This window comes from Pectobacterium parmentieri (assembly GCF_001742145.1).
GTDB classification, from domain to species: Bacteria; Pseudomonadota; Gammaproteobacteria; order Enterobacterales; family Enterobacteriaceae; genus Pectobacterium; species Pectobacterium parmentieri.
This window is the reverse complement of record NZ_CP015749.1, coordinates 1,900,129-1,957,799: the sequence shown is the minus strand read 5'-3', so window position 1 is coordinate 1,957,799 and position 57,671 is coordinate 1,900,129. Positions and strand designations below refer to the sequence as shown.

Sequence of the window (57,671 nt, the reverse complement as noted above, 5' to 3'; positions counted from 1 at the left end):
CTATCGCCCGCTATACCGCAATTTTTCTATGCATTGTTTACCCTACGGCTGCTCAAATTATTGGGGGGATAGCGGTATAAATAGGGAGAATATGCTGCCATTCGGCTGGTTGGCCGAAACTTCAATAATTCCCCGGGCCTGATTAACGTAGCTAGCGACCAGATGTAATCCCAGTCCGTGATCGCCCTGTGTTTTACTGGTCACGCCCATTTCAAATAGGTTATTGGCAAGCGCCGGAGCGATCCCTATTCCCTGATCGGCGACCTCAATGACTAGCTCTTTTTCACTGTCATAGATGTACACTTCGACAGGATAATGCGGCATCGCCATAGCCAATGTGGCTTCCATCGCGTTATCCAGCAAATTACCAATAATGGACATCAGCTCCGTTTCACTCAGTGCGGCAGGAATATGAGTGAGCTGGCAGCGTGGGTCGAAAACAATTTCAATGCCTTTTTCTCGCGCTGTCGCGTACTTGCCCAGCAGCAGCCCGCACAACGCAGGCGAACAGAAACGGTGGGAAACAAAATCCAGCACCACCTGTGCACTTTCTGACTGTGCTTCGATATATTTGATGGCTTCGTCATAGCGTTTTAAGTGCAACAACCCGGCCAGCGTCGCGGTCCAGTTCAACTGCTCATGCCGCAGAATGCGTAGGCTGTTAGCGTAGCGTTTCACCTGGCTGAGTTGTGTGCTGAGCGTATGAATATCGTTTTTACTGCGGAAACTGATTACCCAGCCTTGAAGCTCATCTTCCAGCATAATCCGCACCCGGCTGGCAATCACGGTGGCGTGGTTAAAACGACAGACCTCATCGTGTGTATCGCTGCTCCACATCGTTTCGCTGGAGAAGAAGGGCACGGGTTTAATGACGGTATCAATCGGTTTCCCACATAATAGGTGGGAAGGGGCGTTCAGCCCGAGGATCTCTTTGGCGGCATGGTTAATGGCAGCAATACGGTGCTGTTTATCGATAGCGATGACCCCCTCGTAGATCGATTCGAGTAACGCTTTCTGCTGCCGGACCAGCATGCGGATTTCAAGGGGTTCGAGGCCAAACATCTGTTTCTTCAGATTACGTGAGAACCACCAGGAAAAGATGAATAGCGCGACAAACATCGCCAGAATAGCCAGCAGAATGCGGGCTAACTTACTGAACGTCAGGCTATCGATGTGAGTTTTCAGATAGCCCACGGAGACAATACCGATCACCTGACCATCAGCAATAATGGGGGCTTTACTGCGTAATGAGATGCCGATGCTGCCGTGGCGCACCGTGATAGCGCTTTTTCCCGCTAATACGTCGAAATTGTCTCCGCCGACCATCTGCGTACCGACGAGTTGGTCATTTTCCGCATACTCAGAATGAAACAGGTGGCGCGCTTGATTGTCGCCGATCACGATATAGCTTGCATCGCTGCGCTGTTTTAATTGTTGGACAAGGGTGTAGATCTGTTTGATATCTCTATTTTTCACCGCCTCAATCAGAGTCGGAATAATAGCAATCTCTCTGGCTTGCACCTGTGCGCGTATACCCAACTCAGAATACAGTTGCTTATCGATATCATGATAATAATAGATACCCGTCATTAGCAGTAGCGAAGAGAAGAAGACGATCAAATAGATAAATAATTTGATATGAAAGGAAAGTCTCAATCTCATGATACATGTGAGCCTGTGGGTTAACTAAAAAGTGACTGAATTTATCATGAATACTATTAAGAATGGGCTGAGAGAAAAAAACTTGTGAGCAACAACACGTTTAAATATTTTATTACTGGTTCGACGAGAAAGGCAAATAGATAAAATTAAACGACTCTGCTTTGTTTGATAAACAACTTAATTACTTTTTATCAACATAATCATGAGTGGAAAATAAAAACCATAAACGCCATAAAAACCGTAAAGTTTATTTTGCATGTAAAATAATCTAACTGCTTGCCTAGCAAACAATTTATTAATAAAAACCATTAAATCCATAAACGCCTTTAAAACTCGATTTTTAATTTGAAGGGAATCACATAATAATATTAATTCTCCCCTTATGATGCGCTGACAAAATAAAACGGGGACTAGATTATGAGTGCGAATGATATTGTAAATAATGAGGCGATTGGGAAGGTTTCATTAAAGGAAAAATGGTGGCACATTCTGGATACCTATAAAATAGGTATTATTCCTGTGCCGCTTTTTGTACTGGCGGGGGTGTTAATCGGTATAGAGTGCATGAGTGGAAAGCTGCCAAGCGACATCGTCGTTATGGTGGCAACACTGGCATTCTTCGGCTTTGCCTGTGGTGAATTTGGCAAGCGTCTACCGATTATCGGCAAGATGGGGGCGGCGGCAATCTGTGCGACCTTTATCCCTTCTGCGATGGTGTATTATGGCCTGCTGCCGGATGTCGTTGTTGAATCCACGACCAAATTCTACAAAAGTACCAACATCCTGTATCTCTACATCTGCTGCATTATTGTTGGCAGTATTATGAGTATGAATCGGCAAACGCTGATTCAGGGTTTCTTGCGTATTTTCTTCCCCATGCTGTGTGGTGAAGTGGTCGGAATGCTGGTGGGTATGGGCGTAGGTATTGCGCTAGGTCTGGACCCGTTCCAAATCTTCTTCTTCCTGATCCTGCCGATTATGGCTGGTGGGGTGGGTGAAGGGGCAATCCCACTGTCTATCGGTTATGCCGCGATCCTGCATATGGATCAGGGCGTTGCTCTGGGACGCGTATTACCTATCGTGATGTTGGGTAGTCTCACGGCGATCATCATTGCCGGTATTCTGAATCAGTTGGGTAAACGCTATCCGCACCTGACTGGTGAAGGTGAGTTGATGCCGAATAAAGATAATAGTTTGGGTAACGGCGAGAGCAGCGCACCCGCTTCTGTCTTTAGCGGTAAAGCCGATGTGACGACCATTGCTTCTGGCGCGCTGCTGGCCATCCTGCTGTATATGATCGGTATGCTCGGCCACAAAGTGATTGGCCTGCCTGCACCGGTCGGCATGTTGTTTGCTGCGGTGTTGGTGAAGTTGGCTCACGGTGTTTCACCGAAAATGCTGGAAGGTTCCCAGGTCGTTTATAAGTTCTTCCAGACATCGGTGACGTACCCGATTCTGTTTGCTGTTGGCGTGGCGATTACGCCGTGGCAGGAATTGGTGAATGCGTTTACGATTCAAAACCTGCTGGTGATTATTTCTACCGTGGTGGCGCTGGTCACGACTGGCTTCTTTGTCGGTAAAAAGATCGGTATGCATCCGATTGATGTTGCCATTATCTCCTGCTGCCAGAGTGGGCAGGGTGGTACTGGTGATGTTGCAATTCTGACAGCAGGTAACCGTATGGTACTGATGCCTTTCGCGCAAATTGCCACACGTATCGGCGGTGCCATTAATGTTTCAATTTCACTACTGATACTCGCCAACTTTTTAGTCTGATGTTATTCAGAAAATAAAAAGAGGCTGAACGAAAGAAATAATTTTTTGAAAAATACAGTATTGAAAACCCACATGAGTTAACGAAATAAAACCGCTATTACACGTAGGTTTATTTTGCACGGGAAATATTATGAAACTTGCAAGTTATCGTTATAACGGTAAGGACAGTTACGGCATTTATACGGCAACGGGGTTAATCGATCTCGGTAGTAAAATTGGCCACCTTTACCCCGATTTGAAAACATTACTGGCGCAGAATGCGCTACCTGTTGCCGATGGGTTCAGTGCGAATGCCTCGGATATTCCGGTCGCAGATGTGACATTCCTACCCGTTATTACCACACCAGGGAAAATACTGTGCGTAGGGATGAACTATGCCGCTAAGCGACAGGAATTTAATGAACTGAATCCTGCACCAACATTATTTGTACGTTTTGCGGATTCACAAACTGGACACGCGACGCCCGTTATCAAACCGCATTATTCCTGCGAATTTGATTATGAAGGCGAATTGGCGGTCATTATCGGTAAAGGCGGACAACATATTTCTCAGGATGTCGCACTTTCTCATGTAGCAGGATATAGCTGTTACATGGATGGCTCTGCACGTGACTGGCAGCATAGCTGGTTTACCGCGGGTAAGAACTGGCAGAAAACCGGCGCGTTTGGCCCCTACTTGACCACCTCGGATGAAATACCCGATCCGCATGTGCTGGCAATCCGCACGTATCTGAATGGCCGCATGGTGCAGGATGACAATACCAGCAGCATGATCCACAAAGTTGCTGAACTGATTGAATACATCAGCACCTTTACTGAACTGAGTGCGGGCGATGTGATCATCACCGGGTCGCCGGGCGGCGTAGGTAAAAAACGTAATCCACCGCTATTTATGAACGCGGGTGACTGCATTGAAGTTGAAATCGAAAACATTGGTCATCTACGCAACATGATAGTGGATGCGGCGGTGCCGGTGAAATCGGTGCCGACCACTGCTGAAGTCGCTGCGCACTAAGTTCAGGTGTCAGGCTTGCCGATGTGAAAACCGGCAAGCCTGCAATGAATGTCCTAACTAATTCGAGTTGCAGGAAGAACCGTGATGTATGCCAATGATACCGTCTTTTTTGACACGCTGGATGTGCGCCTTCGGGAGCTGGAGAGGGGCGGCGTGCGGCAGTTCCTTGCACACTGTCAGCTCGGCATGGACGACGATATTGACATCATGGTTGTTGGCAGACTGGGCGGGAGGCTGATCGCCTGCGCGGGCCTGGCCTCCAACACTATTAAGTGTGTTGCAGTCGATCCTGAATTCAGACACCTCAATCTGGGTGTGCAGGTGGTGAATGAAGTAATGCAACAGGCGGCACAGCGCGGCCTGTTTCACCTGTTTCTCTATACCCGACCGGAAAATGTTGATGTCTTCCGGGGATGTGGTTTCTACCCGCTGGTGTGCTACCAGGACAGTGCGGTGCTGATGGAAAACACGCCGATTGGCATTCAGCAATATTGTCAGTCTTTGGCGGCGTTTGCACAGCCCGACGCGCTCGCGATGCGGGCAGAGAAAAGGATCGGTGCGATTGTCATGAACGCGAATCCTTTCACGCTGGGCCATCGTTATCTGGCGGAACATGCGGCGCAGTCGTGCGATTGGCTGCACGTATTCGTGGTACGGGAGGACGTTTCCTTTTTCCCGTTTAGCGAGCGTCTGGAAATGGTACAGCGCGGTGTGGAGCATATTCAGAATCTGACAGTACATACCGGTTCGAACTACATGATCTCTAAAGCCACGTTCCCCGGCTATTTCCTAAAGGAAGAGAAACTCATCACTCGCGCCCATGCGGCGCTGGATTTAATCATTTTCAGGAAGTATATCGCGCCGGCACTCGGTATTACCCAACGCTTCGTCGGCACCGAACCCTTTTGCCCGGTGACGAATCAGTACAACCAGGACATGCACTACTGGCTGGAGAAAGACCAGACGGTGTCTTCTCCTGCGTTAAGCGTGGTTGAAATTGAACGTAAACGGCAACCCTCAGGATTAGCCATTTCCGCTTCAGAAGTCAGAAAATTACTCAAACTTCGGCAGTACAGCGGTATTCGGGACATCGTGCCAGCCTCAACCTTTGAGCATTTACAGCGTTATTACGAACCCGAGTACGCATAATTAAAATCAATCAGGATAAATCTATGAAGATTGTTAAGGAGTCCCTGGCGGGCACCTTTGAGTCCAGCGATTTGCTGGTCAAAGTGGCACCGGCAGACGGGAAGCTCACCGTGGTCATCAACAGCGAAGTGATTAAGCAGTTCGGTCATCAAATCAAACAGGTCGTGAATGACACGCTGAAAGCGTTAGATATACAAGAAGGGACGATCATTGTGGATGACAAAGGCGCATTGGATTGTGTCATCCGTGCCCGCGTGCAAAGCGCGGTACTGCGCGCCACAGACGGACAGCAGATTGAATGGGAGACATTATAATGAACAAGCTTCGCCGCAGTATGTTATTCCTCCCAGGCGCGAACGCCGCCATGTTGTCCAATGCGTTTATCTATAAACCTGACTCCATTATGTTCGATCTGGAAGATGCGGTGTCCCTGCGGGAGAAAGATACCGCGCGCCTGCTGGTTTTCCATGCGCTCCAGCATCCGATGTACCGCGACATTGAAACCGTGGTGCGCATTAACCAGCTCAGCACGCCGTTTGGCCTGCTGGATCTGGAAGCGGCCGTGCGTGGTGGTGCCGATGTTATTCGTCTGCCAAAAACCGATTCCACTGATGATGTGGATGAATTGGAACGCCATCTGGTTCGTATCGAAAAAGCCTGCGGCCGTGAAATCGGCTCAACCCGCATCATGGCGGCGATTGAATCTGCGGTGGGCGTGATTAACGCCGTCGCTATTGCACGCTCTTCCGAACGCATGATCGGGATTGCGCTGGCAGCGTTTGACTATGTGATGGATATGCAGACGGAACGCGGTGATGGCACGGAGCTGTTTTATGCCCGCTGTGCGGTGCTGCACGCGGCTCGCGCTGCCGGTATTGACGCTTTCGATGTGGTCTATTCCAACGTTAACGACGATGCCGGTTTCCTGAAAGAGGTCGATCTGATCCGCCGATTGGGCTTCAACGGCAAATCCCTGATTAACCCGCGCCAGATTGAGCTGTTACACAACGCTTATGCTCCGACGCAGGATGAAGTGGACTATTCCCATCTGGTGATCAACGCCGCTGAAGAGGGCGAACGTGCCGGCTTAGGCGTCATTTCCCTGAATGGAAAAATGATTGACGGGCCAATTATCAACCATGCCAGAAGCGTGCTGGAACGTGCTCAGGCCTCCGGCGTTCGCAAATAGCCATTGCGTGATGACACCGCAATGGCCGCTCTCAGGAATTACAGGATTAGACAATGAGTCATTTTATTGAAGCACTGCAACAGCAGTACCCGGAAAAACATCATCTGCAACCTTTCGCCAACGCCAATCAGAGTACACCGTGGCTGAACGATGTGGCACAAAAGCATGAACGTAAACTGTGCGCCAATCTGGAAGAGGTGATTCGCAATAGCGGGCTAAAAGATGGGATGACCATCTCTTTCCACCATCATTTCCGCGAAGGCGATAAGGTTATTAACCACGTGATTGATGTGCTGGCACGGATGGGTTTTCGCGATCTGACGCTGGCATCCAGCTCACTGATGAGTTGTAACGCGCCGCTGATCGACCATATCAAAGCAGGCGTAATCAGCCGGATTTATACTTCAGGGATGCGCGGCAAGCTGGCCGATGCTATTTCCCATGGATTAATGAAAGAGCCGGTACAGATTCATTCTCACGGCGGTCGCGTCCATCTGCTGCAAAGTGGTGAACTGAAGATCGATGTCGCTTTTCTTGGCGTCCCGTGTAGCGATGAGTTTGGTAACGCCAACGGCACCGCTGGGAAATCCAGTTGTGGCTCGCTGGGTTATGCCATGGTCGATGCACAGTTTGCCGGTAAAGTCGTGCTGCTGACTGAGGCCCTGGTGCCATTTCCGAACATGCCTGCCAGCATCGTACAGGATCAGGTGGATTACATCGTTCAGGTCGATGAAGTGGGCGATCCGGCCAAGATTAGCGTCGGCGCGGCGCGTGTCACCAGCAACCCGCGTGAATTGCTGATTGCCCGTTCCGCGGCGGACGTGATTGAACATGCCGGTTATTTCACCAATGGTTTCTCGATCCAGACCGGTTCAGGCGCGGCTTCTACGGCCTGTACGCGTTTCCTCGAAGATAAAATGCGTCAGCAGAATATTGTGGCACGCTTCGCGCTCGGTGGTATCACCGGCGGTATTGTCGACCTGCATGAAAAAGGGTTGATCGAAAAACTGATCGATACTCAGTGTTTCGATGCTAACGCGGCGACGTCGCTGGCAAAGAACCCTAATCATATCGAAATTTCCACCAACGTTTATGCCAATCCAAGTTCTAAAGCGGCCTGCTGCGATCAGTTGGATATGGTGATCCTCAGCGCGCTGGAAATTGACACCGATTTTAATGTCAACGTGATCACCGGCTCCGACGGTGTGATGCGTGGTGCGTCCGGCGGGCACTGTGATGTCGCGACGGCAGCGAGTTTGACCATCGTCGTTGCGCCGCTGATTCGTAGCCGTATCCCAACCGTGGTGCGTCAGGTGACGACGCGCGTTACACCGGGAGAAAGCATTGACGTGCTGGTGACCGATCACGGCATTGCTGTAAATCCCGCGCGTCCAGAGGTTGCAGAACGTCTGCAACAGGCGGGGCTGAATGTGATGACGATTGAGGCGCTTTATCAACGTGCGATTGCGCTCGCTGGTGAACCTCGCGCTATCGAATTTCACGATCGCATCGTCGGCGTCATTCGCTATCGCGACGGTAGTGTGATTGACGTCGTTCGTCAGGTGAAAGAAGCCAACGAATAAGTGCGAAACGCATGAGGGAATCGACGATGACAAATGCTGTTTCCATCTCTCTGGAAACCTTACTCGCGGCGAAGGAACGCCGCGCAGTTCGCCAACAAGAATGGCTCGCTCGGCACGGCGCGACGCTGGTGTCGCTGACGCTGGTCACACCGGGGCCGGTAAAGGATAGTGCAGGTTATCGGCAGGTGATGGCCGAAGCTATCAAGGCATTAGCCTCGCTGTGTCAGACGCGAGGGTGGACGGTGCTGGAGCAGCAGACATTCTGGCTGGCTACAGGGGCGGAAGGGCTATGGGCGATCACCAAAGATGCGCTGTCGGTGAAGGCAGCGACCATTGCATTGGAAGATGGCCATGAACTGGGGCGGCTATGGGATTTTGACATCTTCAGCCCGAAAGAAGGTTCGATTGGCCGATCGATGTTGGCACATAGCGGACGCGCCTGTCTGTTGTGCGATCAGGCAGCACACGCCTGTAGCCGTTCGCGCCGCCATTCGTTGTCAGAACTGCTTGAGCACATAGAAGGAAAGGTCAATGCCTACTTTACGCCAGTCTGACAGTGTACTGCCGACCACGGCGTCTCATTCTGCACAACGTGAATATCGGGAACGCCACCCGTTACCCGATATCGGGCAGCGTGTGGCGCGGGCGCTGACGATGGAAGTGATGTTGACGCCAAAGCCTGGCCTGGTGGATAGCGCTAATAACGGGTCTCATCGCGATATGGATGTCGCGCTGTTTCAGACCAGTATTCAGGCCATTTCTTCCTGGTTTCGATATTTTACCGACGCGGGCTATCAACATGCCTGCGTACCACTGGTGCAGCTACTGTCGCAGGTTCGCCCTATTGGCATCGCCTGTGAGCAGGCAATGTTGTCAGCGACGAAGGGGGTAAATACCCATAAAGGTGGGATTTTCGCGTTTGGCCTGTTGTGTACCGCCGCCGGCTGGTTGGCAGGGCGGGGAGAGAGAGTGACGCAGCGCAGCCTGTGCAACAGCGTTGCCGTCATGTGCAGCGATCTGGTGCGTAATGAGCTGGAAACATGCTCTGGGGCGGCCACGGCGGGCGAACATCTCTATCAACGGCATGGTCTGACCGGTGCGAGAGGAGAAGCCGCCAGCGGTTTTAATACCGTATGTCAGTATGCGCTACCTACCTTGCGGCAGGCGATTGCCGATGGTGCGGATGAAGATACCGCGCTGTTACGGACGCTGCTGGTGTTGATGGCTTACAATCCTGACACCAACGTGGTTTCACGCGGTGGAATGGATGGATTGGTGTTCGTGCAACATTATGCGCAGAGATTACTGGCTGACCCGTTGGATCGTCAGGCGCTGATAATGATGGATGAAGCGTTGATTGCCAGAAATCTGAGTCCGGGAGGGAGTGCCGATTTACTGGCTGTGACCTGGTTGCTCTATCACTATCCTGCCGAATAGTAAACAGATGTTATAAAGGCGCGGGCTGGCGGCGATAAATTTCACCATTTGACCGCACCTGAACACTTTCTGCTATTCAACTAAAGATGTTGAAGAAATTGTCGATACCGTTCCCACCTATCTATATCATGCAAGTTCAGGCGCTCGCGTAATCATTTTCAATATGTAGCCAGTGTAGTGGCGTCGTATTAGCACTCATGGGACTTGAAAGATAACGGAGAGGCGTGCATCAATATAAGCCATTGACACATAATCCATGTAAATAATGGTGGGGATGAAAGCGGTGAATGAAAATTTGAAAGAGCAGTTTGTGAAGCGCAACAAACTGGCTATCTGTGCAACGCTGCGCGAATTAAAGAAGAATGATACGTCTCTGATGGTGCATCATCCTCATGGTCAGTTCATCAGTAAAATTCTTGATGTTGTACCCGACAGCGACCTATTTATTTTTGATTTAGGTGGCATTGAGCGTGAAAATAACCTTGCACTGTATGCAGGAGCGCTGTCTTTCATCGCCGAGCCTGCTGGCGCGAAAGTTGAATTTAATGCTGAAATTGCAAAAACGGTGACTTACGACGGGTTGCCAGCTTTCAGCGCGCATATTCCTGAACTCCTTTATCTTATCCAGCGTCGAACTTATTTCCGCATCAACACGCCGCTGTGGCCGCCGTTGACGTGCCGTGGCGAACTGCCGGATGACAGCGTTTTCCTTTTCACTATCAAAGATCTCTCTCTGGGTGGACTGAGCCTGTATACCGACCGTGATACCACGGGGTTGTTGACCGAAGGCGATATCATTAAAAGCGTGGAAATGGATCTTGCCGATCATGGTTTCTTCTGCGTTGATTTGCAATTTGTCGGTCAGGCGATGGTGAAGATTGTCGATAACAAAGGCGAAGTGAAACTTACGCAGCGTCTGAGTTTCAAATTCCCTACACTGAGCGCGGCGCAGGAACGGGATCTTCAGCAGGTGATTTTTGAGTTGGAAAGATTACAAAACGAAAAGAAAAAGCGGTTCCAGGAGTTGTAATTTTTAAGTACAACCCTTTGTTTGGGCTTCACACATAACAGCAACGTTTTTTATTACGAGTATTAACGTATTACCCGGCTTATTTACGCCTAACTAAGGCGAGTCGCAGGAACAAATAGGATTGTTTTGAATGCGATAGTCAGCGTACACGCGGCTTGAAGCAGGCTGGGAATAAATAAATGGTTTCCAACGTTCTCAGAGTCTTGTCAGATGAGATCGTCTGGTGCAAAATACGCGCCTTGCAAAATAACCGACGTCTAATAGCGTCGGTTATTTTTTTACATTTATGCTCGTCATACTTCAGTTACAAAGGTATTGGTGTGGTTTCGTACCTTCTCTCTGTGGTTTAGGTTTGCTGGGTATAGGGTCTTCAACGAAAGAGGCCGGACAACGATCCGGATAGATAATTTTGTGTGTGCCTGTGAGCACAGTGAGGAAAGGAAAGATGGGACAATCAGTAAGTTTCGCGCCGGTGCCCGCCGGTTTGTGCTGTAAAGGTATTGGTTATGGCGCGACGTTGTCGCAAGTTATCTCTGGTGCTGTTTCAGCCACCTCTTCTCATCGTGATTCAGGCGAGTCCTGTATCCACTCCCTTATTTTCAGTACGTTTGAGTACGACACCGCTGTAGCCGCCGTGATGAACGGAGGTGTGCATCATGTCGCTTGATACGCATCTGTCTACTTCTGGCTCGACTTCGGCAAAACGCGCTCAGTTAAAAAGAACGCTCACGCTGTGGCCCGTGGTCATGATGGGGCTGGCCTATATGCAGCCGATGACCATTTTTGATACGTTCGGCATCGTGTCTGGCCTGACCGACGGTCATGTGGCTACCGCCTATGCGTTTGCATTGGTCGCCATTCTGTTCACTGCGCTGAGTTACGGCAAATTGGTCAAACGTTTTCCGTCCGCCGGTTCGGCTTATACCTATGCGCAAAAAGCGATTAGCCCGCACGTTGGGTTTATGGTCGGTTGGTCGTCACTGTTGGATTATCTGTTCATGCCGATGATCAACATCCTGCTGGCGAAAATCTACCTGGAAGCCATTTTCCCCGGCGTACCGTCGTGGATTTTTGTGGCGGTGCTGGTCGGGTTAATGACGCTGTTTAACCTACGTGGCATCAATCTGGTTGCTAATCTGAACTCCATTATCGTGGTGGTGCAGGTTGCGATTATGGCGGTGTTCCTGGGGCTGGTGATCCACGGTGTTTATCTGGGCGAAGGTGCGGGTACGTTGACCAGCATGCGTCCGTTCTGGTCCGAGAACGCCCACGTAGTGCCCATGATTACCGGGGCTACGATCCTCTGTTTCTCGTTCCTGGGTTTTGACGGCATCAGCTCTCTGTCCGAAGAAACGCAGGATGCAGGTCGGGTGATTCCTAAAGCCATCTTCCTGACGGCGCTGATCGGCGGCGTGATCTTTGTTGCTGTAGCGTATTTCCTGCAATTGTACTTTCCAGACATCTCGCGCTTTAAAGAGCCGGATGCGTCTCAGCCGGAAATTATGCTGTACGTGGCAGGTAAATTCTTCCAGTCCGTTATTCTGGTGTTTTCCTGTGTCACGGTGCTGGCATCCGGTATGGCTGCACATGCAGGCGTCTCCCGTCTGATGTATGTCATGGGGCGTGATGGTGTGTTTCCTGAGCGTTTCTTCGGCTATATCCATCCGAAATGGCGTACACCATCGTTGAACGTTCTGCTGGTTGGCGTGATTGCACTGTCGTCTGTGTCGTTCGATCTGGTGACAGCAACGGCGTTGATTAACTTCGGTGCGCTGGTAGCGTTTACGTTCGTGAACCTGTCAGTGATTTCACAGTTCTATATTCGTGAACGCCGTAACCGGACCGTGAAAGATACCATTAACTTCCTCGTGCTGCCCGTGCTGGGCGCGTTGACGGTAGGGGCGTTGTGGGTGAATCTGGAAGCTAGCTCAATGACGTTGGGTCTGGTGTGGGCGACGATAGGATTGCTCTATCTGGCGTTTGTGACGCGAAGTTTCCGCCAGCCAGTGCCGCAATGTAGCGAAGAACCGGTGTAAGCCAACTGATGACCTACCTATGAAGAAAAAGCGGAGCCAGTGAGCTCCGCTTTTTTATGCTTTAGCCGACCAATTCCTGCGCATAGGCGTACAGGGCTTTTAGCTGCGTCATCTTCTCTTTATCGTCTTCATGTCGTTGATACAGCTCGCTGAGCTCTGACAGATAGTTCTGCAAGCGCTCCGGCGTAAATACCGCACGCCGATGTTGTAGCCAGCGCTGCTGTTCGCGGTCATCCAGTGTGCCGGGAAAATTGCGGGCGCGGTAACGGAAGAACAGCGGTTCAAGACGATTATCGGCAAACGTGAGATCCAACGCAGGGAGGTTCTGCGGTGCGGTCTCCTGAATGATTTTCATCGCCATCCGATCGGCATCGCCAAAGAAGCCATCATAAAGTCGTAAATCTACATCATCGGATGCGGCGAAAGCCGGGGCTTCAGCAAACAGCTCCACCACTTTTTCCCTGACGTCCGAATTGCTACGCAGCAGCGCCAGATTATCCAGGCAGCGTTGGCGATCGATACCCAGCCTCTCTGCATCTTCCGGCCGTAAGGTATTGGCCGGTGCTAATACCGGGCATTTATTGATATGTACCAGCTTGAGCGGGACCGCACTCTGATCGGCAGTTAACGCATCCCGGCGGGTATATAACCGCTCACGTAATGCTTGGCTGTCCAACTCCAGCAGTGGCGTCATATCGCCCGCCAAATCGCACATGATGACCGCATTACGGTTGTCCGGGTGCCAGGCGAGCGGCACGATCCAACTGGTGTTGCTTCTTGCTGCGCCAAACATGCCGGAAACGTGAACAAGCGGCTTCATTTGCGGGATATCGATCAGCGCGGAAAGTTTATTTTTGTTACGCAAAGGGAACAAATACTCAAACAGCTTGGGCTGCGCTTGCTTGAACAGTTTTGCCATGGCGATGGTGGCATAAACGTCGGACATCGCATCATGCGCCTGCTCGTGTGCAATGCCGTTGGCCTTCGTCAGGTGTTCAAGACGGAAACTGGGCAGGCCGTCATCGTTTTCGGGCCAGACGATGCCTTCTGGGCGCAGGGCATAGCAGGCGCGTAGCGCATCCAGCAAATCCCAACGGGAATTACCGTGCTGCCAACTGTAAGCGTAAGGATCGTAGAAGTTGCGATAGAAAATGTTGCGGCTGACTTCATCATCAAAGCGAATGTTGTTGTAGCCCATAATGCAAGTGCCGGGCACGCTGAACGCCTCATGAATCTGGCGGGCGAATTCTGCTTCATTGACGCCTTTGGCTAGCGCGATCTGCGGGGTAATCCCGGTGATCATCACGGCTTCCGGTTCTGGCAGGTAATCATCGGTTGGCCGACAATAGATAACTAACGGCTCACCGATAATATTGAAATCCATATCGGTACGGACACCGGCAAATTGCGCAGGGCGATCGCGCGCGGGGTGTTTGCCGAATGTCTCGTAGTCATGTATGAAAAAAGTGGGTTGTGTTTTCTCGGCCATATATGCAGTTAGCTACGTGTACGCGCTGAGCCTGAAGTTAGGCAAACAGTCTGGAAAACGGTAAGGATATCATTGAATCCACTTTTCTGCGGCGCTTTCCTGATTTGCATCACTTCTCTGACTTACATCAATAGGCGGGTAGACATAATCGCTAGGCATGACTGTGTCCATTCGGTTACAATTTTCGTTCTAATGCGAATGATAATTAAATTCGATGATTTACAAAATTATCTCAATGCTTAATTCCGATAAAGGAGAAAAGAATGCGGTTTCCCTCGATGATAAAAATGACGCTGCTGGCTTCTGCGTTAGTGGTAGCTGGCTGCGATCAATCTGATTCAACACCTACTACAAGTAACACTGTAGCGATCGAACATACAAAAGGTGTGACGCAGGTTCCTGTGAATCCGAAAAAAGTCATCGTGTTTGATACCGCTATTCTGGATACATTGACCGCATTGAACATTGAAATTGCTGGCGTGCCGCAGGGTGATGCAAAAATATTTCCAGATGTCCTCGCCCAATATCGAGATAGCAAGTACCTGAATGCGGGTACGCTGTTTGAGCCTAACTATGAAGCGATTAGCAGTGCAGCGCCTGATTTAATCATTGGTGGTGGTCGGGCTCGTGACGCCTATGACAAATTAAATGCGATTGCCCCGACGATTGCTTTGGATGTTGACGATCATCAGTTTATGACCAGTTTTACGCAGCGAGTCGAACAACTGGGGGAAATTTTTAGCAAGCAAGATGTAGCTAAAGCCAAACTGGATGATTTTAAACAACGCATCGCTCAAACGCATGAAAAAGCCGATAAAGCGGGTACGGCGTTGTTGGTTATGGTGACAGGCGGCAAAATGTCGGCATATGGTCCGAAATCGCGTTTCGGCTTTATTTTCGATGAATTGGGATTTAAACCGGCAACAGAATTTCCTGATTCTGGCCGCCACGGTAATATCGTGACGTCTGAACTGTTGTTAAGTGCTAATCCGGATTGGTTGTTTGTCTTCGATCGTGACAGCGCCATTGGTAACCAGAAAGAAGGCCAATCAGCAAAACAGGTCCTGGATAACCCATTGGTGAATAAAACCAATGCCTGGCAGAATAACCGTGTCATTTACCTTGATTCCTCTTCGATTTATGTCGCGGGCGGGCTGCAAAGCTATCTGCGTTTGATCGACGATGTTAATAAAGCTCTTGATGCCAAACCCTAAGACAGCGTCGTGACTTCGGTAATGAAAGCGTTTTATTTTTCGGCTGGTACCTTCCTCATGCTGGGGATGGTTACCGCCAGTCTGTTTATTGGGGCAGGGCAAGTCACGTTCGATGCGGTCTGGACCGACCCGATGATGCGTGACATTTTCTTTATCAGCCGTGTGCCACGCACGCTGGCACTGCTGTTGGCCGGGAGTGCCATGAGCGTCGCCGGGTTGATCATGCAATTGCTTACGCAGAACCGTTTTGTCGAACCTTCACTGGCGGGTACAACCCAGTCTGCGGGGTTTGGCCTACTGGTTGTGATGGTGATCGCGCCCTCGGCTTCCCTAATGGTGAAAATGACCGTTGCCAGCGTGTTTGCGATGGTTGGTACGTTACTGTTTATGATGCTGTTGCGGCGTATTGTCCTCAAATCAGCGCTGGTCGTGCCGCTGGTCGGGATCATGCTGGGGTCGGTAATCGGTGCAGTGACCACATTCGGCGCAATGTATTATGACTTGTTGCAGTCGCTTGGCAGTTGGGAGGCCGGAGATTTTTCTGGCATTTTACAAGGGCGATATGAACTGCTCTGGCTGGTGGGGGGGCTCACACTATTGGCATGCTGGACAGCAGACCGTTTTACCGTTGCGGGAATGGGGCGTGAGTTCTCTGTCAATGTCGGCCTGAACTATCGAAAGGTTATGTTGCTGGGGCTTTCCATCATCGCGGTGATTAGCGGTGTCGTCGTCGTTGTTGTGGGGGCATTGCCGTTTCTGGGGCTGATCGTACCGAACCTCATCAGTATGCTGATGGGGGATAACGTAAGAAAAACCATCCCTTGGGTTTGTTTGCTTGGCGGCGGACTCGTGCTGCTGTGCGATATTATTGGCCGAGTGGTGCGTTACCCGTTCGAGATTCCAGTGAGTGTTATTCTGGGCGTGATTGGGGCCGTTGTGTTCCTTCTCCTGTTGTTGAGTCAGAAACGTCATGTCAGTTAATGAATTCAAAGTTGATACCCACACTACAACGGCACCCGAGGCGCGTAGCATTGCGCCTTATCGGCGTTTGTGGTGGTTGGGCGCGGGGGCATTAGCGGCAATCGCGGTGTTTATGACCATCAACCTGGGCGGTAACCTGCGCTACATCCTGGTACACCGTGGTTTGATTTTATCTACCATGGTGCTGGTGGCATTTTCCGCTGGCGTGTCAACGGTACTGTTCCAGACGGTAACCAATAACCGCATTCTCACGCCATCTATCATGGGGTTTGAGGCGCTGTTTGTCCTGCTGCAAACTGTAGTTCTGTTCTTCTTTGGGGTACAAGGCATTACGGCGGTTGGTGTCAGCAGCAAGTTTATCCTCGAAGCGTTGCTACTGGTGCTGTTTTCCTCACTACTCTATCGCGGCCTGTTTACCGGGCGTCACAGTAATTTGCATCTGGTTCTGCTGGTCGGCATCATTTGCGGGACATTGTTTCGCAGTGCTTCCAGCCTGATGCAGCGACTCCTGACACCTGGGGAATTCGCGGTACTGCAAGGTAGAATGTTTGCCACCTTTACTCGTGCTGCACCGGAACTGATTGGGCTGTCTGCCGCGATCATCCTGATTGTTGGGCTATGCGTGTGGCGGCTGCGTTTCCAACTGGATGTACTGGCGTTGGGGAAAAATACGGCGATTAATCTGGGTATCGCATACAAACGTCATGTGACGGTGGTGCTGTTGCTGGTGTCTGTGCTCGTTGCTGTTTCAACAGCGTTGGTGGGCCCGTTAACCTTTTTAGGATTTATGGTGGCGAATTTAGCCTATCTGATCGCCGGTTCCCGTCAGCATCGTATTTTGCTGCCTACTGCGTTTTTGCTTGGCATTATCGCGCTAGTAGGGGGGCAGTTGATTCTGGAACACCTGCTGGGCATGGCAGGGGCGCTATCTGTGGTGCTCGAATTTATCGGAGGATCGCTGTTTATTGTGTTGCTACTGAAAAAGGTTTCCGTGTGATTGAGATCGGCAATGTAACTAAAACATATAATAATGTGACGGTATTGAATAATGTCACGGCGACGGTGCCTCGTGGTGGCGTTACGTCGATTATCGGCCCGAATGGTGCAGGAAAATCGACACTGTTATCCATCATCAGTCGCTTGCTGGATGCGGATCAAGGGCAGGTAAAAGTCAATGGCATGGATGTCATGACAACGCCAAGCGATAAACTGGCGACGTGCTTGTCTGTTCTACGACAGGAAAATCAGTTTACCAGCCGCCTAACGGTAGCAGAATTGGTGGGCTTTGGGCGCTATCCCTATACCAAAGGGCGACTGAACGCGGATGACCAAGAACGTATCAGCGCTGCGCTGGCTTTCCTCAATTTGACTGAGCTGAAAGATCGGTTTTTAGACGAGCTTTCCGGTGGTCAGCGGCAGCGTGCCTATGTTGCGATGGTGCTGTGTCAGGATACGGAGTATGTGTTACTGGATGAACCGCTGAATAATCTGGATATGAAACACGCCGTGGCGATGATGAAGCAGATTCGCCGTGCAGCCGATGAGTTAGGTAAAACCATCGTGCTGGTGATCCACGATATCAACTTTGCTTCCGCCTATTCGGACTACATTATTGCTATGCGCAAAGGGCAGATTATCTATACGGGAAAACCGGAAGACATCATGGTGTCCGATGTGCTGGAAGACATTTTCGATACAGAAGTGGCTATTGAAGAAGTTCATAATCAGCGCATCGCGGTATATTACCGCTAAATACCCGTCATACTTCAAGCCGCATGTGTATTGGCAATACTCGGCTCATATTTGAGCCTCGCCTTAAAGGGTCGCCGCAAGCGGCGTTCAAATTGATTTGGTCAATTTGTCCGTGCTCACCCCAGTCACTTACTTTAGTAAGCTCCTGGGGATTAATGAGCCTCATCAATGAGGCTCTCCCTTCGGGCCAACGCTTGCGTTGTTCAAATCGGTCTCGAACCGATTTGTCGCGCGATTGCCGCCTACATGCAACTCGAATTATTTAGGGTATGGTTTGGTGACAGAGTGCCCGCTTGGCGATGCGTTAGCGCAAAGGGCGTAAGCACTGCTTGAAAGACGCTGGGTATAACCTGTATGGTGAATGCATAAAGAATTTATGTATGACTTGAGGTAAGGGCAAAAGATGGATAAGGACACTAAGCCGTGTTTCCAGGATGTGCTGGAATTCGTGCGCATGTTTCGTCGTAAAAACAAGCTTCAGCGTGAAATCGTCGACAACGAAAAGAAAATTCGTGATAACCAGAAGCGCGTTCTGCTGCTGGACAATCTGAGCGAATATCTTAAACCTGGCATGTCCATCGAGGACGTGCAAAATATCATCGCTAACATGCGCGGTGATTATGAAGACCGCGTTGATGACTACATTATCAAGAACGCCGATCTATCTAAAGAACGTCGTGAGCTGTCTAAAAAGCTGAAGGCGATGGGCGAAGTTAAGTAACCTGACGCCCCGTTTTCTATCGTGAAAGGATCGCTTCGGCGGTCCTTTTTCTTTTGATTTTTACTTGCCTGATTATCTACTGCTTTTTACTTACCCCATTTTTCAATCAATGGTAGTTGCATTGAACGCCTGAAAAACTGGAACCCTGCTCGTGTGCCGAATGCCATTTTCTGCAATCTAGCCGCTTTTTTGCGAGATGTTTCCCCACCTGAGTTTTCCGCTCTGTTGCATTAGCCTGAGTTGTCGCAACATGCCGGAACGAACGACAGGGAAAGAGGGAAAACTGTGTCATGGCAAGGAACGATGTCGGTAAATAGTCTGGCTTGGGCTGGTGTGCTGGGGATCCTGCCGCTACTTTTGTTATCGCACATCCCAGCGCAAATGCCGCTGTGGTGGGGACTGGGTCTATCTGGCTGTGTGATAGTCGTAGGGTATCGCTACGCGGGGCTACGCTTTGTGGCGATTGTTGTCACCAGCTTTTGCTGGGCATCGTTGAATGCGCAAACCCTGTTGTTGCAAATTGAACGATTTACACAGAATTCGGTTAGCGCCGTCGTGACGATAAGCAGTATACGGTTTAGTGAACGCAATGACACCTTGCTCACCGTTCGGTTGGAAGAGGTCAACCAGCAGCGGATATTCCCTCCGCTGTATGCCCAACTGACTTTATCACCTGCTATGGAAAACTGGTGCGGTGGCCAGCGCTGGGCAATCACCGCTAATTTTCGCCCCATCCATAGTCGCTTAAATGAAGGCGGTTTTGATAGTCAGCGCTGGGCAGTGGCTAAACGGCAACCGCTATCGGGCCGAGTGCTAGCGGCAAATGTGGTTGATAGTCGCTGTGATTTTCGCCAGCGGACGATCGCAAAGGCGGAGCTGCAGGTGCAAGGATTGCCGTGGCGTTCTATTTTACTGGCGCTGACGTTTGGTGAGATGAAAACGGTAAGCCCTGAACTCAAGGCGCTACTTCAGAATACCGGAACGATGCACCTGATGGCGATTTCTGGCCTTCATATTGTGCTGGCAGGCCTGTTTGGTTGGGTAATCGTGCGAGCATTACAGTATGGTTTTCCTGTGCGGTGGATTGGCTATCGTCTCCCGCTATTGACGAGTGTCATGGTTGCCTGGGTATATGTCTGGCTGGCAGGGGGGAACCCACCGGCGGTGCGATCGGCACTGGCGCTTAGCGTATGGGTCTGCCTAAAAATGTGGAGTGTTAACTGCTCAGCCTGGCAGGTTTGGCTATGGTGTGTCGCACTGATTCTAGTCAGCGATCCATTAAGCGTACTGTCAGACAGTTTTTGGCTATCTTGCCTTGCGGTGGCCTCACTTATTTTTTGGTTTCAATGGGTGCCGCTTCCCTATCGGTTACAGACCCAGCGACGATGGTTCTGGCTGCGTTGGATCCACCTGCAAACGGGGATCACGCTGCTATTAATGCCCTTGCAGTTGCATATTTTCCACGGTGTTAGCATCACTTCTCTGCCTGCCAACCTTTGGGCCGTGCCTTTAGTTACCTTTGTTACCACACCGCTTATTTTGTTGGCGTTAAGCACGATTGCGTTTTCGCCGCTGAGCGAAATGCTTTGGTGGTTGGCTGATGTGTCACTGCGTGTGGTATTCGCCCCGCTAACTTATCTACAGACGGGGTGGGTTTATCTTGATGCGTCGCTGTTGATAGGGAGTATCGCAGGGTGGGGCGCTGTCGTGATATGGCGTTTTAGCTGGTGGCGATGCTATCCCATGAGTATCGGTGCTCTGATTCTTGTTTTATTGGTTTTTCGCATAAAGCGTGATGAGCCGGAGTGGCGTGTGGACATGCTGGATGTCGGTCATGGTCTGGCCATTGTGATCGAACAACGCGGGAAGGCGGTACTGTACGATACGGGAAACCGCTGGGAAGGGGGAGACATGGCGACGCGAGAAATTTTACCCTATCTGCGCTGGCGTGGCATCGATGTGGAAAAAATTATCCTGAGCCACAGCCATATGGACCACATCGGAGGGCTGGCAACGTTACAGACCGCTTACCCTGATGCCACGATCTATAGCGCTATCAACGCGGTAAATCATCATTCTTGCCTGCGCGGCGAGCAGTGGCGCTGGCAAAGCCTTACGTTTACCGTGCTGTGGCCACTCACGCTCGTCGAGAGAGCGGAAAATAATGACTCCTGTGTTATCCGCGTTGATGATGGGAAACGCAGTGTTCTACTGACGGGGGATCTGGAGTCGGATGTGGAAAAAGCTCTAATGAGAGTAGAACGCAGTGCGTTGCGTGCGAATTTGTTACAAATCCCCCACCATGGCAGCAAAACCTCTTCGTCACCCCCCTTCATTCGTGCTGTTAATGCCGACGTCGTTATGGCGTCGGCGGCGCGTTATAACCCGTGGCGACTGCCTTCAATAAAGATTGTTGAGCGATATCAGCAGCAGGGTTACTTATGGCTTGATACCGCGTCATCTGGGCAGCTAAGCGCACGTTTTTTCAGCGATTCATGGCACATTCGGCGGTTCAGGGGTCACATATCGCCTCGTTGGTATCATCAGTGGTTTGGCGTAAGGCGGTATAATGAGTAAAATGGTCGGCTATTTCTTCCCGATTCAGGTTCACTACATGCTGAATGATAAAGATCTCTCCACTTGGCAGACGTTTCGCCGCTTATGGCCGATGATCTCTCCTTTTAAGGCAGGGCTTGCTGCTGCTGCAATCGCACTCATTATTAATGCGGCTGGCGATACACTCATGCTTTCTCTGCTCAAACCTTTGCTGGATGAAGGGTTTGGTAAGGCGGAGCGTTCCGTATTGCTCTGGATGCCGCTGGTTGTCATTGGGTTGATGTTAGTGAGGGGAGCGTCGGGTTTTGTCTCCAGTTACTGCGTTTCCTGGGTTTCCGGCAAAGTAGTCATGAATATGCGCCGCCGCCTTTTTTCCCACATCATGGGGATGCCGGTAGCGTTTTTCGACCAGCAGTCAACCGGGACGCTGTTATCACGTATTACCTATGATTCTGAGCAGGTTGCGTCTTCATCATCTGGCGCGTTGATTACCGTCGTCAGAGAAGGGGCATCGATTATTGGCCTGTTCATTCTGATGTTCTACTACAGTTGGCAACTGTCCATCATCCTGATCGTGATTGCGCCGATTGTGTCGATCGCCATGCGCCTGGTGTCCAAACGATTCCGCAGTATCAGTAAAAACATGCAGGATACAATGGGACACGTCACCACCAGCACGGAGCAAATGCTTAAAGGGCATAAAGAAGTGCTGATGTTTGGCGGTCAGGAAGTTGAAACCAAGCGTTTTGATCAGGTTAGTAACCGGATGCGTCAGCAGGGTATGAAGATGGTATCCGCGTCTGCAATTTCTGACCCTATCATCCAGTTGATCGCGTCACTGGCGCTGGCGTTTGTCCTGTATGCTGCCAGTTTCCCCAGCGTGATGGAGACGTTGACTGCCGGGACGATCACGGTGGTGTTCTCTTCCATGATTGCCCTGATGCGCCCGTTAAAATCACTGACTAACGTGAACGCGCAATTCCAGCGCGGCATGGCCGCATGTCAGACGCTGTTCGCTATTCTGGACATGGAACAAGAACGTGACACGGGTAAACTGGAAATCGAACGTGCGAAAGGTGAACTCGAATTCCGTCAGGTGAATTTTGCTTATCCGGCAAGAGAAAATCTGGCTCTGAAGAATATCAATCTGCATATCCCCGTTGGGAAAACGGTGGCATTGGTTGGCCGTTCTGGTTCAGGTAAATCGACGATTGCCAGTTTGATCACGCGTTTTTACGATATTCAATCAGGTGAAATTCTGCTTGATGGCCATGATTTACGTGAATATAGCCTGTCTTCCTTACGTAATCAGGTTGCGCTGGTTTCTCAAAACGTACATTTGTTCAACGATACGATAGCGAACAACATCGCCTATGCTCGCAATGAACACTATAGCCGTGAGGAAATTGAGCGTGCGGCAAAAATGGCGTATGCGACCGATTTCATCAATAAGATGGAACATGGTCTGGACACAATTATTGGTGAAAATGGTGTGATGCTCTCAGGCGGTCAACGCCAACGTATCGCGATTGCCCGTGCGTTACTGCGCGATAGCCCGATCCTGATATTGGATGAGGCCACGTCGGCGTTGGACACCGAATCCGAACGTGCGATTCAGGCTGCATTAGATGAATTGCAGAAAAATCGTACTGCGTTGGTGATTGCGCACCGTCTTTCCACGATTGAAAAAGCAGATGAAATTCTGGTAGTTGAAGATGGCAGAATCATTGAGCGTGGTAGTCATGCTGCGTTGTTGGCGACAAACGGAGCCTATGCACAGTTACATAGAATGCAGTTTGGCGAATGATTGAGCGTATTTGGTCGGGGCAGTCGCGGCTCTATTGGCTGTTGCTGCCGCTTGCGTGGCTATACGGATTCATCACTTTTCTGATCCGCCAGAGCTATCGATTAGGATGGCGAAAATGCTGGCAATCCCCCGTGCCCGTGGTGGTGGTGGGGAATTTGACGGCAGGCGGTAATGGGAAAACACCAATAGTCATTTGGCTTGTCGAACAATTGCAACGCAAGGGTTATCGCGTTGGTGTGGTGTCCCGCGGCTATGGGGGGAAGGCGGAACGTTACCCACTGCTGCTGGATACGTCGGTGACAACGGTGCAAGCAGGCGATGAGCCCGTGTTGATTTTCCAACGTACCGGTGCGCCCGTTGCGGTTGCCCCCCGTCGCCGGGATGCCGTAAGCGCACTATTGGCACGACACTCGCTAGACGTGGTGATCACCGACGATGGGTTACAGCACTATGCGTTGGCAAGAGATATTGAACTGGTTGTGGTTGACGGGGTGCGGCGTTTTGGCAACGGCTGGTGGCTACCTGCTGGTCCAATGCGGGAAAGAGAAAGTCGCCTGGCATCGGTGGATGCCGTCATTGTTAACGGCGGTACTCCGCGAACAGGCGAGATAGGGATGACATTAACGGCGGGTATGGCAGTTAATTTACTGTCAGGCGAATCCCGCCCGCTTAGCCTGTTACATGATGTAGTTGCGATGGCAGGTATCGGACATCCCCCGCGTTTTTTTGCAACGTTGCGTGATGCGGGCGTCAGTATTACGCGTGAAGTTGCTTTTGCTGACCATCAATCGTACCAGCCAGAACAGTTTGAATCGTTGACCCAAAATACGGCGCAGCCGCTGCTGATGACGGAAAAAGATGCCGTAAAATGCAGGGCGTTCGCTAAGGATAACTGGTGGTATTTGCCCGTTGATGCTGTGATCGCTGAGCCTCACCGCACACAATTACTTGATAAACTGGAAAACGTGATTAATCGGAATATCGACGGTAAAACGTAAATGAATCTGGCGCCACGGTTTTAACTATCCTGGTAGGTATCACCTTATTAAATAGCAGCTATACCTTACCTTAAATAATTCGAGTTTCAGGACAAAACGATTGCGTTTTGAACAACGTAGCCAACACACATGCAGCTTGACGTATGATGGGTATATAGCGATAAAGAAAATGTCGGTCATCGATCGGCCAAAGATGGAGGAAGCATGGATCACCGTTTACTTGAGATTGTTGCCTGTCCTGTTTGTAATGGTCGGCTGTACTTTAATAAAGAGAAACTGGAATTGATATGCAAGGTCGATGGTTTGGCCTATCCAGTCCGTGATGGTATCCCCGTGCTGCTGGAAAACGAAGCGCGTAAACTTGGGGCTGACGAGATAACACAATGACTTTTACTGTGATCATCCCTGCTCGTTTTGCATCAAGTCGACTGCCTGGGAAACCGCTGGCGGACATCAACGGCAAACCGATGGTCGTCCATGTGATGGAACGGGCGCTGGAATCTGGGGCGCAGCGCGTTATAGTGGCTACCGATCACCCTGACGTTGAGGTTGCCGTGCGACAAGCTGGTGGCGAGGTGTGTCTGACCCGCAACGATCATAATTCTGGCACAGAGCGTCTGGCTGAAGTCATTGAACGGTACGGTTTTACCGATGACGATATTATCGTTAACGTTCAGGGTGATGAGCCGCTCATTCCTTCCATTATTATTCGCCAAGTGGCGGAGAACCTCGCAGCGAGTAAAGCGGGAATGGCAACGCTGGCGGTGCCGATTGAAACCAGCGAAGAAGCGTTCAATCCAAATGCAGTGAAAGTGGTTACCGACGCCGAGGGATACGCACTGTATTTCTCTCGGGCGACAATTCCTTGGGACAGGGAACGTTTTGCTCAGTCGAAGGAAACCATTGGCGATCATTTCCTGCGTCATATTGGCATTTATGCTTACCGTGCGGGGTTTGTGCGACGTTATGTCACTTGGGCACCAAGCCAACTGGAGCAAATCGAATTGTTGGAGCAACTGCGTGTGTTGTGGTACGGCGAGAAGATCCATGTTGCGGTCGCCAAAGCCGTTCCTAGTGTTGGTGTGGACACACCAGAAGATCTAGCCCGCGTGCGGCAAATCATGGCGAGTTAATAAAACCTATCGCTCTGACCTCTTCTGAGTACTTCATGGGGAGTCTATTTTTCCTGAATAGATTGTCTCCATGAAGTTTTTCTTCATATAACATTTTATTTTTTTAAGTTATTTAGCACTTATTTAGATAAGTATTCTTAAAAAATCTTAAATTACACAGTGCCTCTTTATTCATCGAGAGGGTTTGTTTCCTTTTTTAATTTATGCGCCGCGAGCAGAATTTTTATTTTCATATTTAAATGCTACTATCAATTTGCCATGTATTTACATGGCGTTTTATTTCAACTAAGGATGGTAATAATATGATTGCTAAATATTATATTGCGAAAATTTTCCTCGGCGGGATGTTAATGGGAGCCGCTGTGAGTAGCAGCGCAGCGGTTTATTACATGGCACCCAACGGCAATGACGCAAATAACGGTAGTAAAAATTCTCCCTGGAAAACGATCGATCGTGCACAGAAAACATTAAATCCCGGTGACCGTTTGTGGATCCGTGGCGGTAAATATGTGTTCACTAAGGGACTGAACGTCTGTGCTACTCGCACTGACGTAGTGAATGCGATCACACTGAGTAAGAGCGGCACTGACGGTAAGCGCATTGAGTATTGGGCGTCTAGCGGAGAAGTGCCGATTTTTGATTTCAGCCAAATGCAGGATGACTGCCGGGTCAAAGGGTTCAATGTTGTTGCAGATTGGGTTTCCGTTAAAGGGTTGGAAATAACGGGTGTTCCGCAACGTAATAACCTTAATCATGAATCCTGGGGAGTATGGAACAGGGGGAGTAATAATATATTCGAGCAGTTGAATATTCACCATATTATGGGAACCGGTCTGTTCATTCAGCGAGGGGGGAATAACCTGGTATTGAATAGTGACTCTCACCATAATTACGATCCACTGACATCTAATGGTGCAGGTCAAAGCGGAGATGGTTTTGGTGCGCACATTCCTGCTAACCAACCGGGTAATATTTTCCGTGGTTGCCGGGCGTGGGCAAACTCGGATGACGGTTTCGATTTAATTAATGCCTATTCTCCGGTTCTGATTGAAAACTCCTGGGCTTGGTCGCACGGTTATTTACCGGGAACAACACAATCACTGGCTGCGGGTAACGGTAATGGTTTTAAAATCGGTGGTTATGGTGGCGTTTATGTGGCAAATGCGGTGAAACATACCGTGCGTAATTCGGTCGCGTTTTTAAATAAGGCCGCTGGTTTTTATGCCAACCACCATCCGGTAGCGAACGATTTCTTTAATAACACCGGCTATAAAAATAACCCTAACTTTAATATTCGCGGCATCGATGCAAAGGGAAAAGCGATTGGGTTGGGTACGCTGCGTAACAATTTGTCTCACGGTGGTAAAGACTTGTCGTTCTCCGATGGAGCGAACATGCGCTATAACTCGTGGGATCTGAAAATTGCGGTATCAGATGCTGACTTTGAGAGCGTTTCCGTGACCGGATGGGATGCGCCGCGTCAGGCGGACGGCAGCTTGCCCGTACTGAAGAGCCTGCGTCTTGCATCGGGAAGCGCGCTAATCAACAAGGGCGGCGATGTCAAACTGCCTTACAAAGGGTCAGCGCCAGATCTGGGTGCTTTTGAACGTGAATAATGGCAGCGTGTTAACACGCTAGCCTGTCACTCCGATATTCCCTGCTGACGAGTAGGGAATATCGCTGCAATAACTTTGGCAGGGCGTTCTTCCTGCTGTGTCCCCAACTTGAAGTATGACGAGTATATTTGATCTGCGTTGAAGTATTTGTCGCCTGCTCGCCGCATCATGGTGGGTGGAGCTATTTGGCTCAACTGAGGTATAGCCGTTTATGGAACAGTTGAAATCAGAACTCAGCACGGTTTTGGGAGAAAGCCTCAGCCGGCTTGAGCGCATAAGCGAACAGCCCTATGCGGATCTGTATGCCTTGTATGACAAAGAAGGCAACGCCATTCCTTTGTTGGCTAAAAGTTATGTTTGTCAGGGTGTCGCGCAACAGGAAGCTTATAAACTCTCGATGCTGGCGCGTGAAGGTGATGCCCGTCTGCCAACCGTCTATGGATTGGTACTGACGCAGCAGCAACCTTATCGGGAACTGTTGCTGATAGAGCGCTTACGGGGCGTGTCGGTGGAGGCGCCACCCAGAAATGGTCAGCGTTGGGCGCTGCTAATGGATCAAATTGTTGAAAACGTATTGGCCTGGCACCGAATTGACAGCCATGGTTGTGTCGGTTCTGTCGATAGCACGCAGGATAACGATTGGTTCAGTTGGTATCAACAGCGTCTGGAGGTCTTGTGGTCTACGTTGCTTAATGTCAATGCGCCACAACTCACGCAGCAGGATCGTACCGTGCTTTATCGTTCTCGCCAGTGCCTGAGGGGGTTGTTTGAGGATTTTGACGACAACTGTGTATTGGTGCACGGTAACCTGTCGCTACGCAGTATGTTGAAGGATGCGCGTAGCGATCAGCTATTAGCGATGATTAATCCGGGGATGATGCTGTGGGCACCCAGAGAGTATGAACTCTTCCGACTTTGCGAATCTGGCATGCCAGAACAACTGCTTTATCACTACCTGAAACAGGCACCTGTTTCTGAATCTTTTGTCTACCGGCGCTGGCTGTATGTGATTTGGGAAGCGGTGGCCCGCTACATTCACACGGGCCAATTGGATCGTCAGCTATTTGATGTGGCTTCCCGCGAACTCTCCCCTTGGCTGGTGTGAGTCTGTGGTTGTTCGGCGTCATGAGGTGCTGTTGACGTTCCCTTTAGTGACTGCCAGAGACGGCCGAGTGTTTCGTACCAGGCCCGTTCACTGTGTGATAAATAGTAAGCGGAAGGGAATACTTTTTCCCACGGGTTGAGCGCGGACGTGATGGCCATCTGATTTGCCGGAGCCGGAATCGGCGCTAGCCCCTGAGCTTGGAAAAACCGTATGGCGCGAGGCAGGTGGTTGGCCGAGGTTACCAGCAAGAAAGGGCGAGCGCCAACAATCTTAGCGGTTGCCGCCGCTTCTTCTTCCGTATCTCTCGGTGTATCCAGAATGACGATATCCTGCTGGGGAATACCCAGACTCTCTGCCACCAGCGCCGCGGTTTTCGCGCTGCTGACAGGGTTACCTTGCGCTGCTCCACCAGTAAAAATCAATTTTGCGCCGGGGTTGGCATGATAAAGGCGAACGCCTTCCGTGACGCGCGGGAGGCTGTTGCTAATGAGATTAGAACTGGGTGCCCATTCTGCGTTATAGGTATACCCCCCGCCTAATACGACAATATACTCGGCGTTATCCGCTTGCGGCGTTTGTCGCCAGGTTGGGTACTGTGATTCCAGTGGTAACAACAGCCGATCGGCAACAGGTTGCAGGCTGAGTAGAATAAGCATCAGCCAACTGGCTAATATCATCGTTTTCCCCGTGCGCTGCCGTTGGGTAAACCAGAGTAGCAATAGGCCAACACCCATCAAAAGCAATAGCAATGGCAGAGGTTGCAGAAGGCCACCGACGAACTTTTTGAGTGTGAAAAGCATAAAATTGCATTCCTTTTGAGTGAAAAAACCGCATCTGGGAAGATATCATGCGGTAAGGCCATTTATTCTAAGCCAGCCTGTGCCAAAATGGCAGGCTGGAAAAATCGCATCGCGCAGACATGAGCTGCACGAGCTATCCCCATTTATATGATGCGGAACAATGACTGATGCAGGATCGCAATTTTAACGATATCGCCGAAAAATTTTCTCAGAATATTTATGGCACCACGAAGGGGAGACTTCGGCAGGCGGTATTGTGGCAGGATCTTGATGGTCTTTTGGCCCAGCTTCCGGCCCGGCCTTTGTACATCCTCGATGCTGGTGGCGGTGAAGGGCAGATGGCCTGTCGTCTGGCGGCTTTAGGACATCAGGTATTGTTGTGTGATGTTTCCGATGAGATGATTCAGCGTGCCAAAAACGCGGCAGCGGCGCAGGGCGTCGCCCATAATATACGTTTTGTGCAGTGTGCCGCACAGGATATTGCGCAATATATGGAAAGCCCCGCCGATCTGATATTGTTCCACGCGGTGCTGGAATGGGTCGCGCAACCGCAGCAGGCACTGAGAATATTGTATGATTGCCTGTCGCCGGGCGGGGCGCTGTCTTTGATGTTTTATAACCGTCACGGGCTGTTGATGCGTAACATGGTACTGGGCAACTTTGATTATGTGCAGGCCGGCATGCTGAAGAAAAAACGGCGCACGCTCTCGCCAGACCACCCGCTGGATCCGCAAGAGGTGTATGGCTGGCTTGATGAGATGGGGCTGACCATCAGCGGAAAAACCGGTGTGCGGGTGTTTCATGACTACTTGCAGAATAAGCAGCAGCAAATTGATAAGTTTGCCGACATTCTGGAGCTTGAACAGCGGTATTGCCGACAAGAGCCGTTTGTGAGTTTGGGCCGTTATATCCATGTCATGGCGCATAAACCCCATTTGAAGGATGCATTATGAGTGATTTTTCCCAGACTGTACCCGAACTGGTCGCCTGGGCACGAAAAAATGATTTCTCCATTTCCCTCCCCACTGAACGCCTGGCGTTTTTGATGGCGGTCGCGACGCTTAATGGCGAACGTATGGATGGTGAAATGAGTGAAGGTGAACTGATTGATGCCTTCCGCCATGTGAGTCAGGGATTTGATCAGACGAACGAAACCATTACCGTCCGCGCCAATAACGCGATTAACGATCTGGTGCGTCAGCGGTTGCTTAATCGTTTTACCAGCGAACAGGCTGAAGGCAATGCGATTTATCGTCTGACGCCTCTGGGGATCGGCATCACTGATTATTACATCCGGCAGCGTGAGTTCTCAACGCTGCGGCTTTCGATGCAACTTTCTATTGTGGCGCAAGAACTCAGTCGTGCGGCTGATGCGGCGGAAGAAGATGGCGATGAGTTCCACTGGCACCGCAATGTGTTTGCACCGCTGAAATATTCCGTAGCTGAAATCTTTGACAGTATCGATCTGTCGCAGCGGGTGATGGATGAGCAGCAGCAGGGGGTTAAAGATGATATCGCGGCACTGTTAAATCAGGACTGGCGAGCGGCGATCAGTAACTGTGAACAACTGCTGACAGAAACGTCATCTACGCTGCGTGAATTGCAGGATACGCTTGAAGCTGCAGGCGACAAATTGCAGACGAGCCTGTTGAGCATTCAGGATGCGATCATGAATAACCCGCATAATCTGGAGCTTGTCGACAAGCTGGTGTTTGATCTGCAAAACAAACTCGATCGTATTGTGAGCTGGGGACAGCAGACGATAGATCTGTGGATTGGTTACGACCGCCACGTACACAAGTTTATCCGTACCGCGATTGATATGGATAAAAACCGCGTCTTTGCCCAGCGCCTGCGTCAATCGGTGCAGAGCTATTTCGATAGCCCTTGGGCGCTGACGTTCGCCAACGCGGATCGCCTGTTGGATATGCGTGATGAAGAGCTGACGCTGCGTAGTGAAGAAGTGACCGGTGAACTGCCACCGGAGCTGGAATACGAAGAGTTTAGTGAAATGCGTGAGCAACTGATCGCGCTGGTCGAGCAGGCGCTGCATAAATATAAAGCGCAACAGATTCCGCTGGATTTGAGTGAAGTGATGCGTGAATACCTCAAGCAGCATCCTCGCTCGCGGCATTTTGATGTTGCCCGAATCGTGGTCGACCAGGCGGTACGTCTGGGCGTAGCCGAAACAGATTTCTCCGGGTTGCCAGCATTGTGGCAGGCAATCAATGATTACGGAGCCAAGGTGCAGGCCCATGTCATCGACAAATATTGAACAATTTATGCCAGTAAAGCTGGCAACCGCGCTGTCGAATAACCTCTTTCCTGCGCTGGACAGCCAATTACGCGCCGGGCGCCATATTGGTATTGAAGAACTGGAAAATCATATATTTTTGATGGATTTCCAAGAAGTGCTAGAGGAGTTCTACAGCCGTTACAGCGTGGAACTGATCCGCGCGCCGGAAGGGTTTTTCTATCTGCGCCCGCGCTCCAGCACGCTAATCCCGCGCTCGGTGCTATCTGAGCTAGATATGATGGTAGGGAAAATTCTCTGTTATCTCTATCTGAGCCCAGAACGCCTGGCGCACGAAGGCATTTTCAGCCAGCAGGAGCTTTATGAAGAGTTGCTGAGTCTGGCGGATGAAAGCAAGCTGCTGAAGCTGGTTAACCAGCGTTCCACCGGTTCCGATTTGGATCGTCAAAAGTTGCAGGAAAAAGTCAGAACCTCGCTTAACCGTTTACGTCGGTTAGGCATGATCTACTTTATGGGTAATGACAGCAGCAAATTCAGAATTACCGAGTCGGTATTCCGCTTCGGGGCGGATGTGCGCAGCGGAGATGATGCCCGTGAAGCACAGCTACGCATGATTCGCGATGGTGAAGCGATGCCTGTTGAAGGTAGTTTGTCGCTGAAAGATGACAGCGACGATAACGATCGCACCGATGATATCGCGCCAGAAACGGGCGAGGATGAATAAGAGCTTATCCCATTCCTACTGGGGCAGGCTTTAAGTGTTGAGGATGAACAGGAATGATTGAACGCGGTAAATTTCGCTCACTAACGCTGGTCAACTGGAACGGCTTTTTCGCCCGCACCTTCGATTTGGATGAACTGGTTACCACGTTATCTGGCGGTAACGGTGCCGGGAAATCCACCACGATGGCCGCTTTTATTACGGCGCTGATCCCTGACTTGACGTTGCTGCACTTCAGAAACACGACCGAAGCGGGTGCCACCAGTGGTTCACGCGATAAAGGCCTGCACGGTAAATTGCGCGCGGGCGTCTGCTATTCCACGCTGGATGTCGTGAACTCACGCCATCAGCGCGTGCTGGTTGGCGTTCGTCTCCAGCAGGTTGCGGGACGTGACCGTAAAGTCGATATCAAACCATTTACTATTCAGGGATTGCCAACCGCTATCCAGCCGACGCAAATTCTGACGCAGGTGGTCGGCGATCGTCAGGCGCGTGTGCTTTCGTTGCAGGAGTTGAAAGATCGCGTCGAGGAGATGGAAGGTGTTCAGTTTAAGCAATTTAACTCCATCACCGATTATCACTCGCTGATGTTTGATTTGGGCGTGGTGCCCAGGCGCTTGCGTTCTGCTTCCGACCGCAGCAAGTTTTATCGCCTGATTGAAGCTTCGCTATATGGCGGTATTTCCAGCGCGATTACCCGCTCACTGCGTGACTATCTGCTGCCGGAAAACAGCGGCGTGCGTAAGGCGTTTCAGGATATGGAAGCGGCGCTGCGTGAAAACCGCATGACGCTGGAAGCGATTCGCGTTACCCAGTCCGATCGCGATCTGTTCAAGCACCTGATTTCCGAAGCGACTTCCTATGTTGCCGCTGACTACATGCGGCACGCCAATGAGCGCCGCATCCATTTGGATGGGGCACTGGAGTTGCGCCGCGACCTGTTCTCCAGCCGTAAGCAACTGTCGAGTGAGCAATATCGCCATGTGGAAATGGCGCGGGAACTGGCGGAACAGAACGGGGCTGAAGGCGATCTGGAAACGGATTATCAGGCAGCCAGCGATCACTTGAATCTGGTGCAGACAGCGATGCGCCAGCAGGAAAAAATCGAGCGCTATAACGCCGATCTGGAAGAATTGAGCTATCGCCTCGAAGAACAGAACGAAGTGGTAGAAGAAGCGCGAGAACAGCAGGCGGGAAACGAAGAACGTGCCGATGCTGCCGAATTGGAAGTGGATGAGCTGAAAAGTCAGCTTGCCGATTATCAGCAGGCGCTGGACGTACAGCAAACGCGGGCCATTCAGTATCAACAGGCTCAGCAAGCATTGGAACGTGCCCGCACGCTGTGCCAGCTATCGGATCTCACGGCAGATAACGCAGATGAGTGGCTGGACAGCTATCACGCGAAAGAGCAGGAAGCGACAGACATTCTGCTGATGCTGGAGCAGAAACTGAGCGTGGCAGATGCGGCGCACGGTCAGTTTGAAGAAGCCTATCAGTTAGTGAGTAAAATTGCTGGTGCGATCAATCGCAACGAAGCCTGGCAGGTCGCGCGCGACCTGTTGCGCGACAGCGCTTCACAACGCTATCAGGCGGAGCGGGTACAGCCGCTGCGGATGCGTTTGTCTGAGTTGGAGCAGCGCCTGCGTGAGCAGCAGGATGCCGAGCGGTTATTGCAGGATTTCAGCAAGCGCAATGGTCAGGATTATCAACCGGAAGAACTGGAATCACTCCAGCAAGAGCTGGATGCCCGCATCGATACGCTGTCATCGCTAGTAGCGGAAGCCGGTGAACGCCGCATGGCGTTGCGTCAGGAGCTTGAGCAAACCCTGCAGAGAATTCAGAAGCTGACGACGCGTGCGCCAGTCTGGCTGGCCGCACAGGAAATGTTGACGCAACTGAGCGAGCAAAGCGGCGAAACGTTTGAAGATAGCCGTCAGGTGACGGCCTTCATGCAGCATTTGCTGGAGCGTGAACGCGAAACGACGGTTGAGCGCGATGATATCGCCGCCCGCAAACGTCAAATCGAAGCGCAGGTTGAGCGACTCAGCCAGCCCGGCGGCTCAGAAGACCCGCGCCTGAACGCGCTGGCGGAACGTTTTGGTGGCGTGCTGCTATCTGAAATTTATGATGATGTAACGCTGGATGATGCGCCGTACTTCTCGGCGCTTTATGGCCCGTCACGCCATGCGATAGTGGTGCCCGATCTTTCTCTGGTACGCGATCAGCTTGCCGGTCTGGAAGACTGCCCAGAGGATTTGTATCTGATCGAAGGCGATCCGCAGTCGTTTGATGACAGCGTGTTTGCCGTTGACGAACTGGAACGTGCCGTCGTGGTGAAAGTCGCGGAGCGTCAGTGGCGTTATTCTCGCTTCCCTGATGTGCCGCTGTTTGGTCGTGCCGCGCGGGAAATGCGTCTGGAAGGCCTGCGTGATGAGCGTGAAGCGCTGGCAGAGCAGTACGCAACGCTGTCATTTGACGTGCAGAAAACGCAGCGCTTACACCAATCTTTCAGTCGATTCATCGGTACGCATCTGGCTGTCGTTTTCGATGAAGATCCCGAAGCGGAAATTCGTAAGCTCAGTTCCCGCCGTGGCGAACTGGATCGGGCGATGGCCAGTTTTGACGGTGAGAACCAGCAGCAGCGCCAGCAGTACGAGCAGGCAAAAGAGGCGAGTGCGCAGTTGAATAAACTGATTCCGCGTATTAGCCTGCTGTGCGATGAGACGTTGCAGGATCGCGTGGAAGAGATTCGCGCGGAGCTGGATGAAACCGAAGAGTCGGCCCGTTTCATTCAGCAGCACGGGGCAACTCTGGCAAAGCTGGAACCGTTGATTTCTGTCTTGCAAAGCGATCCACAGCAGCATGAGCAGTTACAGGAAGATTATACCCAAGCACAGAACGCGCAGCGGCAGGCAAAACAACAGGCATTTGCGCTGACTGAGGTTGTGCAACGCCGTGCACACTTCAGCTATGCTGATTCCGCCGGGATGTTGGGTGAAAACGCTGGCCTGAATGACAAGCTGCGCCAGCGCCTGGAACAGGCTGAGGCTGAACGGGCAAAAGCACGTGAACAACTGCGTCAGCATCAGACACAACTGACACAATATAGTCAGGTTCAGGCATCGCTGAAAAGTTCTTATGACGCCAAACAGGACATGCTGAAGGAGCTGACGCAGGAGTTGCAGGATATCGGAGTGCGTGCGGATGCTGACGCCGAAGCGCGTGCCCGTCAGCGCCGTGATGAGCTGCATGCCGCATTAAGCTCCAATCGCTCGCGGCGTAATCAGTTGGAAAAACAGATTACGTTCTGTGAAGCGGAAATGGACAGTTTGCAGAAGAAATTACGCAAGCTGGAGCGTGATTACCACCAGATGCGTGAGCAGGTTGTCACAGCGAAAGCTGGCTGGTGCGCGGTTATGCGTTTGGTGAAAGACAATGGCGTTGAGCGTCGTCTGCACCGCCGTGAACTGGCTTACATGGAAGGTGATGAACTGCGTTCCATGTCGGATAAAGCGCTGGGTGCGCTGCGTCTGGCGGTGGCGGATAATGAACATCTGCGCGATGTGCTGCGGCTTTCGGAAGATCCGAAGCGACCAGAACGTAAGATCCAGTTCTACATCGCCGTTTACCAGCACCTGCGCGAGCGTATCCGTCAGGATATTATCCGTACCGATGACCCGGTAGAAGCAATTGAACAGATGGAAATCGAGCTTAACCGTCTGACGGAAGAGCTGACGGCGCGTGAGCAGATGCTGGCTATCAGCTCGCGCAGCGTGGCAAATATCATTCGTAAAACGATCCAGCGTGAGCAGAACCGTATTCGGATGCTGAACCAAGGGTTGCAAGCGGTCGCGTTTGGTCAGGTTAAGAGCGTTCGGCTCAACGTTAACGTGCGTGAAACGCATACCACGCTTCTCAATGTGTTGTCCGAACAGCAGGAAATGCATCAGGATCTGTTTAACAGCAATCGTCTGACCTTCTCGGAAGCGCTGGCAAAACTGTATCAACGCCTGAACCCTGAAATTGATATGGGGCAGCGCACACCGCAAACTATCGGCGAAGAACTGCTGGATTACCGCAACTATCTTGAAATGGAAGTTGAGGTTAACCGTGGCGCGGATGGTTGGCTGCGGGCGGAAAGTGGGGCACTGTCTACCGGGGAAGCGATTGGTACTGGGATGTCGATTCTGGTCATGGTGGTTCAGAGCTGGGAAGAAGAATCTAAGCGTCTGCGTGGTAAAGATATTATTCCGTGTCGTCTACTCTTCCTCGATGAGGCGGCGCGTCTGGATGCTAAATCGATCGCCACGCTATTCGAGCTCTGCGATCGGCTGGAAATGCAGTTAGTCATCGCGGCTCCAGAGAATATCAGCCCCGAGAAGGGAACCACTTATAAGCTGGTGCGTAAAGTTTACCAGAACAACGAGCATGTCCATGTTGTTGGGTTACGTGGGTTCGGAACAGAAACGCCAGAGACGCAAGAGCAAGCGTCGTAGCGATAAACCTTGGATTATTTTCCTCTATAATCATAAAGCCGCTTTTTTAAGCGGCTTTATTTTTACGTAAAGAGAATGCTGGCGGCGAATAGGTTCATCAAACGCGTAAGATAATACCCAGAAGAAGAAGCAAAAATATTTTTCTCTTTATATACTGACGGTAAGACGATTGCTGGCCGTTGAAGGATTCGCGGTTGCTCGTTGTAATGCTGCGTACCGTAATAACGGGCGCTATATAAAAAATGTTCATATTTCACGCGTTATCGTTTTTTACAATGGAAAATGCGTTTACGCCAGTGTGACGGTATGTGAGCAATTCAGTTTGTTATTTCCATGTTCAATGTGGATTGTCGTGAAAGCACAGTGGCTAATGAGTACAGGGGATAAATGGATGTTGTTGTTACATAAGCGAAAAATGGTCAGATTGTTGTTGCGCGTGGGTTGCCTTTGGGTTGGAAGCCTGTCCCCTTCGTTTTCGGTGCTGGCAGCAGCGCCTACGGTGGTACCCGCAGGTGTCGTTTCTGTAGAAAATAGCCGTGTAGGGCTTTTGTCTGCGCTACCGCACGGTATGACAGTACATTATCTAGCGGATTTATCCTCGCTTTATGCTCAACACCAGATGCAACCGATGTGGGCAGATAATCGCGCGGTTCAACAGTTTCAGCAGCAACTTGCCGAATTGGCAATAGCGGGCGTACAACCGCAATTCACTACGTGGGTAAGTTGGCTGACCGATCCTCAATTAACCGGATTTGCGCGTGATATTGTGTTATCGGACGCAATGTTGGGTTATTTGCAGTTCGTCTCTGGTGTAGAACGCAACGGTAACAACTGGTTGTATAGCAGCGTGCCTTATCGCCTGCAATCGCCCGCAGTCAATATCGTTTCCCAATGGCAACAGGCCGTAAATTCCGGCACCAGCGCAGCCTATGTTGCCTCGCTGACGCCTTCGCATTCGCAATACGCCAAAATGCATGAAGCATTGAAGACGATGCTGACGGACAATCGCCCGTGGCCGAGCCTGAATTTGGCCGAATCTCTACGCCCGGAACAACAGAGCCGCGAGCTGGTGGCGTTGCGTGAAATTCTGCAACGTACTGGCATGTTGTCGTTGACGGAAAGCATCACGCTTTTTAATGAAAATGTCGCTGCAACCACCACGCCGCTAACTGAGCAAACGCCTGTCGACAATGGTGTGGCTAATGCAGACGATCGCTACTCGGGCGAGTTGGTTGAGGCGGTTAAACGCTTCCAGCATTGGCAGGGGCTGGAAGGTGATGGCGTGATTGGTAAGCGCACGCGCGATTGGCTCAATGTTTCTCCGCAAATGCGTGCGACGCTGCTGGCATTGAATATCCAGCGTTTGCGCCTGGTACCGGATAATGTTCATACCGGTATTATGGTGAATATCCCCAATTACTCACTGATCTATTATCAGGATGGCGCTGAGCGTTTATCGTCGCGCGTCATTGTCGGGCAACCGAAACGCAAGACACCGCTAATGAGCAGTTCACTGTATAACGTCGTGGTCAATCCGCCGTGGAATGTCCCCACTACGCTGACTCGGCAGGATATCATTCCTAAAGTCGTGCGCGATCCTGGCTATCTGCAGCGTCATGGCTATACGGTGTTGTCTGGCTGGAGTCAGGATGCAGAGGCGATTGACCCTTCAATGATCGAGTGGCAAGGGGTGTCTGCAGAGCGCTTCCCTTATCGTCTGCGTCAGGCCCCTGGCGCAAATAATTCATTGGGGCGCTATAAATTTAATATGCCTAATTCGGAAGCAATTTATCTGCATGACACGCCGAATCATAATCTGTTTCAGCGAGATATCCGGGCGCTGAGTTCCGGTTGTGTGCGGGTCAATAAGGCATCGGAACTGGCTAGCATGTTGCTACAGGATGCGGGCTGGAATAATAGCCGCATCTCTTCTACGTTAGATCAGGGAAATACCACCTTTGTTTCAATGAAACATCGCATACCGGTTAATCTCTATTACCTGACCGCGTGGGTGGCTGATGATGGCAAGCCGCAATTCCGAACAGATATTTACAATTATGATGATACTGCCCGAGCAGGGGCGAAAGTGCTCCCCAAAGCAGGGCTGTTGCTTCTGTAAGTATTGAAAATACGGGCATTAGCGGTATAGGGGTTTTATTATTTTGCGGGGGATCGATGCGATCTCCCGCAAACCTCTCAGCAAAGCGGGTTGACTCACTTTTCTCTGGCAGTTAAGGTTCAAGGCGGTGCGTTTTGTACCGCTTTTATACCGTTCTTTTAGCCAGGATACTTGTTCTATGGATCACATTGACAATCATCGCCGTAAGTGGCTTGCACTGGGTGGTGCCGCATTGGGCATCGCACTGCTTCCCGGTCAGGCATTTGCAACGTTATCTACCCCCCGACCACGAATTTTGACGCTAGATAACCTGAATACCGGAGAGCGGCTGAAAACGGAATTCTTTGATGGTAAACGGTATAACAAATCAGAACTTTCCCGCCTGAATCACTTTTTCCGCGATTATCGTGCCAATAAAGTCAAAATGATTGATCCGCAGCTTTTCGATCAGCTCTATCGTTTACAGGTCATGTTGGGAACCAATAAACCCGTGCAACTGATTTCCGGTTATCGTGCAATAGATACCAATAACGAATTACGCGCACATAGCCGAGGTGTGGCAAAGCAGAGCTACCACACAAAAGGGCAAGCGATGGATTTCCATATCGAAGGTGTCCAACTGGCCAATATTCGTAAAGCTGCCACTAAAATGCGTGCTGGCGGGGTTGGCTACTATCCGCGCAGTGATTTCGTTCACATCGATACCGGTCCGGTCCGCACCTGGTAATCTGCTATAGCAGCACTACACTTTTTTGATACGGCTCGCGGCGACATTGCGGGTCGTTTAGTTTATTCAACATGGAGTGATATGAAATATCAAATCGTCCCGGTGACGGCATTTAGCCAGAACTGCACATTGTTATGGTGTGAAAAAACCAATGAGGCAGCAATTGTCGATCCCGGTGGGGACGCTGAAAAAATCAAACATGCCGTCGCAGATGCAGGGATTTTGGTTAAACAGATTCTGTTGACGCATGGTCATCTGGATCACGTCGGTGCAGCAGCAGAACTGGCGGAGCACTATCAGGTGCCGATTATTGGCCCGCAGATTGAAGATGCTTTCTGGCTGGAAGGTTTACCTGCACAGAGCCGGATGTTTGGCTTGGAAGAGTGCGCGCCGCTGACACCATCACGCTGGCTGCAGGAAGGTGATGAGGTCAGCGTCGGGGAGACGACACTGGCGGTTTTCCATTGTCCTGGTCATACACCGGGCCACATTGTTTTCTTTGATGCTGAATCACGGCTGGCACAGGTTGGCGATGTGATTTTCAACGGTGGCGTAGGGCGTACTGATTTCCCTCAAGGCGATCATCAGGCGTTGATCGCGTCCATCAAGAATAAGCTGCTGCCGCTGGGTGACGACGTGACGTTTATTCCGGGGCATGGTCCAATGTCGACACTAGGACATGAGCGTAAAACCAATCCTTTCCTGCGCGAAGATGCCGCAATTTGGTAATTTGTCGCATTCAGCTTTTCTGTGAGTAAAAGAGCAGAAATGAAAAAGCCGACACAGAATGTCGGCTTTTTTTGATCGCAAAACGATCGGCAATCAGAGTACGGCAACAATCGCTTCGCAGAGCGGTGCCATGTTCTCTGGTGTCATCCCTGCAACGTTGACACGGCCAGAGTTCACCGCGTAAACGCCGAATTCGTCACGCAGACGCAGAACCTGTTCCTTGGTCAAGCCGCTGAATGAGAACATCCCATTCTGGTTGATGATGAAGGAGAAATCCTGCTGTGCGCCTTTTTCCTGCAACGTATTGACGAACAACTGACGCATACGCTGAATGCGTTCACGCATCGCCGTCAGTTCCTGTACCCAAATGGCCTTCAGCGCGTCGTTACTCAAGATGGTAGCAACAACGGTTGCGCCGTGTGACGGTGGGTTAGAGTAGTTGGCACGAATAGCGGCTTTCACTTGGCTGAATGCTTTGTCTGCCGTTGCGGCATCTGCGGCAACCAACGTACAGGCACCGACACGCTCATTGTACAAACCGAAGTTTTTAGAGTACGAACTGCATACGATCAGTTCATCGTGGAGTGCGGCAAAGATGCGCAGACCTTCCGCATCTTCTTCTAGCCCACGGGCAAAGCCTTGATAGGCGAAGTCAAACAGCGGCAGCCAGCCTTTTGCTACCGATAGCTCTGCCAGTTTAGCCCACTGCTCAGCGGTAGGATCGATACCGGTTGGGTTATGGCAACAGCCGTGGAACAGCACTACGTCACCTGCTTGTGCGGCATTCAGGCTGTTCAGCAGGCCATCAAAATCCAGCGCATGGTTTGCTGCATCGTAGTAGTCATATTGGCAAATTTCTAAACCGACGGCAGAGAACACATTATTGTGATTTGGCCAGGTTGGGTTGCTGATCCAAATGCGTTTTGCCGACGTCTGATTTGCAATGAAATCTGCCGCTACACGTAAAGCACCGGTTCCGCCTGGGGTTTGTGCTGTACGAGCACGTTTGTCGGCAATGATGGCATTCTGCTTGCCAAACAGCAGTTCCTGCGTGCACTGACCGAATGCTGGCAAACCGTCAATGCCCAGATAGTTTTTGGTGGTTTCATTTTCCAGCAGATAGTGTTCTGCTTTTTTTACGCTGGTCAGAACCGGAGTTTTACCGGTTTCATCTTTATAGACACCAATACCCAGATTGATTTTATTCGCACGGTCATCGGCGCGGAAAAGATCGGTCAGCCCGAGAATAGGATCGGCCGGTGCGGCAGAGATATTTTCAAACATTGCCAGAATGTTCCATAACTGAGATGAAATAAGAATTCTCAGAGTACCGTCAGTAAAAGGCTTTGCCAACCGTTGATGTCAAAAAGAAAGGGAAATAACAGGGAGAAGGAGAGAGACGAAATAAAAGACTGGTTAGGTGAGAATAATTGGCGCAAAGCAGAAACAAAAACACGGTGTGCGTTTTTCAGCGTTGCTTACGACAACTGGGCGCTATCCTACACGCAATAAAAAAGACAGAGCCGAAGCTCTGTCTTTTCCTGCAATACGAACGATTAACTCGTTACGTTATGCGGCAACAACTTAGAACTGATAAGTCAGGCCAAGAGCAACGGTATCGTCGGTATTCAGTCTATACGCGTTCTCATCTTTCAACAGGTTGATTTGATAATCAACATAGGTAGACATGTTTTTGTTGAAAGAGTAAGTAGCGCCAACGCTGACGTATTTTGTTACGTAATCGTTGGTTTTAACAACGCTGGTATCGTCTTTGGCTTTAGCAGAAACGTAAGCCAGAGATGGAGTCAGACCGAAGTCGAAGTTGTATTGAGCAACAGCTTCAAAAACTTTAGTTTGGTCAGCGTAGAAGTTACCTATGCCGTTAACAGCACCTGCTTTCGGTTTAACGATTGTTAGGTTGCGGTACTCGCCATAAGTTGCCGCAACATAAATGTTGTTAGCATCATATTTCAGGCCAGTTGCCCAAGCATCTGCTTCACCACCGGTGTTGCCAGTACGTGCGGCATTAGCACCGTAGCCATTTTGGTTGTTAGTACGGTCATATTTAGCGTAAGAAGCGACAACGCCTACACCGATATCAGAGGTGTAAGAAGAAGAAACACCCCAGCCATCGCCGTTTTGTTTTTCAGTACTGCTTCTTTCATTAATGCTGCCGTTGTCATTTTTACCAAGATATTGCAGGCCGAAATCCCAGCCATCAACTAAGCCGAAGAAATTTTTGTTACGATAGGTCAGAACACCAGTGCTACGGCCAGTCAGGTTATCAGTGTAGCTGGAATCACCACCGAACTCAGGCAGAACATCGGTCCAAGCCAGTGCGTCATATGCGATACCTAGGTTACGACCGTAGTCCAATGAACCAGCATCAGCAAATTTTAAACCAACAAACGCATAACGAGTCTTATCTGCGTTCGGGCCAGCAGAACCTTGGCTCTCGTCTTTATAACCATTGAACTGATATTCAAAACGGCCATAACCAGTTAACTCGCTAGAAATCTGAGTTTCGCCTTTGAAGCCCAAACGAGCGTAGGTTTGATCGCCGTCATTGCCGTGGTCGTCAGAGAAGTAGTGCAAGCCTGTGATTTTACCAGTCAGATCCAGCTTGTTGCCGTCTTTATTATAAATTTCTGCTGCGTTGGCTGCGCCTGCGACTAACAGAGCTGGGATTACTACTGCAAGAATGTTGCGTTTCATCATTATTACCCTCATTGGTGTTATTTAGACACCTGCCACTGCCATAAATAATTCTTTAGGGAACTATTCCTGAAAGTTTGGTGTCTTCCTGTGTCTGAACGCAGTTTTTCATTCGCACGCTCGTTAATCCACCCTAAAGATGCTACAAACTTCGCAATCGAGTAACAAATGGAAATAATGTGTTTCTAAATGTAAAATTCAGGGAACTTTTTGTGACATAACAAAAATTAAAAAAAAAGAGCCGGGAAGCCCGACTCTTCTTTTCTACATATTTGTTTTACTTATATTAAATATTTATTTAGAAACTAGCGTTCCGTGGCGTGCGTGGGAAAGGGATTACATCGCGCACATTTTGTACACCGGTAACATAGGCAATCAGTCGTTCAAAACCTAAACCGAAACCGGAATGGGGAATGGTGCCGTAACGACGTAAATCACGATACCACCAGTAGTCTTCTTTATTCAGCCCCATCTCTTCCAGACGGCTATCTAGCTGCGCCAGACGCTCTTCACGCTGTGAACCCCCGATGATTTCGCCGATTCCTGGCGCCAGAACATCCATCGCGGCAACGGTTTTACCATCGTCGTTCATGCGCATGTAGAAGGCTTTGATGTCTTTTGGATAGTTTTTAACCACAACCGGTGCTTTGAAGTGTTGCTCAGCCAGATAACGCTCATGTTCGGAGGAGAGGTCAACGCCCCAATAAACCGGGTTCTCGAACTGCTGCCCGCAGTTCAGTAGGATCTCGACGGCATCGGTGTAATCCACCTGTGCGAAATCGGAGCTGACGAATTTTTCCAGTCGAGTGACCGCTTCTTTATCGACGCGCTCGGCAAAGAACGCCATATCATCGGCACGCTCGTTCAGTACGGCCTGGAAAACATATTTCAGCAGGTTTTCAGCCAGGCCCGCAACGTCATCCAGAGAAGCAAAAGCGACTTCCGGTTCGATCATCCAAAACTCGGCCAGATGGCGACTGGTGTTAGAGTTTTCTGCGCGGAAAGTCGGACCAAAGGTATAGACGTTGGATAGCGCACAGGCGTAAGTTTCGCCATTCAACTGGCCGGATACGGTCAGGAATGCTTCTTTACCAAAGAAGTCTTCGCTGAAATCTACTTTACCTTGCTCGGTACGCGGTAGGTTTTCCAGATCGAGTGTGGAAACACGGAACATTTCACCCGCACCTTCGGTATCGGATGCGGTAATCAGTGGGGTAGACACCCAGAAGTAACCGTTCTCGTGGAAAAACCGGTGGATCGCCTGCGCCAGTGTATGACGAACGCGTGCAACAGCGCCGATCAGGTTGGTACGTGGACGCAGGTGCGCGACTTCACGCAGGTATTCGATGCTGTGACGCTTTGCCGCCATCGGATAGGTATCGGGATCGTCAACCCAGCCGACCACGTTGACGTGGGTCGCTTGCAGCTCGAAGCTTTGTCCTTCACCTGGAGAAGCAACAACATTGCCGGTGATTTCAACGGAGCAACCGGTGGTCAGGCGCAGTACGTCATCTTGATAATTCGAGAGATTATTATTAACGACAGCCTGTAATGGATTAAAGCAGGAGCCGTCATAAACGGCGATAAAGGAGATACCGGCTTTAGAATCTCTCCGGGTACGTACCCAGCCGCGCACGGTGACTTCGCTGTCAACGGCGACACGGCCTTGCAGTACATCGACTACAGGCACTACGCTCATAAAATTCTCTCTTTAATTAATCGTGTTTAAGAAATATATCGTGTTTAAAACGGTGAGTGGCCCAATCCGAGCCATTTGCTATGTTACTTGCGATGCAACAGGACACAAGCAGAAATCACCGGAATGGCGCGAAGTTTTCGTCCATGCTGGTGAATCTGCTGCAAAGTTGGTCAACCTCTTATGGGCGAAAGCCTTAACTGGCTTTTTTCACGCGGGGTAAGTCAAACGCTTTACGTAACTCACACACGAAGTTCTGATCCTGACAGATGGTTTTACCCGGGCTATCGGAGAGTTTTGCCACCGGTTTGCCGTTACATTCCACCAGCTTAATCACGATATTCAATGGCTTCACGCTGGGGATATCACACGTCAGTCGTGTACCCATGCCAAATACCAGATTCACGCGTTGACCAAAGTGGCGATACAGCGCCAGCGCTTTATCCAGATTTAGATTGTCGGAGAAGACCAGTGTTTTGCTCATCGGATCGATGTTCAGGTGTTGATAATGCGCAATCGCTTTCTCTCCCCAATCTACCGGATCGCCAGAATCATGACGTAGCCCCTGATAGGCTTCGGCGAACGGTAAATCGAAATCACGCAAAAAAGCATCCATCGTGATGCAATCGGTCAACGCAATACCCAAATGAGCGGGATATTCATGCAGCCACATTTGGAGTGCTGCGCGCTGGCTGTTGGCCAGCGTCGGACTAATTTGCTGATGCGCCTGAAACCACTCGTGAGCTTGCGTGCCGACAGGGGTGATACCCAAACGGCGTGCCAGATCGTAATTGCTGGTGCCGATGAGATAAGGAAAATCGGCTTGCAGCGTCGTAACGATGGTTTGTTGGACATCACGAGAGAAGCGGCGACGCGTTCCGAAATCCATCAATTTGAACCGGCTGAGATCCACATCCTTGCTGTTCTGGCGGAAATTATCCAATGAGGCAGACAGTTGGGCGAGCGCTTGTTTGGTCGTGACATCAGATGAACGATGCCGATGCACGACTTCACTGATCACTGCCAGCAGGGGAACTTCCCACAGAATCACTTCACGCCACGGCCCGGTGATGCGGATATCCAACTTGCCTGCGTTATTCTTGATCGAAACCTGCTGCGGATTGAAACGAAAGTCCCGTAGCCAGTGGAGATAGTCCTGCTGAAAGAACGGCAGAGAAGACAGATAGGTGAATTCATCGTCACTCAATGACAAGAAACGCATCAGATCAACCTGATGGGCTATCTCGTCGGCATAGACGCCTAATAGCTCATCGCCACGGCAGCGAAATTCAGCCGCAACGTCGACATGATAATAATGATGATACACCGCCTGTTGCATGTGCAGTTTGTAGGCATCGGTATCCAGCAATGAGTGCAAAATCGGGGAAGTGTGCAAAGTCATAATGCGTTACAGCATCCTTGTAAGATGCCCATCCACCATCGGGACAATCAGCAATGTCCGGTCAGTATACCTTGATTATCTGTTTATTACATTACGACAACATAGCGAGACGTGCGGGAGTGAACCACGATACGATGATTATCCTCATTATTTTGTCGTGGTAACATTAAGATAACAGGCTTAGACTTGATCTTTGATGCTTATGACGAGGTGGAAACTTTAGATGAATCAACAGCCGCAAATAAAATATCGCCATGATTACCGTGCGCCGGATTACACCATTACCGACATTGCACTGGATTTCGATCTCCATGCAGAGAAAACGCGTGTAAAAGCCGTTAGCCAGGTGGTGTTGCAAGGGGAGGCCGGCGCGCCGTTGAAGCTGAATGGAGAAGGGCTGACGTTGATTAGTGTCAGCGTTGATGGACAGCCGTGGACACATTACCAGCAGCAGGACGATGGTCTGATTCTGACGCAATTGCCGGCGAGTTTTACGCTCAGCATTGAAACGGATATTAATCCTTCCGCCAATAGCGCACTGGAAGGGTTATACCTCTCTGGCGAAGCGCTCTGTACGCAGTGTGAGGCCGAAGGTTTCCGCCACATTACCTATTATCTCGACCGGCCGGACGTGTTGGCGAAATTCACGACGCGCATCACCGCAGATAAAGCTCGCTATCCTTATTTACTCTCTAACGGTAACCGCATCGCGCAAGGGGAGCTGGAAGGCGGCCGCCATTGGATTGAATGGCAGGATCCGTTCCCGAAACCGGCTTATCTGTTTGCACTGGTTGCCGGTGATTTTGATGTTCTTGAAGACCGCTTCACGACGCGTTCTGGCCGCGATGTGGCGTTGGAGCTGTACGTTGACCGTGGCAACCTCGATCGTGCGGATTGGGCGATGACCTCGCTGAAGAATTCGATGAAGTGGGACGAAGAGCGGTTCGGTCTGGAATACGATCTCGATATTTATATGATCGTCGCCGTTGATTTCTTCAACATGGGGGCGATGGAAAACAAAGGGCTGAACGTATTCAACTCCAAATACGTGCTGGCCAAAGCGGAAACCGCGACGGATAAAGACTACCTGAATATTGAAGCGGTGATCGGCCATGAATATTTCCACAATTGGACGGGTAACCGCGTCACCTGCCGCGACTGGTTCCAACTTAGCCTAAAAGAAGGGCTGACGGTGTTCCGCGATCAGGAGTTCAGTTCCGATTTAGGATCGCGTCCGGTGAATCGCATTGATAACGTGCGCGTGATGCGCGGTGCGCAGTTTGCCGAAGATGCCAGCCCGATGTCGCATCCGATTCGTCCCGATCAGGTGATCGAGATGAATAACTTCTATACGCTGACGGTCTATGAAAAAGGATCGGAAGTGATCCGCATGATGCACACCTTATTAGGTGAAGAAGGCTTCCAGGCCGGTATTCGTTTGTATTTTGAACGTCACGACGGCAGCGCGGCAACCTGCGATGACTTTGTGCTGGCGATGGAAGAGGCTTCCGGCGTCGATCTCACGCAGTTCCGCCGTTGGTACAGCCAGTCGGGAACGCCGGTATTGACCGTGCATGATGATTACGATCCGCAGACGCAGCAATACCTGTTGAGCGTGAGCCAGATGACGCCAGTCGGTGCCGATAAGCAGCAAAAGCTGCCGCTGCACATTCCGTTGGATATTGAACTGTACGATCTGCAAGGGAAGGTGATTCCGCTCCAGAAAGACGGTCAACTGCTGTCGTCAGTGCTTAATGTGACTGAATCTGAGCAAACGTTCATTTTCGATCACGTACCTTGTCGCCCGATCCCTTCTTTATTACGTGAGTTTTCTGCACCGGTAAAACTGAACTATGCCTGGAGTGACGAACAACTGACGTTCCTGATGCGTCATGCGAGTAATGCGTTCTCGCGTTGGGATGCGGCACAGAGCCTGTTGGCTAACTATATTCGTCTGAACGTTTCCCGTTATCAGCAAAAACAGCCGCTTTCGGTGCCAATGCATGTTGTTGATGCTTTCCGTGGCGTATTGTTGGATGACAAACTGGACCCAATGCTGGCTTCTCAGATTCTGACATTACCGAGTGAAAACGAGATTGCCGAGCTGTTTGATATCATCGATCCCACTGCAATCTCTGCCGTGCGTGACAGTATGACGCACACGATGGCGCAAGAAATGGCGGATGAGTGGCTGGCGGTATACCACGCGAATCACGCGCCGCACTATCGTATCGAACACGCGGAGATGGGCAAGCGCGCGCTGCGCAACACCTGCCTGCATTATCTGGCATTTAGCGATGCGGTGCAGGCGGATAAACTGGTGCACGCGCAGTTCCGTCAGGCCGATAACATGACCGACTCGCTGGCGGCGCTGGCGGCGGCGGTTGACGCTCAGTTACCCGTGCGTGATGAACTGCTGGTGCAGTTTGATGACCGCTGGCATCAGGATGGTTTGGTCATGGACAAATGGTTCGTGCTGCAAGCCACTAGCCCCGCAGATAATGTGCTGACCCGCGTGCGTGAATTGTTGCAACACCGCTCATTCAGCCTGAACAATCCTAACCGCCTGCGTTCGTTGGTGGGAGCGTTTGCGGCATCGAACCCGTCGGCTTTCCATGCAGAAGACGGCAGCGGTTATCGCTTTCTGACGGAGATTCTGACCGATCTGAACACCCGCAATCCGCAGGTCGCGGCCCGGATGATCGAACCGTTGATCCGCCTGAAACGCTATGATGCTAAACGTCAGGCGCAAATGCGTCAGGCGCTGGAGCAGTTGAAGACGTTGGAAAATCTGTCTGGCGATCTGTTCGAGAAAATCAGCAAAGCACTGCAAGACTAATTCCGTCACGGCCATTCCTCTATCACACGCGGTAGCCTGCCGCGTGTGATATTTCCCCCCACGTTAATTTCTTACTTCCGCAAACGTTTTACTTTCCGCAGAGATGGCACTACCATCACCGACCGTGAGTTAAACCGTAATCCACTATTGCTTACTTTCTGCGTAAGCAAGATACCTTTGTGATAGGGATCTCAGGAGACAATATGTTCTATCCCGTTATCAAAAAAGCCCTGTTTCAGCTCGATCCAGAGCGTGCACATGAGCTGACCTTCCAACAATTACGCCGCATTACCAACACGCCTTTTGAATTTCTCGTCCGTCAATCTGTTCCGACTAAACCCGTTACCTGCATGGGACTATCTTTTAAAAATCCACTAGGTTTGGCTGCGGGATTAGATAAAGACGGCGAATGTATCGATGCTTTAGGCGCAATGGGATTTGGTTTTATTGAAGTGGGTACGGTAACGCCGCGTCCACAAGCCGGTAATGATAAACCAAGATTATTCCGCGTAGTGGAAGCGGAAGGGTTGATCAATCGGATGGGGTTCAATAATAAAGGCGTGGATTACCTGGTCGAGAATGTAAAGAAAACGCGTTTTGGTGGTGTATTAGGGATCAATATTGGCAAGAATAAAGATACCCCGGTTGAGCAAGGCAAAGACGATTATTTGATCTGTATGGATAAAGTTTATCCTCACGCAGGCTATATCGCGATCAACATTTCGTCACCCAATACGCCGGGGTTACGCAGCCTGCAATATGGTGAAGCGCTGGACGATCTTTTGCTAGCGATAAAAAATAAGCAGACAGAATTAAAAGAGAAGCATCAGAAATATGTCCCAGTGGCTGTGAAGATCGCCCCGGATCTTTCTGAGGAAGAATTGATCCAAATTGCCGATAGTCTGGTGCGTCATAACATCGATGGTGTGATTGCCACGAATACAACGCTCGACAGAAAACTGATTCAGGGATTAAATCATTGCGGACAAACGGGAGGATTAAGTGGGCGTCCATTGCAGACGAGCAGCACGGAAATTATCCGCCGCTTGTCACAGGAATTAGCGGGACGTTTACCGATTATTGGTGTTGGTGGAATTGACTCTCTGGTCGCCGCACGTGAAAAAATGGATGCTGGCGCGTCGCTGGTACAGATATATTCAGGGTTTATTTTCCACGGTCCTCGCCTGATTAAAGATATCGTTACACATATTTAATCCGAAAGTCCTTTCATTTCTAGCTGGGGGTTTATTTATCTCCCCAGCTAGTCTATATTTTATCCGTTTACGTAAATAATCTATCAATCGATGTTTGATCTTCTTGCTGCGATGTTTATTTGCTGAACGATTATTGCGATGCAAGAAAACACAATCGGCCATTTCTGATATTTCTACTGTGAAGGCGAAGGGTAAATAATATGAAGTTAAAACCTGACGATAACTGGCGCTGGTATTTTGATACCGAACACGATCGCCTGATGTTGGATCTGGCTAACGGCATGTTATTCCGTTCTCGCTTTCCGTCTAAAATGCTAACGCCGGATGCATTTAATGAATGTGCATTTTGTGTTGACGATGCCGCGTTATTTTTTACTTATAATGACAAATGCCAGAAAATGGCGTTGCATCGCGACCTCCAGGGCGAATTAGTTTTGAACGCGCTGGTGGCAAGCCGATTCCTTAAACCGCTCATGCCAAAAAGCTGGCATTTCATCCAACAATCGGATGCTGTGGCCTATGCACCGCAGGCAGGGGATATTGTGCAGGTGCAGCTCACCGAAACGCATGAAACGGCCTGTTTTCTGGTGGCAGAAGCGGGAGATAAAGCCTGTCTTTGCCTGCTGGCGCAAGAACAACTGTCGTTAAGTGGGAAAACGATGGGGTTGGGCGATGCCATAAAAATTATGCACGACAGGTTAATGCCTGCCGTTGTTCAGAATGGGGTTGAGTGGGAAACCACGCTAGGCGAAGGCACGTCTGCATTTGAGTATGCTAAAGTCGTCTAATCCCCGTCATACTTCAAGCTGCATTCGACTATTGCAGATTTTTTTATTGCAAATGAAGGTCGCTCTGTGGGATACAGCTACAGCTAAGAATTTCACCGTTTGCTCTGATGGCGCTTTGCTTCAGTGCAGAAACCTCTCCGCTGACTAACGTCAATTTACAGCATCCGCACAGTCCAGCTCGACAAGAGTAGGGGACGCGAATGCCCTGTTGCTCCAGTTGTTCCAGTAAAATCTGCTGGTTATTCCCTTGTAACGATTGTCCCTGATAGTGGATGGTGACGGTTTGTTCGCTTTTTTCGGGAACGACAAGGCTTTCGACAGTCTGGCCGGAACCATAAGGACGCGGCGGTTTGGTCGCTAAGACTTCCAATGTGTCACCTACGCGAATGATTCCGGTATTTCTGGCGACCAGATTTTGCCCGAAATCCACGTCGCCGTTGTCGGCAGTACGGAAAGATTGCAGCGTTGCCAGCGGTTCTGACGACGGGTGCTTACGTCCACGTTCGATGCTGACGGTGGTCAAAATGCAGCGGCTACAGGGTTTGACAACGTCAAAAATAATCTCGCCAATGCGAATGGTTTTCCAACTATCTTCGGTAAAGGCTTCCGCACCCGTCACCACTAGATTGGGGCGAAATTGTTCAATTTTGATTCCGGCCGAGCAGCGCTGGCGTAGCGCCTGAAATGATGCATCATTAATTAACAGAAACGGATAACCGTCGGCGAACGCCAATGGAACATTGGGATAATGCTTCACCCGACGAGATGGCGCATTGCCTACCCAGCGAAGCTGTACCGAACGCTGAAAATAGTGGCTTAGCCATGTGTTAATCGCATCGGGTGCGACGAGCGCGGTGAAGTGTGTTCCCCAGACTTCTGTCGGTTGAGGCGCTTCGATGAAGTCGGCAAAACGAATAGTGGCAGTTTGACCATCCGGTGCGGCAATAAACAGCCCATCCGGTAGCAACGCGGGAGTAAATAACACCATTTGTGGATACTGGCGGGCAGTAATAAAGGTGCCATCCGGTTCGGTAATCATGAACGCACGATCGTTCGCCAAACCGCTGACGGATGCCATCGCATGGGACAGTTGTAGCCCCCGCATCGATTTTACTGGGTGTATATAAAGTCGCGTTACGCCGATCACTGACCTGTTCCTTGCCGAAGTAAAGCGGCAACTTTATGACAAGCGTCTCGGATTAGCTATAATGCGCCTCAATTTCTTTCTTTAATGTATTTCTTTTTGGTGATAGTGACGACATGAATGCTTTGTTTGCCAGCACGGCGCGGGGACTAGAAGAGTTATTAAAAAGCGAGCTCGAATCATTGGGTGCGCAGTCTTGTGCGGTTGTGCAGGGCGGTGTCCATTTTGAGGGTGACAACCGCCTGCTGTACCAGAGCCTGCTGTGGAGCCGTCTGGCGTCGCGCATTCTGCTGCCGCTGAATGAGTTCAAGGTACACAGCGATCTGGATTTATATCTGGGCGTGCAGGCGATTGACTGGTCAGCTATCTTTAGCATCGATAAAACTTTTGCCGTGCATTTTACGGGTACTAATGACGATATCCGCAACAGTCAGTATGGCGCGTTAAAAGTAAAAGATGCGATTGTCGATAGCTTTACGCGCAAAACCGGGCAGCGGCCGGACGTGGCGAAACAGCAGCCGGATATTCGCGTTAACGTCTTTTTGCAGCGCGATATGGCGAGCGTTGCGCTGGACTTAAGTGGTGATGGCCTGCATCAGCGTGGTTACCGCGATCTGGCTGGACTCGCGCCGCTAAAAGAAAATCTGGCGGCGGCGATTGTTTCACGATCTGGCTGGCAAAACGGTACGCCGATGGTCGATCCGATGTGTGGTTCCGGTACGTTGCTGATCGAAGCGGCAATGATGGCCTCCGACCGTGCACCCGGTTTGCACCGTACACACTGGGGATTTAACGCCTGGTTAAAACACGATGCTGAACTGTGGCATGAATTGACCAGTGAAGCACAACAACGTGCTCGCGAAGGTTTACAGGCAACCACGTCGCGCTTCTTCGGGTCGGATAACGACCGCCGAGTCATTGAGATCGCGAAAGCCAATGCGCGTCGTGCAGGCGTTGCCGAGTTGATTTCTTTCGGTGTGAAGGATGCAGCACAGCTACAGAACCCGTTGCCGGAAGGTCCGAAGGGCACGGTCATCAGCAACCCACCTTACGGTGAGCGTCTGGAAAGTGAGCCTGCGCTGATCGCCTTGCATAATATGCTGGGCCGTAAGATGAAAAGCGATTTTGGCGGCTGGCAGCTATCGTTGTTTAGCGCATCGCCGGAACTGCTGAGTTGCCTGCAACTGCGTGCTGAACGTCAATTTAAAGCGAAAAACGGCCCGCTGGACTGTGTACAGAAGAATTATCAACTGGCGGACACGCAGGGTGAATCTGCGGGGCAAATCGCCGAAGATTTTGCCAACCGCCTGCGTAAGAACCTGCGCAAGCTGGATAAATGGGCGAAGCAGCAGGGAATTGAATGCTATCGCCTCTATGATGCCGATCTGCCTGAATATAATGTTGCCGTCGATCGCTACGGCAGTTGGGTCGTCGTACAAGAGTATGCTCCGCCGAAAACTATTGATGCACAAAAAGCCCGTCAGCGGCTGTTTGATGTCATTAACGCGACGTTGAGCGTGCTGGAATTACCGTCGAACCGTCTGGTGCTGAAAACGCGCGAACGCCAGAAAGGTAAAAACCAGTATGAGAAACTGGCGCAGAAAGGCGATTTCCTTCTGATGGAAGAATTTGGTGCCAAACTGTGGGTCAACCTGACCGACTATCTTGATACCGGTTTGTTCCTCGATCATCGTATCGCTCGCAAAATGCTGGGCGAGATGAGCCGTGGCAAAGATTTCCTCAACCTGTTTGCCTACACCGGCACGGCGAGCGTTCACGCTGGATTGGGGGGCGCACGTTCAACGACTACCGTTGACATGTCGCGCACCTATCTGGAATGGGCGGAGAAAAATCTGCGGGTGAACGGCCTGACCGGGCGTCAGCACCGTTTGATTCAGGCGGACTGCCTGTCATGGCTGCATAACGGTCATGAACAGTTTGATGTGATCTTCATTGACCCGCCGACCTTCTCTAACTCAAAACGGATGGAAGAGTCGTTTGATGTCCAGCGCGACCATCTGGCGCTGATGACCGATCTCAAACGTCTGTTGCGCCGTGGCGGCACCATCATGTTCTCGAATAATAAACGTGGCTTCCAGATGGATATCGCTGGCCTGGCTGCGCTGGGGCTGAACGCCAAAGAAATCACGGCGCAGACCCAATCACAAGATTTTGCTCGTAATCGTCAGATTCATAACTGCTGGCTGCTAACGCATGCCGGTGAGGAAAAGTAACCGATGTCTTTAATTAGTGTTTCAGGTGCATGGCTGTCGTTTAGCGATGCACCGCTGTTGGATAACACCGAACTCCATATCGAAGAGAATGAACGCGTTTGTCTGGTTGGGCGCAACGGTGCAGGTAAATCGACGCTACTGAAAATTCTTGCCAAAGAAATCCCGCTGGATGATGGCCGCATTACCTATGAACAGGATCTGATTGTCGCCCGTTTGCAGCAGGATCCACCGCGCGATGTTGCCGGTAGCGTGTTTGATTTTGTCGCTGAAGGGGTCGCTGCACAGGCGGGTTACCTGAAGGATTACCACGCCATGCTGCGCCTGGTAGAAAGCGATCCGAGTGAAAAGAACCTGAACCAGTTAGCTAAGTTGCAAGACGTTCTGGAGCATCAGGGGTTGTGGCAACTGGAAAGCCGTATTCATGAAGTACTGGAGCAGCTAGGTCTGTCCGCCGATGCACCGCTGGCTTCGCTTTCTGGTGGCTGGTTGCGTAAAGCGGCACTTGGCAGAGCGTTGGTAAGTTCGCCGCGCGTGCTGCTGCTGGATGAACCGACGAACCACTTGGATATCGAGACGATCGACTGGCTGGAAACCTTCTTGAAAACGTTCCAAGGCAGCATCGTCTTTATCTCCCATGACCGTTCATTTATTCGTAATATGGCGACCCGTATTGTCGATCTTGACCGCGGTAAACTGGTTTCCTGGCCGGGCAATTACGAGAAATATCTGGAAGGGAAAGAAGAAGCGCTGCGGGTTGAAGATCTACAAAATGCAGAGTTCGATCGCAAACTGGCGCAGGAAGAAGTGTGGATCCGCCAGGGCATCAAGGCTCGGCGTACACGTAATGAAGGACGCGTGCGGGCGCTGAAGGCAATGCGCCAGGATCGTGCGCAGCGTCGTGAAGTGATGGGCTCGGCGAAAATGCAGGTTGAAGAAGCTGCTCGCTCCGGCAAAATTGTGTTCGAGTTGGAAGATGTCAGCTATCAGATTGACAATAAGATACTGACGCGCAATTTCTCCGCTCAGGTACAGCGCGGTGACAAGATTGCGCTGGTGGGGCCGAATGGCTGTGGTAAAACCACGCTGCTGAAATTGATGTTAGGTGGGTTAGAGCCTGTCAGCGGACGTGTGCACTGCGGCACGAAGCTGGAGGTTGCCTATTTCGATCAGCACCGTGCTGAACTCGATCCAGAGCGCACGGTGATGGACAACCTGGCGGAAGGCAAGCAGGAAGTGATGGTCAACGGCCGCTCACGCCATGTGTTGGGCTACTTGCAGGACTTTCTGTTCCATCCAAAACGTGCGATGACGCCAGTAAAAGCGCTGTCCGGTGGCGAACGTAACCGTCTGCTGCTGGCACGTTTGTTCCTCAAGCCTAGCAACCTGTTGATTCTTGATGAACCGACCAACGATCTGGACGTGGAAACGTTGGAACTGCTGGAAGAATTGATCGAAAGCTATCAGGGAACCGTCCTGCTGGTCAGTCACGATCGTCAGTTCGTTGACAACTCGGTTACCGAATGCTGGATCTTTGAAGGCGATGGCAAAATTTCCCGCTTCGTTGGTGGATATTTCGATGCGCAACAGCAGCGCGCGACGACAACGCCACTGCGCACGACGACGGCTCCGGCAGCCGCCGCGCCAGTGGCGACAGCGAGCACCGCACCGTCAGCTAAACGAAGTGTCGGAAAATTAAGTTATAACCTTCAGCGCGAATTAGAGCAGTTACCGCTGCGTATTGAGCAACTGGAGCAGGAAATCGAGTCGCTGCAAGCGCAGATGAACGATGCCAGTTTCTTTAGCCGCCCGCATGATGAAACACAGTCGGTACTGACGGCACTGGCGGAAGCGGAAAGCGCGTTGGAGATCTGTTTCGCACGTTGGGAAGAGCTGGAAGCACAGAAAAACGGCTAATCTACGTTGTCTGTGTTATGTCATCAATACGGGAGGTTAACTCCCGTATTGATAGAAGATGTTTTTGGTCAGAAGCTGACGAGTTTGAAGGAGAGGGCGCGTGTGTACCCATCACGATCGGCATGACTGTAATCTTCAACGTGAGCATGGTCTTCACGATGAACGTAGTCCTGAACACGAACATCATCACCATGATGACTATATACTTTGCCCGCAGTGTGACCTGCTGGTGGAATTACCCATGTTGTCACACGGACAGAAGGCAGCCTGCCCACGCTGTAAAACTGTGCTAACCAGCCGTCAGGCGGAGCCGCGTAAACGGCCAGTTGGCTACGCGATAAGTGCCTTGTTTATGCTATTGCTGGCAAACCTTTTCCCCTTCGTTTCTATGCGCGTGGCGGGGATCACCAGCGAAATTACCCTGATACAGATTCCTAAAGTGATGGTGGCGGAAAACTACGCCAGCGTCGCGACGCTGTTTATGCTTTTTGTTCAATTAGTCCCCGCTTTCAGCATGGCGACTCTTATTCTGCTTTGCCTGCATGTATCGCTGCCGCTGCCATTGAAAAAGGGCATGGGCAAGATGTTGTTTCATCTTAAAAGTTGGGGCATGGCGGAGATTTTTCTGGCTGGTGTATTGGTCAGCTTTGTCAAACTGATGGCCTATGGTGACATTGGCATCGGCACCAGCTTTATGCCTTTTGTTCTGTTCTGTCTGCTACAACTGCTTGCCTTTCAAAGCCTCGATCGTCGCTGGTTGTGGAATGATGTTGTGTCGCCGCCCGCATTACCTGCACCACCGGTTTTGGGGAAAAGTGGGCTGTCGCAAGGGCTGCGTTCGTGCTCATGTTGCACTGCCATTCTGCCAGCCGGCCAGTTAATCTGCCCACGTTGTCACTCCCGCGGACATGCCCGTAAGAAACAGAGTCTGCAATGGACGCTGGCGCTGCTGATTACTTCGATAATGCTGTACATTCCCTCGAATCTGATGCCGATCATGGTGACCGAAGCTTTTGGCGATCGCATGGGATCGACGATCATGTCAGGCGTTATCCTGCTGTGGGGAATGGGATCTTATCCTGTTGCCTTGGTGATTTTTATCGCTAGCGTGATGGTGCCGACGCTAAAAATGCTGGCGTTAGGCTGGCTGTGCTGGCAGGCCAATGGTAAAACCAAAAAAACGGAAGACAGCGAGCGAATGCACGTCATCTATGAGATGGTTGAATTTGTTGGACGTTGGTCAATGATTGATGTGTTCGTAATTGCGGTACTGTCTGCGATGGTGCGCATTGGTCGTCTGATGAGTATTTATCCCGCCATTGGGGCGGTACTGTTCGCGGCCGTGGTGATTCTGACCATGTTTGCTGCGATGATGTTTGATCCCCGTTTGCTGTGGGATCGTCGCGATGATGTTCTTCATAAGGAGTCTTCCGTTGGCGAAAGATAATCATGCCGTTGCGGATGTAGAAACGATTAAACGCTGGTCGCCGGTCTGGATTGTGCCGATTGTCACCGTGCTGATCGGGGCCTGGATATTGTTTTACCATTTCAGCCACCAAGGGCCGCAAATTACGCTGATTACCAGCAACGCCGAAGGCATTGAAGCAGGTAAAACTGCTATCAAAAGCCG

General features: G+C 50.7%; 45 protein-coding genes (1 of these 45 running past the window's edge). 37 read left to right on the top strand and 8 right to left on the bottom strand.

Going from position 1 to position 57,671, the window contains the following annotated elements; genetic code table 11:
* Positions 1 to 57 precede the first annotated feature (57 nt).
* Positions 58 to 1,662, bottom strand: coding sequence for an ATP-binding protein (locus A8F97_RS08755; RefSeq protein WP_014699678.1), 1,605 nt, complete (start codon positions 1,660 to 1,662; stop codon positions 58 to 60).
* Positions 1,663 to 2,079: 417 nt separating this feature from the next.
* On the opposite strand from A8F97_RS08755, the gene A8F97_RS08750 reads away from it, so the two are divergent.
* The 11 genes from A8F97_RS08750 (at position 2,080) to A8F97_RS08700 (ending at position 12,877) form a co-directional block, all read left to right on the top strand.
* Positions 2,080 to 3,438, top strand: a complete 1,359-nt coding sequence (locus tag A8F97_RS08750; RefSeq protein WP_014699680.1) for a 2-hydroxycarboxylate transporter family protein — start codon at positions 2,080 to 2,082, stop codon at positions 3,436 to 3,438.
* Between the two features lie 130 nt (positions 3,439 to 3,568).
* Positions 3,569 to 4,453 carry a fumarylacetoacetate hydrolase family protein gene (locus A8F97_RS08745; RefSeq protein WP_014699681.1) on the top strand — a complete coding sequence of 295 codons (885 nt, stop codon included), beginning with the start codon at positions 3,569 to 3,571 and terminating at the stop codon, positions 4,451 to 4,453.
* An 84-nt stretch (positions 4,454 to 4,537) separates the two neighbouring features.
* Complete coding sequence (gene citC / locus A8F97_RS08740; protein ID WP_033071374.1) at positions 4,538 to 5,602, top strand: [citrate (pro-3S)-lyase] ligase; 1,065 nt, start codon at positions 4,538 to 4,540, stop codon at positions 5,600 to 5,602.
* Between the two features lie 23 nt (positions 5,603 to 5,625).
* On the top strand, positions 5,626 to 5,916 hold the full coding sequence (gene citD, locus A8F97_RS08735; protein WP_033071375.1) for a citrate lyase acyl carrier protein: 291 nt from the start codon (positions 5,626 to 5,628) through the stop codon (positions 5,914 to 5,916).
* Positions 5,916 to 6,791 carry a citrate (pro-3S)-lyase subunit beta gene (gene citE / locus A8F97_RS08730; RefSeq protein ID WP_014699684.1) on the top strand — a complete coding sequence of 292 codons (876 nt, stop codon included), beginning with the start codon at positions 5,916 to 5,918 and terminating at the stop codon, positions 6,789 to 6,791. The genes citD and citE overlap by 1 nt, the downstream gene beginning before the upstream one ends.
* Positions 6,792 to 6,844: 53 nt before the next feature.
* Positions 6,845 to 8,374 carry a citrate lyase subunit alpha gene (gene citF / locus A8F97_RS08725; protein ID WP_014699685.1) on the top strand — a complete coding sequence of 510 codons (1,530 nt, stop codon included), beginning with the start codon at positions 6,845 to 6,847 and terminating at the stop codon, positions 8,372 to 8,374.
* A 26-nt stretch (positions 8,375 to 8,400) separates the two neighbouring features.
* Complete coding sequence (citX, locus tag A8F97_RS08720) at positions 8,401 to 8,928, top strand: citrate lyase holo-[acyl-carrier protein] synthase (protein ID WP_014699686.1); 528 nt, start codon at positions 8,401 to 8,403, stop codon at positions 8,926 to 8,928.
* Positions 8,906 to 9,811, top strand: a complete 906-nt coding sequence (gene citG / locus A8F97_RS08715) for a triphosphoribosyl-dephospho-CoA synthase CitG (RefSeq protein WP_033071377.1) — start codon at positions 8,906 to 8,908, stop codon at positions 9,809 to 9,811. Before citX ends, citG begins: the two co-directional genes overlap by 23 nt.
* Positions 9,812 to 10,085: 274 nt before the next feature.
* Positions 10,086 to 10,841 (top strand): flagellar brake protein, encoded by a 756-nt coding sequence (locus tag A8F97_RS08710; protein WP_025918983.1) that lies wholly within the window; start codon positions 10,086 to 10,088, stop codon positions 10,839 to 10,841.
* 445 nt (positions 10,842 to 11,286) lie between these two features.
* Positions 11,287 to 11,508, top strand: coding sequence for a hypothetical protein (locus A8F97_RS08705; RefSeq protein WP_014699688.1), 222 nt, complete (start codon positions 11,287 to 11,289; stop codon positions 11,506 to 11,508).
* A complete protein-coding gene (locus A8F97_RS08700; protein ID WP_033071378.1) occupies positions 11,498 to 12,877 on the top strand; it encodes an APC family permease in 1,380 nt (459 codons plus the stop codon). Before A8F97_RS08705 ends, A8F97_RS08700 begins: the two co-directional genes overlap by 11 nt.
* 61 nt (positions 12,878 to 12,938) lie before the next feature.
* On the opposite strand, the gene sbcB is transcribed toward A8F97_RS08700, so the two are convergent.
* The gene (sbcB, locus tag A8F97_RS08695; protein WP_015730350.1) at positions 12,939 to 14,366 is read right to left on the bottom strand and encodes an exodeoxyribonuclease I; all 1,428 of its coding nucleotides are present in this window, start codon (positions 14,364 to 14,366) and stop codon (positions 12,939 to 12,941) included.
* A 263-nt stretch (positions 14,367 to 14,629) separates the two neighbouring features.
* Here sbcB and A8F97_RS08690 point away from each other — a divergent pair, with 263 nt between their 5' ends.
* From A8F97_RS08690 to A8F97_RS08635, 12 genes are all read left to right on the top strand, one after another.
* Entirely contained in the window at positions 14,630 to 15,580 is a 951-nt protein-coding gene (locus A8F97_RS08690; protein WP_014699691.1) for a siderophore ABC transporter substrate-binding protein, read from the top strand.
* A 21-nt stretch (positions 15,581 to 15,601) separates the two neighbouring features.
* Entirely contained in the window at positions 15,602 to 16,561 is a 960-nt protein-coding gene (locus tag A8F97_RS08685; RefSeq protein WP_014699692.1) for an ABC transporter permease, read from the top strand.
* Positions 16,551 to 17,558, top strand: a complete 1,008-nt coding sequence (locus A8F97_RS08680; RefSeq protein ID WP_014699693.1) for an iron chelate uptake ABC transporter family permease subunit — start codon at positions 16,551 to 16,553, stop codon at positions 17,556 to 17,558. The genes A8F97_RS08685 and A8F97_RS08680 overlap by 11 nt, the downstream gene beginning before the upstream one ends.
* Entirely contained in the window at positions 17,555 to 18,313 is a 759-nt protein-coding gene (locus A8F97_RS08675) for an iron ABC transporter ATP-binding protein (RefSeq protein WP_014699694.1), read from the top strand. Before A8F97_RS08680 ends, A8F97_RS08675 begins: the two co-directional genes overlap by 4 nt.
* 403 nt (positions 18,314 to 18,716) lie before the next feature.
* A complete protein-coding gene (gene tmaR, locus A8F97_RS08670; protein WP_005967626.1) occupies positions 18,717 to 19,034 on the top strand; it encodes a PTS system regulator TmaR in 318 nt (105 codons plus the stop codon).
* Positions 19,035 to 19,337: 303 nt separating this feature from the next.
* Positions 19,338 to 21,611: a ComEC family protein gene (locus A8F97_RS08665; protein WP_033071379.1), complete on the top strand. Its 2,274-nt coding sequence runs from the start codon at positions 19,338 to 19,340 to the stop codon at positions 21,609 to 21,611.
* A gap of 37 nt (positions 21,612 to 21,648) precedes the next feature.
* Positions 21,649 to 23,397: a lipid A ABC transporter ATP-binding protein/permease MsbA gene (gene msbA, locus A8F97_RS08660; RefSeq protein ID WP_033072009.1), complete on the top strand. Its 1,749-nt coding sequence runs from the start codon at positions 21,649 to 21,651 to the stop codon at positions 23,395 to 23,397.
* Positions 23,394 to 24,395, top strand: a complete 1,002-nt coding sequence (gene lpxK / locus A8F97_RS08655; RefSeq protein ID WP_014699697.1) for a tetraacyldisaccharide 4'-kinase — start codon at positions 23,394 to 23,396, stop codon at positions 24,393 to 24,395. The genes msbA and lpxK overlap by 4 nt, the downstream gene beginning before the upstream one ends.
* 204 nt (positions 24,396 to 24,599) lie before the next feature.
* A complete protein-coding gene (locus A8F97_RS08650) occupies positions 24,600 to 24,782 on the top strand; it encodes a Trm112 family protein (RefSeq protein WP_005967647.1) in 183 nt (60 codons plus the stop codon).
* Entirely contained in the window at positions 24,779 to 25,528 is a 750-nt protein-coding gene (gene kdsB / locus A8F97_RS08645; protein ID WP_014699698.1) for a 3-deoxy-manno-octulosonate cytidylyltransferase, read from the top strand. Before A8F97_RS08650 ends, kdsB begins: the two co-directional genes overlap by 4 nt.
* A gap of 302 nt (positions 25,529 to 25,830) precedes the next feature.
* A complete protein-coding gene (gene pelN / locus A8F97_RS08640) occupies positions 25,831 to 27,144 on the top strand; it encodes a pectate lyase PelN (RefSeq protein ID WP_033071380.1) in 1,314 nt (437 codons plus the stop codon).
* 211 nt (positions 27,145 to 27,355) lie between these two features.
* Positions 27,356 to 28,249: a YcbJ family phosphotransferase gene (locus A8F97_RS08635; protein ID WP_014699700.1), complete on the top strand. Its 894-nt coding sequence runs from the start codon at positions 27,356 to 27,358 to the stop codon at positions 28,247 to 28,249.
* Here the strand turns inward: A8F97_RS08635 and elyC are convergent.
* Positions 28,201 to 29,049 carry an envelope biogenesis factor ElyC gene (gene elyC, locus A8F97_RS08630; RefSeq protein ID WP_015730354.1) on the bottom strand — a complete coding sequence of 283 codons (849 nt, stop codon included), beginning with the start codon at positions 29,047 to 29,049 and terminating at the stop codon, positions 28,201 to 28,203. The two genes, A8F97_RS08635 and elyC, sit on opposite strands and share 49 nt — an antisense overlap.
* A gap of 167 nt (positions 29,050 to 29,216) precedes the next feature.
* Between elyC and cmoM the strand changes: the two genes are divergently transcribed.
* The 7 genes from cmoM (at position 29,217) to A8F97_RS08595 (ending at position 40,095) form a co-directional block, all read left to right on the top strand.
* The gene (cmoM, locus tag A8F97_RS08625; RefSeq protein WP_014699702.1) at positions 29,217 to 30,002 is read left to right on the top strand and encodes a tRNA uridine 5-oxyacetic acid(34) methyltransferase CmoM; all 786 of its coding nucleotides are present in this window, start codon (positions 29,217 to 29,219) and stop codon (positions 30,000 to 30,002) included.
* On the top strand, positions 29,999 to 31,324 hold the full coding sequence (gene mukF / locus A8F97_RS08620; protein WP_014699703.1) for a chromosome partition protein MukF: 1,326 nt from the start codon (positions 29,999 to 30,001) through the stop codon (positions 31,322 to 31,324). The genes cmoM and mukF overlap by 4 nt, the downstream gene beginning before the upstream one ends.
* Positions 31,305 to 32,027: a chromosome partition protein MukE gene (gene mukE, locus A8F97_RS08615; protein ID WP_014699704.1), complete on the top strand. Its 723-nt coding sequence runs from the start codon at positions 31,305 to 31,307 to the stop codon at positions 32,025 to 32,027. The genes mukF and mukE overlap by 20 nt, the downstream gene beginning before the upstream one ends.
* Positions 32,028 to 32,080: 53 nt before the next feature.
* Positions 32,081 to 36,520, top strand: a complete 4,440-nt coding sequence (mukB, locus tag A8F97_RS08610) for a chromosome partition protein MukB (protein WP_033071381.1) — start codon at positions 32,081 to 32,083, stop codon at positions 36,518 to 36,520.
* Positions 36,521 to 36,911: 391 nt separating this feature from the next.
* Positions 36,912 to 38,639: a L,D-transpeptidase gene (gene ldtD / locus A8F97_RS08605; protein ID WP_033071382.1), complete on the top strand. Its 1,728-nt coding sequence runs from the start codon at positions 36,912 to 36,914 to the stop codon at positions 38,637 to 38,639.
* Between the two features lie 178 nt (positions 38,640 to 38,817).
* Entirely contained in the window at positions 38,818 to 39,366 is a 549-nt protein-coding gene (locus A8F97_RS08600; protein ID WP_011094090.1) for a peptidoglycan L,D-endopeptidase MepK, read from the top strand.
* 81 nt (positions 39,367 to 39,447) lie between these two features.
* Positions 39,448 to 40,095, top strand: a complete 648-nt coding sequence (locus A8F97_RS08595; protein ID WP_025918991.1) for an MBL fold metallo-hydrolase — start codon at positions 39,448 to 39,450, stop codon at positions 40,093 to 40,095.
* 93 nt (positions 40,096 to 40,188) lie between these two features.
* Here A8F97_RS08595 and A8F97_RS08590 read toward each other — a convergent pair whose 3' ends face one another.
* The 4 genes from A8F97_RS08590 to pncB all read right to left on the bottom strand — a co-directional run bounded on the left by A8F97_RS08590 (position 40,189) and on the right by pncB (position 45,908).
* The gene (locus A8F97_RS08590) at positions 40,189 to 41,379 is read right to left on the bottom strand and encodes an amino acid aminotransferase (protein WP_033071383.1); all 1,191 of its coding nucleotides are present in this window, start codon (positions 41,377 to 41,379) and stop codon (positions 40,189 to 40,191) included.
* 300 nt (positions 41,380 to 41,679) lie between these two features.
* The gene (locus A8F97_RS08585; protein ID WP_025918993.1) at positions 41,680 to 42,813 is read right to left on the bottom strand and encodes a porin; all 1,134 of its coding nucleotides are present in this window, start codon (positions 42,811 to 42,813) and stop codon (positions 41,680 to 41,682) included.
* 295 nt (positions 42,814 to 43,108) lie between these two features.
* Positions 43,109 to 44,509 (bottom strand): asparagine--tRNA ligase, encoded by a 1,401-nt coding sequence (gene asnS, locus A8F97_RS08580; protein WP_014699711.1) that lies wholly within the window; start codon positions 44,507 to 44,509, stop codon positions 43,109 to 43,111.
* Between the two features lie 193 nt (positions 44,510 to 44,702).
* Positions 44,703 to 45,908 (bottom strand): nicotinate phosphoribosyltransferase, encoded by a 1,206-nt coding sequence (gene pncB, locus A8F97_RS08575; RefSeq protein ID WP_014699712.1) that lies wholly within the window; start codon positions 45,906 to 45,908, stop codon positions 44,703 to 44,705.
* 223 nt (positions 45,909 to 46,131) lie between these two features.
* Here pncB and pepN point away from each other — a divergent pair, with 223 nt between their 5' ends.
* From pepN to A8F97_RS08560, 3 genes are all read left to right on the top strand, one after another.
* On the top strand, positions 46,132 to 48,747 hold the full coding sequence (gene pepN / locus A8F97_RS08570; protein ID WP_033071384.1) for an aminopeptidase N: 2,616 nt from the start codon (positions 46,132 to 46,134) through the stop codon (positions 48,745 to 48,747).
* Between the two features lie 203 nt (positions 48,748 to 48,950).
* Positions 48,951 to 49,961 (top strand): quinone-dependent dihydroorotate dehydrogenase, encoded by a 1,011-nt coding sequence (gene pyrD, locus A8F97_RS08565; protein ID WP_014699714.1) that lies wholly within the window; start codon positions 48,951 to 48,953, stop codon positions 49,959 to 49,961.
* A 200-nt stretch (positions 49,962 to 50,161) separates the two neighbouring features.
* Complete coding sequence (locus tag A8F97_RS08560) at positions 50,162 to 50,749, top strand: cell division protein ZapC (RefSeq protein ID WP_033071385.1); 588 nt, start codon at positions 50,162 to 50,164, stop codon at positions 50,747 to 50,749.
* Between the two features lie 43 nt (positions 50,750 to 50,792).
* Here A8F97_RS08560 and A8F97_RS08555 read toward each other — a convergent pair whose 3' ends face one another.
* A complete protein-coding gene (locus A8F97_RS08555) occupies positions 50,793 to 51,896 on the bottom strand; it encodes a YcbX family protein (RefSeq protein WP_033071386.1) in 1,104 nt (367 codons plus the stop codon).
* Positions 51,897 to 52,009: 113 nt separating this feature from the next.
* On the opposite strand from A8F97_RS08555, the gene rlmKL reads away from it, so the two are divergent.
* The 4 genes from rlmKL to pqiB all read left to right on the top strand — a co-directional run.
* Entirely contained in the window at positions 52,010 to 54,127 is a 2,118-nt protein-coding gene (rlmKL, locus tag A8F97_RS08550) for a bifunctional 23S rRNA (guanine(2069)-N(7))-methyltransferase RlmK/23S rRNA (guanine(2445)-N(2))-methyltransferase RlmL (RefSeq protein ID WP_033071387.1), read from the top strand.
* A gap of 3 nt (positions 54,128 to 54,130) precedes the next feature.
* Complete coding sequence (locus tag A8F97_RS08545; RefSeq protein WP_025918997.1) at positions 54,131 to 56,041, top strand: ABC transporter ATP-binding protein; 1,911 nt, start codon at positions 54,131 to 54,133, stop codon at positions 56,039 to 56,041.
* A gap of 202 nt (positions 56,042 to 56,243) precedes the next feature.
* Complete coding sequence (gene pqiA, locus A8F97_RS08540) at positions 56,244 to 57,488, top strand: membrane integrity-associated transporter subunit PqiA (RefSeq protein WP_033072010.1); 1,245 nt, start codon at positions 56,244 to 56,246, stop codon at positions 57,486 to 57,488.
* Positions 57,448 to 57,671: the start of an intermembrane transport protein PqiB gene (gene pqiB, locus A8F97_RS08535; protein WP_375154050.1), read on the top strand. It continues 1,444 nt past the right edge of the window; only the first 224 of its 1,668 coding nucleotides appear in the window; the start codon lies at positions 57,448 to 57,450; its stop codon lies beyond the right edge, outside the window. The genes pqiA and pqiB overlap by 41 nt, the downstream gene beginning before the upstream one ends.

Bases quoted from the DNA above. Each gene is read 5' to 3' on its own strand.
- A8F97_RS08755 (WP_014699678.1), bottom strand. From the start codon at position 1,662: ATGAGATTGAGACTTTCCTTTCATATCAAATTATTTATCTATTTGATC.
- A8F97_RS08750 (WP_014699680.1), top strand. From the start codon at position 2,080: ATGAGTGCGAATGATATTGTAAATAATGAGGCGATTGGGAAGGTTTCA.
- A8F97_RS08745 (WP_014699681.1), top strand. From the start codon at position 3,569: ATGAAACTTGCAAGTTATCGTTATAACGGTAAGGACAGTTACGGCATT.
- citC (WP_033071374.1), top strand. From the start codon at position 4,538: ATGTATGCCAATGATACCGTCTTTTTTGACACGCTGGATGTGCGCCTT.
- citD (WP_033071375.1), top strand. From the start codon at position 5,626: ATGAAGATTGTTAAGGAGTCCCTGGCGGGCACCTTTGAGTCCAGCGAT.
- citE (WP_014699684.1), top strand. From the start codon at position 5,916: ATGAACAAGCTTCGCCGCAGTATGTTATTCCTCCCAGGCGCGAACGCC.
- citF (WP_014699685.1), top strand. From the start codon at position 6,845: ATGAGTCATTTTATTGAAGCACTGCAACAGCAGTACCCGGAAAAACAT.
- citX (WP_014699686.1), top strand. From the start codon at position 8,401: ATGACAAATGCTGTTTCCATCTCTCTGGAAACCTTACTCGCGGCGAAG.
- citG (WP_033071377.1), top strand. From the start codon at position 8,906: ATGCCTACTTTACGCCAGTCTGACAGTGTACTGCCGACCACGGCGTCT.
- A8F97_RS08710 (WP_025918983.1), top strand. From the start codon at position 10,086: ATGAAAGCGGTGAATGAAAATTTGAAAGAGCAGTTTGTGAAGCGCAAC.
- A8F97_RS08705 (WP_014699688.1), top strand. From the start codon at position 11,287: ATGGGACAATCAGTAAGTTTCGCGCCGGTGCCCGCCGGTTTGTGCTGT.
- A8F97_RS08700 (WP_033071378.1), top strand. From the start codon at position 11,498: ATGTCGCTTGATACGCATCTGTCTACTTCTGGCTCGACTTCGGCAAAA.
- sbcB (WP_015730350.1), bottom strand. From the start codon at position 14,366: ATGGCCGAGAAAACACAACCCACTTTTTTCATACATGACTACGAGACA.
- A8F97_RS08690 (WP_014699691.1), top strand. From the start codon at position 14,630: ATGCGGTTTCCCTCGATGATAAAAATGACGCTGCTGGCTTCTGCGTTA.
- A8F97_RS08685 (WP_014699692.1), top strand. From the start codon at position 15,602: ATGAAAGCGTTTTATTTTTCGGCTGGTACCTTCCTCATGCTGGGGATG.
- A8F97_RS08680 (WP_014699693.1), top strand. From the start codon at position 16,551: ATGTCAGTTAATGAATTCAAAGTTGATACCCACACTACAACGGCACCC.
- tmaR (WP_005967626.1), top strand. From the start codon at position 18,717: ATGGATAAGGACACTAAGCCGTGTTTCCAGGATGTGCTGGAATTCGTG.
- A8F97_RS08665 (WP_033071379.1), top strand. From the start codon at position 19,338: ATGTCGGTAAATAGTCTGGCTTGGGCTGGTGTGCTGGGGATCCTGCCG.
- msbA (WP_033072009.1), top strand. From the start codon at position 21,649: ATGCTGAATGATAAAGATCTCTCCACTTGGCAGACGTTTCGCCGCTTA.
- lpxK (WP_014699697.1), top strand. From the start codon at position 23,394: ATGATTGAGCGTATTTGGTCGGGGCAGTCGCGGCTCTATTGGCTGTTG.
- A8F97_RS08650 (WP_005967647.1), top strand. From the start codon at position 24,600: ATGGATCACCGTTTACTTGAGATTGTTGCCTGTCCTGTTTGTAATGGT.
- kdsB (WP_014699698.1), top strand. From the start codon at position 24,779: ATGACTTTTACTGTGATCATCCCTGCTCGTTTTGCATCAAGTCGACTG.
- pelN (WP_033071380.1), top strand. From the start codon at position 25,831: ATGATTGCTAAATATTATATTGCGAAAATTTTCCTCGGCGGGATGTTA.
- A8F97_RS08635 (WP_014699700.1), top strand. From the start codon at position 27,356: ATGGAACAGTTGAAATCAGAACTCAGCACGGTTTTGGGAGAAAGCCTC.
- elyC (WP_015730354.1), bottom strand. From the start codon at position 29,049: ATGCTTTTCACACTCAAAAAGTTCGTCGGTGGCCTTCTGCAACCTCTG.
- cmoM (WP_014699702.1), top strand. From the start codon at position 29,217: ATGCAGGATCGCAATTTTAACGATATCGCCGAAAAATTTTCTCAGAAT.
- mukF (WP_014699703.1), top strand. From the start codon at position 29,999: ATGAGTGATTTTTCCCAGACTGTACCCGAACTGGTCGCCTGGGCACGA.
- mukE (WP_014699704.1), top strand. From the start codon at position 31,305: ATGTCATCGACAAATATTGAACAATTTATGCCAGTAAAGCTGGCAACC.
- mukB (WP_033071381.1), top strand. From the start codon at position 32,081: ATGATTGAACGCGGTAAATTTCGCTCACTAACGCTGGTCAACTGGAAC.
- ldtD (WP_033071382.1), top strand. From the start codon at position 36,912: ATGTTGTTGTTACATAAGCGAAAAATGGTCAGATTGTTGTTGCGCGTG.
- A8F97_RS08600 (WP_011094090.1), top strand. From the start codon at position 38,818: ATGGATCACATTGACAATCATCGCCGTAAGTGGCTTGCACTGGGTGGT.
- A8F97_RS08595 (WP_025918991.1), top strand. From the start codon at position 39,448: ATGAAATATCAAATCGTCCCGGTGACGGCATTTAGCCAGAACTGCACA.
- A8F97_RS08590 (WP_033071383.1), bottom strand. From the start codon at position 41,379: ATGTTTGAAAATATCTCTGCCGCACCGGCCGATCCTATTCTCGGGCTG.
- A8F97_RS08585 (WP_025918993.1), bottom strand. From the start codon at position 42,813: ATGATGAAACGCAACATTCTTGCAGTAGTAATCCCAGCTCTGTTAGTC.
- asnS (WP_014699711.1), bottom strand. From the start codon at position 44,509: ATGAGCGTAGTGCCTGTAGTCGATGTACTGCAAGGCCGTGTCGCCGTT.
- pncB (WP_014699712.1), bottom strand. From the start codon at position 45,908: ATGACTTTGCACACTTCCCCGATTTTGCACTCATTGCTGGATACCGAT.
- pepN (WP_033071384.1), top strand. From the start codon at position 46,132: ATGAATCAACAGCCGCAAATAAAATATCGCCATGATTACCGTGCGCCG.
- pyrD (WP_014699714.1), top strand. From the start codon at position 48,951: ATGTTCTATCCCGTTATCAAAAAAGCCCTGTTTCAGCTCGATCCAGAG.
- A8F97_RS08560 (WP_033071385.1), top strand. From the start codon at position 50,162: ATGAAGTTAAAACCTGACGATAACTGGCGCTGGTATTTTGATACCGAA.
- rlmKL (WP_033071387.1), top strand. From the start codon at position 52,010: ATGAATGCTTTGTTTGCCAGCACGGCGCGGGGACTAGAAGAGTTATTA.
- A8F97_RS08545 (WP_025918997.1), top strand. From the start codon at position 54,131: ATGTCTTTAATTAGTGTTTCAGGTGCATGGCTGTCGTTTAGCGATGCA.